The following is a 57,671-nucleotide window of genomic DNA, read 5'->3' as shown; positions in this document are numbered from 1 at the left end:
TGAAAACTTGCACGTCAATTACAGTACCAGTTACAGAGTTTGGTACGCGTAAAGAGCTGTCTTTAACGTCAGACGCTTTTTCGCCGAAGATAGCACGTAGTAGCTTCTCTTCAGGTGTAAGCTGTGTCTCGCCTTTAGGAGTCACTTTACCTACTAGGATATCGCCGCCTTTAACTTCAGCACCAATATATACAACGCCTGATTCATCAAGCTTGCCTAGCGCAGACTCACCCACATTCGGGATATCTGCAGTGATCTCTTCAGGACCTAATTTAGTATCACGGGCAACACACTGTAGTTCTTGAATATGGATAGTCGTTAGACGATCTTCTTCAACTACGCGCTCTGATAACAAGATTGAATCTTCGAAGTTGTAACCGTTCCATGGCATGAATGCCACGCGAAGGTTTTGACCAAGGGCTAAGTCACCTAAGTCAGTCGAAGGACCATCTGCTAACACATCACCACGAGTAACCGGTTCGCCAACCATACAAGTTGGTTTTTGGTTAATACATGTATTTTGGTTAGAACGTGTGTATTTGGTTAAGTTGTAGATGTCGATGCCCGCTTCACCTGGGATGCGTTCTTCTTCATGTACATTTACAACGATGCGACTTGCGTCAGCATACATTACTTCACCACCACGTTTAGCAACGATAGTTACACCAGAGTCTTTCGCTAGTGTTAACTCAATACCAGTACCTACTAACGGTTTATCCGCTTTCAATGTTGGTACTGCTTGGCGTTGCATGTTTGAACCCATCAATGCACGGTTAGCATCATCGTGTTCTAGGAACGGGATAAGTGCTGCCGCTACAGAGATCACCTGTTGTGGTGATACATCCATATACTGCTGGTCCATGCGACCCATAAAGGTAGATTCACCTTTGTGACGACATGGAATAAGTTCATCAACAAACTCATTGGTTTCAGTTAAGTTTGAGTTCGCCTGTGCGATAACAAACTGACCTTCTTCAATGGCTGATAAGTAATCAACTTCATCAGTTACAACACCATCTACCACTTTGCGGTAAGGTGTTTCTAAGAAACCGTAGTCATTTGTACGTGCGTACGTAGACAACGAGTTAATTAGACCGATGTTTGGACCCTCAGGAGTCTCGATTGGACATACGCGACCATAGTGAGTTACGTGAACGTCACGTACTTCAAAGCCTGCGCGTTCACGAGTTAGACCGCCCGGACCTAATGCAGAGATACGACGTTTATGCGTAACTTCTGATAGTGGGTTATTTTGGTCCATAAACTGTGATAACTGAGACGAGCCGAAGAACTCTTTAACCGCTGCCGAAATAGGCTTAGCGTTAATAAGATCTTGTGGCATTATCGCGTCAAGGTCACCTAAGCTTAAACGCTCACGTACAGCACGTTCAACACGTACTAGACCAACACGGAATTGGTTCTCAGCCATTTCGCCAACACTACGTATACGACGGTTGCCTAAGTGATCGATATCATCAACATCGCCTTGACCGTTACGAATAGCAATTAATACTTTCATAACAGACACGATGTCTTCTTTGCTTAATGTGCCTGGGCCTGTGTCTGTATCGTAACCAACACGGCTATTGAACTTCATACGACCTACAGTAGATAAGTCATAACGCTCTTCAGAGAAGAACAAGTTCTGGAATAAGGCTTCAGCCGCGTCTTTCGTCGGTGGCTCGCCTGGGCGCATCATGCGGTAAATTTCTACTAGTGCTTCTAAACGGCTGCTTGAAGAGTCAATGTTCAATGTATTTGACATGTAAGCACCGCTGTCCACTTCATTGATATATAACGTATCAATTTTAGTGTGACCGGCTTTAACCAATTCAGCCATTAGCTCTAGAGTTAGCTCGTCATTTGCATTTGCAATAACTTCACCAGTTGACTCATCAACATAGTTTTTAGCTACAATACGGCCAATGATGTACTCATGTGGTACTTCTAATTGCTTAATGCCTTTCTTCTCGATGCTCTTGATGTGGCGAGCCGTAACACGACGACCGCTTTCAACAAATACTTCACCGTCTTCGCTCTTGATATCAAAAGCGGCAGTTTCACCACGTAAACGCGAAGGTACAAGTTCCATAAGAACTTTACCATTCGTTACTTCAAACGTAGTGTTATCGAAGAACATATCTAGGATTTCTTCGCTAGAATACTCTAGTGCACGTAGGATGATAGACGCCGGTAATTTACGACGGCGGTCAATACGTACATATAAGTTATCTTTTGCATCAAATTCGAAGTCTAACCATGAACCACGGTAAGGTATAACGCGTGCGTTATATAATACTTTACCCGATGAATGGGTTTTACCGCGGTCGTTATCAAAGAATACACCAGGGCTACGGTGTAGCTGAGAAACGATAACACGCTCTGTACCATTGATTACAAAAGTACCGGTATCTGTCATGAGCGGAATTTCGCCCATGTAAACTTCTTGCTCTTTAATGTCTTTAACTGTGCCTGGTGCTTCTTTGTCCATAACAACAAGACGCAGTTTCACGCGAAGTGGAGCAGAATAAGTCACACCGCGAATTTGACATTCTTTTACATCGAAAACTGGCTCACCAATACGGTAACTTACGTATTGAAGCTCAGAATTTCCCGAGTAGCTTTTAATAGGGAACACAGAACGGAAGGCAGCTTCCAAACCATGATCGCCATCAGCGTCCGGCACTAAGAATTTTTTAAACGATTCTAACTGTGTAGACAGTAAAAAAGGTATATCCAAAACTTGTGGACGTTTACCAAAATCCTTACGGATACGTTTCTTTTCAGAATAAGAGTAAGCCATGGGGTTCCTCAGCTTGCTGATCTTTGACCCGACCTGTTCTTGTAAGAACAGACTTAACTGGCAGCTATGCCAAGATTTTACAACATTTAACTGTTGTTCTAATTAGATCCCACTTTAACACTAGCAAACTATAAAGCGTTGAAAGTAAAGAAAAAATCAGATTTTATTTGAACTAAAAGAGTGCATCACTCTATAGCGCAAAAAGGCCGGTGATTAAATAATCACCAGCCCTTGCCTGATTTCTCAGGCAGCGAACTTAGCAAAAGCTAAATTACTTAACCTCAACTTCAGCACCAGCTTCAGTAAGATCTTTTGCAAGTGCTTCAGCTTCTTCTTTAGATACACCTTCTTTAACAGGTGTAGGAGCAGCTTCAACAAGAGCTTTCGCTTCTTTAAGGCCAAGGCCAGTTGCGCTACGAACAGCTTTGATTGCAGAAACCTTGTTAGCGCCAGCGCCAGTAAGGATTACGTCAAATTCTGTTTTCTCTTCAGCAGCTTCAGCAGCTGGACCAGCTACCATTGCAGCTGCAGCAGTTACGCCGAATTTTTCTTCCATTGCTTCGATAAGAGCAACAACGTCCATTACTGACATTTCAGCAATTGCGTCAAGGATTTGGTCTTTAGATACAGACATTACAAATTTCCTAATAATTAACGGACATTAAGTCCAAATAAATTTTACACCGAAAGTGAGATTAAACAGCTTAAAATTAAGCAGCTTGCTCTTCTTTCTGTACACGTACTGCTTCAATTGTTTTACACAATTTGCCAGCAGACGCTTCTTTCATAGCACTCATTAAGCGTGCAACAGCTTCATCGTATGTAGGTAATGTAGCAAGCATTGCTGCATCAACAACATTTCCTTCAAAAGCGGCCGTTTTAAGCTCGAATTTCTCATTCTTTTTCGCGAAATCTGAAAAGATACGCGCAGCAGCACCTGGGTGCTCTGATGAGAAAGCGATTAAGCTTGGACCAACAAATGAATCAGAAAGACACTCAAAATCTGTTCCTTCAAGAGCACGTTTTGCTAAAGTGTTACGGACAACTTTCATCCAAACACCATTTGCACGAGCTTCTTTACGAAGGGCAGTGATTGCGCCAACTGTTACACCACGAGAATCTGCAACAACTGCAGATAGAGCACCATTGGCTGCTTCGTTGACTTCAGCAACTATTGCTTTTTTGCCTTGAAGATTTAAAGCCATGGGTGTTACTCCTGGTTTAATGGGGGTACCGATTATCGGATTCCCCTGTTCTACTCTTCCCTACCAAACAAGGTAGAGATGCTTTTTACGGCGAGAGCCAGAAGGATTAGGAAAAATCTATCTGGGGTCTACACCGTCTACGTAGGTGAATATTAAGGCCGAAGCCACCTACGGTCTTGGACGGAAGCCCAATTTATCGTTAACCCCGAAGGCTTAACGAAATTATGGACTTCAACCCGAATTCTTTACTTTGCGACTAACTAAATTAATCAACAAAATGGCGCGAAATTATAGTACAAATTTCACGCCATGTAAACACTCAATTAAGCAACAATAGTGCTTAAAGTGTTTTGGTCAACAGAAACACCTGCGCCCATTGTTGTAGAGATAGTTACTTTCTTCAAGTAAACACCTTTAGCTTGAGAAGGTTTAGCCTTCTTAAGCGCAACAATTAGAGCTTCAAGGTTTTGTTGTAACTGCTCTGCAGTGAAATCAACCTTACCAATAGTAGTATGGATGATGCCATTTTTGTCATTACGGTAACGTACTTGACCTGCTTTAGCATTTTTAACTGCTTCTGCAACGTTAGGCGTTACAGTACCAGTTTTAGGGTTTGGCATTAGACCACGTGGGCCTAAGATTTGACCTAGTTGACCAACAACACGCATAGCGTCTGGTGATGCAACAACAACGTCAAAGTTCATCTCGCCTTTTTTAACTAGTTCAGCAAGATCTTCCATACCTACTAATTCAGCACCGGCTTCTTTTGCAGCTTCTGCATTAGCGCCTTGTGTGAATACAGCAACACGAACGTCACGACCAGTACCGTTAGGTAGTACAGTAGCACCACGAACGTTTTGATCAGATTTACGAGCATCGATACCAAGGTTAACGGCAACGTCAACACTTTCTACGAATTTAGCTGTCGCTAACTCTTTTAAAAGAGCAACTGCTTCATTGATTTCGTAATCTTTAGTTACTTCCACTTTTTCGCGGATAGTACGCATACGTTTAGTTAATTTAGCCATTTCTTAGTCCTCTACGTTCAAGCCCATCGCACGCGCAGAACCTGCGATAGTGCGAACCGCTGCGTCCATATCGGCAGCTGTAAGGTCAGTTCGTTTTGTCTCAACAATTTCTTCAAGTTGAGCACGAGTTATTGTGCCTACTTTATCAGTGTTAGGACGGCCTGAGCCTGACTTGATACCAGCAGCTTTCTTAAGTAAGTAAGCAGCAGGTGGCGTTTTCATGTCGAACGTAAATGAACGGTCACCGTAAACAGAGATCACTACAGGAACTGGAGCGCCTTTTTCGATAGACTCTGTACGTGCGTTAAACGCTTTACAGAATTCCATGATGTTTACACCGTGTTGACCTAGTGCAGGACCTACTGGAGGACTAGGATTAGCCATACCAGCGGCAACTTGTAGCTTGATTAGAGCTTCAACTTTTTTAGCCATTATAAATACCTCATTTGGTGGGTCTCAGCCTTGTGCGCGCGAGGACGCGTACTCTAACGGCTTCCCAGTTTAAAAATTGGTTTCGTACTTTTTGCACAGTAAAAAATAAATTTTACCTTAATACAAAAAGGCCGCTGATTATAAGTTAATCAGCGGCCTTTTTCAAGCTTCATGCCAAAATTTAAATAAAAATTAGCGAAGCTTTTTTAATCAATTACTTATCTTGCTCAACTTGACCGAATTCAAGCTCAACTGGCGTAGAACGACCAAAAATAAGTACAGATACTTTTACGCGGCTCTTTTCGTAGTCAACTTCTTCAACTACACCACTGAAATCTGCAAATGGACCATCTGTAACGCGTACAACTTCACCTGGTTCAAATAATGTAGCAGGTTTAGGTGCTTCAGCATTTTCTTGTAGGCGATTAAGAATGCGCTCAGCTTCTTTAGGGCTGATAGGAGCAGGACGATCAGACGTACCACCAATAAAGCCCATAACGCGTTCTGTGCTGTTCACTAAGTGCCAGCTTGCGTCATTCATATCCATTTGTACTAATACGTAACCGGGGAAGAATTTACGCTCAGATTTACGCTTTTGGCCAGCGCGCATCTCAACAACTTCTTCAGTTGGTACTAATATTTCACCAAAGCTCGATTCTAGACCTTCGATTTTAATATGTTCAATTAACGTTTGAGCTACACGCTTTTCGTAACCAGAAAAGGCCTGTACTACATACCAACGTAACTTAATTTCTTTGTTCTCGTTCTCATCCGACATGGGATCAGATCTCCAATCCAGTTAAAAAGCCTACAGCGCGGAATAAAATGCCATCTAATCCCCAAAGGATAAGTGCCATAATCACTGTTGCAACCATTACAATTAATGTCGTGTGGGTAGTTTCTTGGCGCGTTGGCCAAATAACTTTGCGTACTTCAATTCGAGCTTCTTTAGCGAAAGCAAGAAAGTTACGTCCCTTAAATGTTTGCGAGGCAATTGCTAATCCGGCCGCTATTGCAACAACAACGCCAATAGCACGTAGTAATACAGATTGATCTGCATACATGTGATTACCAACAACTGCGCCTGCAAGTAGCGCGATTGCTACTAACCACTTTACTGACTCCATCGCACTTGATGGTGTTTCTACATTCGTGCTCATAATATTATTACCTTAACTACAGACACAACAACCCTACACTACGGCAGGGTTAATCCATTAAAATCTAAACTTAAAAACAGACTTAATTTAAACCGGTTTTTAATCTCAGACTACTCAAATAACAAGTAAAACTGGCAGGGGCGGAGAGATTCGAACTCCCAACCATCGGTTTTGGAGACCGCTGTTCTACCAATTGGAACTACGCCCCTGCAAAGTGGATGCCTATTATACTTACGCAGTTCATTAACACAAGCCTAAAAGATACCCACATTGGAAAATCTAATTAATTAATTACATTATTGTTTAAACTGCTAATAATTTAATCGGTTAGATAAACCTACAATCCAAAGATATTGATTATTTCCCTATGGTTTTATAAACGTCACTTAACAAGCTTGAAGCACCAAACCTAAATGTATTTGCTTGCAAATAATCATCACCCATTATTGCGCGTGCTAGCGCTAAATAATCACTAGCATCAGCAACAGTTTTAACACCGCCGGCCGCTTTAAAGCCCACACGTTTGTTTGAGTTTTTAATGGCTGTTAGCATAATTTTTGTTGATTCAAGCGTGGCATTTACAGCCACTTTACCCGTACTGGTTTTTACAAAATCAGCACCGCCTTCAATTGCAAGCTCCGTGGCTTGAGTAATAAGCGCGTCAGTTTTTAGCTCGCCGCTTTCTATTATTACTTTAAGTTGCGCGCGCGACCCACACGCTTTTTTACTTTCGCTTACATAGCTAAGTACAGTTTGAGCATCGCCCGCTATTAGTTTTTTATAAGGAATAACCAAATCAATTTCGTCTGCGCCGCGCTCTATAGCAATAAGTGTTTCGTTAATTACATCACTCAGTGGAGCATCACCCGTTGGAAAGTTAGTAACTGTTGCGACTTTTACGTGGTTAAGCTCACGCGCTGCGAGTGCTATTTTTGCATCATCAACATAATCGCTATAAATACATACTGCGGCAGGCGTACCTAAGGTAGGATTTATGCTATCAACAAGTGCTTGAATGCTTTTGGTGGTATCGCTGGTGTTTAAGCTTGTTAAATCCATCAGTGCGACTGCTAATGCGGCATCTTTTTGGTGTTGTGTCATTAGAGCTCCGTTGCTTATGTAATACCAATTTTATTAAAAAAATAATCATTTTAGCGTATTAAATAACTCACTAACTACGTTAAAAATTATTTATATAGAACAACTATGTATCATAATTTTAGCCTTGTTATTGAGCTATTTTCTTGTCGCTATAATAGATCACTAATTTAATGCAATTGGTATAAGTACAAAATAGAATATGTCTCCATATTAACAAATTAAACCAAACTCGCTATAGCTCATAACCAAACACTATAAGCTGGTTATTTTACTTGTAACTCGGCGCAATCCCTTGTTAACTAGCTCTTAGGCCTAAAAAGCCCACCTATTATAACTTTTGGTTATATCAACTTGGTTTTAATTATTTTTTACTTATTAATAGCCGCTATATTCTGCATATCAGAATAAAGCGTTTTCTTATATTTGAATTTGTTTAGGGGTCTTATTGACGTGCAGTATTTACCTATCTTTACCAAACTCGACAACAAACCAGTATTGGTTGTTGGCGGTGGAGAGGTCGCTTTACGCAAATGTCGCGCGTTTTTAAAAGCGAGAGCAAGCGTTACTTTAGTAGCACCTTGGTTTTGCGACGAACTAAAAGAGCATGCACATAATAATGAAGTAACGCTTATTGATGCTTATTTTGATGAATCGCACCTTGATGGCAAAATGCTTGTTATTGCAGCAACCGACCGCGATGAAGTAAACAACAACGTATTTGAACTTGCCAATGCTCGCAATGTGTTTGTAAACGTGGTTGATGACCAACCTAAATGTACGTTTATATTCCCATCCATTGTAGACCGTGACCCAATTACGATTGCTATATCAAGTGCTGGCACAGCGCCCGTACTTGCACGTCGCTTACGCGAAAAGCTCGAAACTCTTATTCCACATCATATTGGCCCACTTGCAACACTTGTCGGTGGCTTTAGAGACAAAGTAAAAAAACGCTTTAAGCATTTTTCAGACCGCCGCCAATTTTGGGAAGGCGTGTTCGACTCATCTGTTGTGAGTAAAGTACAAACCGGCGATACCCAAGCCGCACAGCAGCAACTAGAGCAAATGCTAGATGCAAAAGCAGAACCTGAAGGCGAAGTATATGTAGTAGGTGCAGGCCCTGGCGATCCAGAGCTTTTAACACTTAAAGCACTGCAACTTATGCAACAAGCCGACGTCGTCGTTTACGACTTTTTAGTCTCTGACGAAATTATGGAACTAGTGCGCCGCGATGCTGACCTTATTTGTGTAGGTAAACGTTTGGGCGATCATAGTGTTGTTCAAGAAGATACCAACCAAATGCTGGTCGACCTTGCTAAACAAGGCAAAAAAGTATGCCGCATTAAAGGTGGTGACCCGTTTATTTATGGCCGTGGTGGCGAAGAAGTACAAGTACTGGCTGCTAACAACGTAAATTATCAAATTGTACCGGGTATTACAGCCGCTGCAGGTTGTAGTGCTTACGCGGGTATTCCGCTAACGCATCGTGACCATGCACAAGCCATTCAATTTGTAACTGGCCACTGTAAAAAAGACGGTCAAGAACTTGATTGGCAATCGCTGGCAAAAGCAAATCAAACGCTGGCTATTTACATGGGCGTAATTAAATCGCCGCACATACAAAGCGAGCTTTTAAAACATGGCCGCAAAGCCGACACCCCTGTTGCCATTATCGAAAACGGTACACGTAAAAATCAGCGTGTAGTAACAGGCCAATTAGGCGAACTTGCCGACTTAATTGAACGCAACAGCATTATATCGCCTGCGCTACTCATTATTGGCGAAGTAGCCGCCCTGCACTCGCAACTAGCGTGGTTTGGGAAAAACGAGCAAACAAGCAGCTTTGCACAGCCGCTAACAGATGTATCAAATACATAACCGAATTTTAAATTTGTAACTTTTAATCATTTTAGTAGGACGACTAACAATGGCTTTAACTCACCTTCAGCAACTTGAAGCTGAAAGTATCAAAATCATGCGCGAAGTCGCCGCTGAGTTTGAGAACCCAGTAATGCTTTACTCTATTGGTAAAGATTCGTCGGTACTTTTGCACTTAGCGCGTAAAGCATTTTACCCTGCAAAAATTCCGTTTCCGTTATTACACGTAGACACCAACTGGAAGTTTCGTGAAATGATCGAGTTTCGCGACCGTATAGCTAAAGAATACGGCTTTGATCTACTGGTACACAAAAATCCAGAAGGCATTGAAATGGGTGTAGGCCCGTTTACGCATGGCTCGGGTAAACATACCGACATAATGAAAACCCAAGGCTTAAAACAAGCGCTAGATAAATACGGCTTTGATGCTGCATTTGGTGGCGCACGCCGCGACGAAGAAAAGTCACGCGCAAAGGAGCGTGTTTATTCGTTCCGCGACAAACACCACCGTTGGGACCCTAAAAACCAACGCCCAGAGCTTTGGAATACCTACAACAGCCAAGTTAATCCGGGTGAGAGCATTCGTGTTTTCCCATTATCTAACTGGACTGAGCTTGATATTTGGCAATACATTTATCAAGAAAACATCGAAATGGTACCGCTTTACCTAGCAAAAGAGCGCCCTGTTGTTGATCGCGACGGTACTTTGATTATGGTTGACGATGAGCGTATGCCTCTTAATGAAGGTGAAGTACCGCAAATGAAATCTGTACGTTTTCGTACATTAGGCTGCTACCCACTTACCGGTGCAGTTGAATCAACAGCCAGTACTTTAACCGAAATCATTGAAGAAATGCTGCTATCTACGTCATCTGAACGTGAAGGTCGTGTTATTGACCATGATTCAGCCGGCTCAATGGAGAAGAAAAAACGTGAGGGGTATTTTTAATGTCTAGCCAAAATAACGATACATTTAACGAAGTAAAAGAAATAGGCATAGACGCCTACCTAGCACGCCAACAAGACAAAAGCTTATTACGCATGCTTACTTGTGGCAGCGTAGATGACGGTAAATCAACATTGATTGGCCGCCTACTGCACGACAGCCACCAAATTTATGAAGATCAGCTAGCAGCTCTTCATAAAGATAACGAAAAAGTAGGTAACGCAGGTGAAGATCTTGACCTTGCTTTATTAGTTGATGGCCTACAAGCTGAGCGTGAGCAAGGTATTACCATTGACGTAGCGTACCGTTACTTTTCAACGGCTAAGCGTAAATTTATTATTGCCGACACACCTGGGCACGAGCAATACACCCGCAACATGGTAACGGGTGCATCAACAAGCGATGTAGCCATTATTTTGGTTGATGCGCGTTACGGCGTACAAGTACAAACTAAGCGCCATAGCTTTATTTGTGACTCGCTGGGCATTAAGCAGTTTGTTGTTGCCGTTAATAAAATGGATATCGTTGATTTTGACGAAACCGTGTATGAAAAAATTAAGGCCGATTACCTTAAATTTGCTGAGCAACTTAACGTATCAAACATTAAGTTTGTGCCTATGTCAGCGCTTAAAGGCGACAACGTAGTAACACGCTCTGCACATACACCGTATTACACCGACAAGCCGCTACTAGAGTTACTAGAAGATTCGCCAGCAGCCGAAACAGATACAGGCTTTGAAGCGCGCCTACCGGTGCAATATGTCGTGCGTCCTAACTTAAACTTCCGTGGTTTTCAGGGCACACTTACATCGGGCAAGATGCACGTAGGCGATGCTATAAAAGTATTACCGTCGGGTAAAACATCAAGCATTAAAGAAATTGTTACCTTTGATGGCAACTTGGACAGCGCCGAAGCAGGCCAAGCAATTACCGTTACCCTAAATAACGAGATTGATATTAGCCGAGGTGATGTAATCGTGCCTGCAAACTCAACGGCCGCTGTTACTAACCAGCTGCAAGCTAAAATTGTGTGGATGCATGAATCGCCATTAGTGTTAGGTAAAAGCTATAACCTAAAACTAGGTAGCAAAAACACCTCAGCTATTGTTAAAAAGATTGACTACACAATTGATGTAAACACGCTTGAGCACGGTACTAGCGACTCATTACAGCTAAACGAAATTGCGATTGTAACGCTTGAACTAACCGAAACTATTTTGGCAGACGAGTACCACAGCAATCACGAAACAGGCTCGTTTATCCTAATCGATCGCTTATCAAACCTAACTGTTGCTGCCGGTATGATTGAGCAAGTACTGCAAAGCCAAACAAAGCAAAGTAACTTTAGCGAATTTGAAGTTGAATTTAACAGCTTAGTACGCAAGCACTTCCCGCATTGGCAAGCGCTTGATATTTCTAAGTTATAAGTTAACTTTAGCCTGTTAGGAATTTAAAAGCATGGTAGAACAGCTCGTTTTAACAGGCATTATGCTTACCTTAGTCGGGTGCCTTTTTGGCACCCGTATTAATCCAGCATGGTTATTTGTAAGCGCTATTGGCACCAGCTACTTAGCAGGGCTAATCGATCTTGAAAGTATGTTGATTAATTATGCTAACCCGTCGCTTATCACCTTAGTACTATTGGTGTTAGTATCGACCGCAATAGAAAAAACCACCCTAATTCAAAAGTTAGCGCAATCGCTATCTAAAGGTAGTTTAGTAAAATCGGTAACAAAATTGGGGTTATCAACCGCCTTTTTATCGTCGTTTACTAACAATACCGCCGTTGTTGCATCGCTTATTACCGCGATAAAAGACAACCCTAATCACTCCCCTTCAAAGCTATTATTACCGCTGTCGTACACTGCTATTTTGGGCGGCACCATTACGCTTATTGGTACATCAACCAACTTAATCGTTAATGGCTTTGCAGTAGATGCGGGAATGGAACCGCTGGGCTTTTTTGACTTTACCTTAGTGGGTTTAGGCGCGCTAAGCGTAGGCCTAATTACCATTTTAGTAATGCTTAAATACTTACCCGACAACGGTAAAAGCGACCAAGAAGTCGTGCCTTTTTACCTAGAAGGTAAAGTACAAGCAAACTCAAAATTAATAGGCCAAACCGTTGAAGAAAACGGCCTGCGTGATTTAAAAGACTTATTCCTTGCTGAAATTATTCGCGACGAGAGCCGCATTTGCGCAGTCACTCCGCAGCAAATTATTCAAAAAGACGACGTGCTGCTGTTTGTAGGTGACATAAAATCGGTGCCATTACTTACCCGTTTTGACGGTTTAAAAGTAGTGCACGAGAATCATCAAAAAGACATAGAACACTTAGTAGAAGTAGTCGTAAGTCAATCTTCAAAATTTATTGGTAAAACCGTAAAAGAAGCCCGCTTTAGAGAGCAGTTTCATGCTGCTGTTATTGCCATTCGCCGTGGACATGACCGCTTACAAGGCGGCCTTGGGCAAGTGCAATTACAAGCTGGCGACTCACTTATACTCGCACCAGGCAAAAACTTTTACACTTTGCCTAATTTAAAGCGCGAATTTGTGTATATTTCAGGGTTTGACTTACAAGCCCACCTTGCACCTAAGCAATCAAATATTGTGCTACTAAGCTTTGCCGCAGTACTGGGTTTAAGCATTATTGGCATAGTGCCGCTGGTTAAAGGCTTATTAGTATTACTGATTGGCTTAATGCTCAGCGGCACCATAAAACTTAACGAAGTAAAACGCCGTTTCCCTATCGAGTTATTGGTGGTTGTAGGTAGCGCCATTGGCCTTGCTAAATTAATGATAGGCACCGGACTTGCCGGGCAAATATCCGACGCCATGTTTATGGTACTTGGCGACTTTGGCCCGTACGGCGCGTTTATAGCTATATTTTTAATGACCGTATTATTTACCGAGCTTATAACTAACAACGCAGCTGCTGCCTTGTCGTTCCCTGTTGCTTACTCGCTCGCGGTTGGTTTTAATGTAGACCCACTACCGTTTATTATGGCGGTTGCCTTTGGCGCATCAGCTAGCTTTATATCGCCATTTGGGTATCAAACTAACCTAATGGTTTATAGCGCGGGTAACTATCGCTTAAAAGATTACATAGTGATGGGCTTACCCCTTTCTATTATTTATTCAATCACGGTATTAACCTTGATCCCGCTGGTATTTCCGTTTTAATACCTGCGCTCACAGCATAAGAGACTCTCACTATGGATGAAAATATAGTTTGGCATAACTACGCAACTACAAAAGCACAGCGTAGTGAGCAAAAAAAACATAAGCCCGCTATTTTATGGTTTACCGGCTTTTCAGGCTCTGGCAAAAGCACCGTAGCAAACGCACTAGAAGCGGCGCTTAATCAGCAAGGTACGCACACTTACCTGCTCGATGGCGACAACGTACGCCACGGTTTGTGTAAAGATCTAGGCTTTAGCGACGAAGACCGCATTGAAAACATACGCCGCGTAGGCGAAACCGCAAAACTAATGACCGACGCTGGCTTGTTAGTACTTACTGCGTTTATATCGCCTTTTAGAGCAGAACGCGACATGGTGCGTAACTTAGTAGACGAAGGCGAATTTATCGAAGTATTTATCGATACCCCACTGGATGTATGCGAAAGCCGCGATCCAAAAGGCTTATACAAAAAAGCCCGCGCTGGAGAGATAAAACACTTCACTGGTATCGACTCAAGCTACGAAGTGCCAAACAATCCAGAAATAATTTTAGATACAAGTAAAAACACCCTAGACCAATCGGTTACACAACTGATAACGTATCTAAAACAAAAGCACATAATATAGGTTAACCCCATGAATCAAACCGAACTGCTAGAAGAAACCCTCATCCTTGCCCGCAAAGCAGGCCAAGCGATAATGGGAATTTACGAAAAGGATTTTAACGTTGAGTACAAAGCCGATGAAAGCCCCGTAACCGACGCCGATTTAGCAGCTCATAAACTGATTGTGGCAGGGCTTCAACAGCTCACACCTGATATTCCAATACTTAGTGAAGAAAACGCCGACATAAGCTGGGATGTACGCCAAACGTGGAAAAGCTACTGGTTAGTTGACCCAATCGACGGCACTAAAGAATTTATTAAAAAGAACGGTGAATTTACCGTAAACATCGCCCTAATTAAAAACGGCATTCCTATTTTAGCCGTAGTAGATGCACCTGCCCTTGGCGTATCGTACTTAGCCGCCGAAGCCATTGGCGCATTTAAAGATAAAGGCGATGAGCGAATTGAGCTTAAGGTAACTACCAAACCTAACAAAGGGTTAATTCGAGTTGTAGGCAGCCGCTCGCACCCATCACCCGATTTAGCCGAGTTTGTGAAACGCTTTGACGAGGTTGAAATGGTGTCTAAAGGCAGCTCACTAAAACTCTGTTTAGTCGCTGAGGGCAGCGCCGATATTTACCCGCGCTTAGGTCCAACTTGCGAATGGGATACAGGCGCAGGCCATGCAATCGCCGAAATAGCCGGTGCTAAAGTGACTAAGCTTGATGGCAGCCCGCTTATTTATAACACTAAAGATGAGTATTTGAATCCGTACTTTGTAGTGAGTGCGGTGGAAGAGTAAGAGCTTCGAGCTGTTAGCCACGAGCAGCTCGGTGTAAACCTAAACACCTTAGGTTGGGTTGGGTTGAGTGGAACGAAACCCAACTTATATACATTCTCATCATTTTAATACGTAAACATAGACATTTAGCATTACCATAAGCAAAAATAATAGCCCATCTGTTTATAAACTAATCTAAAGTTTGCTACTTAAAATATTTATTGCTTTATCTCTTTTATCCTCATCAAAACCTGTATTTATCAATCCCTTCAACCTACCAATAAATATTAACTTCGTCTCTTTATCTAATGAGCTTACCGCTGTAAATATGTTGGACATATCTACATTCAAATCTGTAGACAATACTTCTATTAATATCTTTAGCGATTTTTCGTCTTTCTTATCTTTTAAAAGATCTAAAATAAACTCATATTTTGGGCCTCGAAAATATCTCTTACCTGGTTCACCTGCAGCTCCATTTTCTATTTGGGATATAATACATAGCATTTCATAAGTGACTTCATATTCTAGCAAGTCCAAAGCGATAGATGAAAAATCTTGTTTCTCTAAAACTTCTATAAACTCAGAAGAATTATTACTCTCTGCTTCTCTTTTTATTTCTATAAATATAGCTGAAAGTAAATAAATATCGTTAATCGTAGCGACATCTTTAATCACGCTCTGAAAGTTATCTATATTCAATATTTTTATCACTAGCCTTGTAAAAATCTCTTTAAAGTTCTCAGCATTTTGATATTTATTTTTTTTTACTTCAGTCGAAACATAGTCAAAAAGTACTTTATTAAGGCTTCTATCTGTAAATGACGATGACCTTTTAAATAAAACATCTTTAAAGCGCAGCAAAACTAATTGATAGCGTTCATCACAACACAACTCTTTAGCTAATGCTTCGAGTTCGCTCCCATCACGAATTCTTGAAAATATAGTTTGTTCATTCACCTCTTTTTTTGAAGGGGACTCTTTTATAATTTTTTGCAGGTAGTTAGCATTAGGATCACTAACACCTAAGCTCTGGGTGGGTATCAAAGCCTTATTAAAGCTTAAATGGAATTTATTTAACTCATCTCTATCTTCAAAATTACTGGCATCTTGACTCAATGCCTCTTTATCATTAGTTGATTCTTTATAATCTCTAGTAATTAGCCCTAACATTGTTGCAAAAAACTTAAAGTAAATTGGATCCTCGATCTTCATTACATCTTTAATTATAGGTGTAACATTGCCTGAACCTACTTTCACAAGATAATCATAGCTATTCTCAAATGCACTAAAATAAGTAGGCTTTACTTCCCTTAAAGAACAAGCCATTAAAAAGGATAAAAAGTTCACTTCACCCATCAAATTACCAGGGACCCACGCTTGATCAACTCGTCTTAATATTTTTTTAAGCTGCCTAATTGAAACAATTACTGCTTTTAGAGCATTAACTTCCTTAATAAATAAGTTATTTCTCTTTATCAAAGCTTCTATAAATTCCGAGCGCTTGCAAAATACATGTACCGAATGGCTATCTTCTATTCTATTAGGGTTCAGTACCACTTTAGGCATGTTATTAGATAAAATAATAACTTTATTATGGTGCAATGCCTCTTTAAGACTTACTTGAATAAAGGAATTTATTACCGCTGACAAATCGGCTCGGAGTATATCCTCTCTATAATCAGTCGCTTTTGAAATCACTTCAGCAGCAACCTCATTTTCATTTCCCATTGCAACGATAAAATTGATATGACTCAAATCTCGATTTTTCAATCTATCCAGCAGCGCGGCTATATCATTTAAACGTTTTTCGTTTTCATCGCCTGTTCCGCGATCAACATCTTGTAAGGTAATAAGTAATTTATGGTTTGTTGTGCCAAGAACATCATTAAGCTTTTGAAAACTTCCCTCAATATCAATTGGGCCAGCAAGTAATGTTGAAGCGATTTGAAATACGCTCCCCCCTGATTTAAGCGCTTCGGTATAATGTCTAGGTAAGGCACGAAAAGCACACATATCAATATGTTGGCTTATATCATCAATAATATTGCTCAGTACAATATGGCCAACACTGCCACTTGCAGCGCCCCACGTTGATATATCGCTATGTATCCACACTCCACTTTTTTTAGAGACTGCTTCTAAGTCATTAGCAACAGCGTTAACAATACTACTTTTACCACAGCCAAATGAGCCACATAAAGCAATATGTTGCGCTAAAGGTTGCTGTTGATATTCATCACCACCTTTAAATAAACGGTTATAAATTCGATCTGCATAAACTTGTAGGTCTGGCTCTAAATCACTTTTATGAACAATAGGCCGATCATCAGCAAACCATTTTTGAAAATCTTTTAAACTATTCAGCTCTGGATTTACCTGAATAGTTACATCTTCTTTTTCAGTAATGATGCTTGGCTGTTTACTTTGTCTATATTCATCAAATAATAAGTAAGCTGCCAATATAAAATAGCCAACAGCTAGATAAATGAAAACGTCAAAAGCAGGGACTATATCAGCTAGGTTGACTGCAAAAATGATAAAGGCTGCACTAAGAGCAACCAATACAACAGTAAATATTGGCTTTTTGGTATAAAGCTTTGTTTGATAGATCACGGTTATTAGCATGGCAATAAACGTAAGTGCCAGGTATTTTAAGCTCATAAAACTTCGTGCGTATAACGTAGCTTCATCAAGTTTTGATACTGTCTTTATTACGTACAAAGCAATCAGCAGTAATGACACTAATACAGCGATTGTCACTGGCGGATATCGCCAGTTAAATCCAATACTGCGCTTGGGGTGAGATATATAAAACTTATCAAGCAGCAGCTTTATGCCAATCCCCGCTAAAAATGCGCTACTGTAATGTAGAATTGGATTCGCATTTAAAATAGCGCCTAAACTTGAGTATGCCTTTTGTACAAAACCAACTTTGCTTAAAAATACAGTAATTGTTGCGGCAGTAATTGCGCACAATAAAAGGGAAAGCCAGCGTGTGGCTGTAATAGGGAGAGTTTTAACTTGCGACAACTTAATATCCTTATCAATACGTTACCTAACCAGTGTATATCAATTGAACATTATTGGATAAGCAAGTTTGAGAAATAAAGTCGCCTCTTGGCTTTACCGCTAGAATGACGCTATGGCTTGTTGGGTTTCGCTTCGCTCTACCCAACCTACGCTTTGATATAAAAATGGAGTTTTATTCCTTTAGGTCTTGTTTTGAGTTTAGGGCGAAAATCCAAAAAGAATGTACCGATCTTATTCCTTCTACAACCCTTAACGATTTTGCTGGGCGATAAAAGCAAGCGAGTGCTGATTGAATAAGTCAGGACGCTCCACATTACAAACATGGCCACAATGGTGAATAGTTTGCAGTACGCTATTTTTATGACGCTTAACCATTTCTTTAACAGGGCCAAGGAACATATGATCTTCTTTGCCCATAATGTAAAGAATGGGAATATCAATGTCTTTTTCTTTGAAGTATTGCATTAAAGGATTTACGTCCATGGCTAATTTAAACCATTTTATAAACTCTTTTTGGCACAAGCGTTTTGCTTCACGAACAAACAAAAGTCGAGATTCTTTATGACGCTTTTTCGGCATCATGATAAAAGCAAATAAGCGATACAGCCACATATAAGGCAAGAAGTGTTTAAAAGTATTACCTAAATAAACCAATGTATTACTGCGAGTATTAAAACGAGTAACCGCTCCACCTAGCACCATGCTAGAAACATATTGCGGCGCAATTTCAGCAATATTTCGAATAATAATTGTGCCCAATGAAATGCCAACAAAGTGTGCGCTGGTGATATTGTTATGATCTAACACATCTATAATGTCTTTAGAGACATTATTAAACGAATAATTATTATCAACAAAGTTTTGTACTAAGTTATTCGATTTACCGTGACCACGAAGATCAAGCAACAATACATTATATTCTTTTTTATAAGCCTTAAGCTGACGAAACCAAATTGCCGAGCTACCACCTGCTCCATGGACAAATACAACCCATGTTTTACTGGTTTCGTGCGCAAAAGTAGTATGGAAGAGAATCTCTTTGCTCATTGCAGTTAGTGGCCTATTTACTTCGTTTGGCATATTCAATTGCAGGAAGTATAACGGAGTTTAATAAAAATCTCTTATGAAGTTCAGATCAATGGCTTCTACTTAACAGCTTTTGGGAGCAGATTCTGATTTTTAAATGAAAACCAATAAAAATGACCTTCCCCTATTTTTACGTTATGAAAACCGCCTTCCTCGGCCTTCCTCGGCCTTCCTCGGCCTTCCTCGGCTTTCCTGCTCGCGTGACGCTATAGCGTGTTGGGTTTCGCTCCAACTAACCAACCTACCCCGTACAGTAACTCTATAATGTGGCTTGCCATTTAAGGCTTTTGCTCACTTTTACACCGCTGTTTCGTATTCATGACACTTACCCTTCAATTTGGTCTAATTAATTAGTCTACAAATCCTCTCAAAACATGAAATTTTTAGCTAAAAACTATATTCTTGCGCGCGATTATTATTTAAATAATGGATAAACACACACATGACAACATCTCAAGATGCAACGCTTTCAAATGCATCAACAACAGGTGCACACACACCTTCAAACACACCCACTTCTAAATGGAATCTGCACGATACGCAGTGGACTTTAAGCCTTTTTGGTACCGCCGTTGGTGCGGGTATTTTATTTTTACCTATTAATATTGGCATTGGCGGTTTTTGGCCGTTAATTATTTTGGCATGCTTAGCATTTCCAATGACCTTTTGTGCACACCGTGGATTAGCGCGTTTTGTACTTTCATCAAAAAATAAAGATGCCGATTTTACCGATGTAGTTGAAGAACACTTTGGTGTGACTGCGGGGCGGTTAATTTCTTTATTGTACTTTTTATCTATATTCCCAATTTTGCTTATTTACGGTGTGGGCTTAACCAATACCGTTGATAGCTTTATGGTTAATCAAATGGGGATGGAATCACCTTCTCGCGTGTTGCTTTCGGGTGTATTAGTTGCAGGTATGATTAGCTTAATGATGGGCGGAGAGCGCTTAATGCTGCGTGCCTTTGCTATTTTAGTTTATCCGCTTGTGGGTATATTGTTCTTTTTATCACTTTATTTAATCCCAAGCTGGCAAATGCCAGATATGACACTGCCTGAAATGGGCAGCTTTGGTAAAACGTTGTGGTTATCGATTCCTATTATTGTGTTTTCGTTTAGCCACGCAGCGGCTATCTCAAGCTTTGTAAACGTGCAACGCGGTCACTACGGTGAACAAGCTACACATAAGTCTGAGGCGATTTTAAAGCGCACTAGCTTACTACTTATTACCTTTGTACTGTTATTTGTGTTCTCTTGCGTGCTGTCGCTTACAGGCGAGCAAATGGCCGCTGCTAAAGCCGCTAACGTATCGGTTTTATCCTACCTTGCTAATATTACTGATAACTCGTTTATTGCCACACTTGGGCCGCTTGTTGCATTTATTGCTATTACATCGTCGTTTTTGGGTCACTTTTTAGGAGCGCGTGAAAGCTTTACGGGTTTAGTAACTAAACAAACAAGCTTAAGCGCAAAAGCGGCCGATAAAATTGGCGTACTCATTATGTTTTTAGCTATTTGGTTTTGTGCGGTTAAAAACCCAAGTATTTTAGACATGATGGATCAGTTATCGGGCCCTATCATCGCAATGATCTTATTCATCATGCCAATGATTGCAGTTTATAAAGTGCCTGCACTTCATAAATACCGCAACCGATTAAGCACGCTATTTATATTAGCGGTTGGCTCACTTGCTGTATTTGCACTTATTTACAGCATGATTAATTAATACGCTATATATTCAAAAGCCCAGCTAATTTAATTAGCTGGGCTTTTTTAGCCATAAAAAAATGGCGCTCACTGAGCGCCATTTTTAATTTAATTCGTTGCTATTATTCTGTATCTGGCAGGTTACGGCCATAGAATATTTCTTGCATTTCGCGAGTCAGCTTAGAGCGAATTTCGTCTTCTTCTTCGTCCGATAACTCATCAGTAGAAAGGCCGAATAAATAGGTATTTAAGTCGGTTTCTTTTAACATCATTTTAGTATGGAACAGGTTTTCTTGATACACGTTCACGTCCATCATTTGGTACGCTTCTTTGGTATCTTCTGTCATGAAGTTTTGAATCGAGCTAATAGCATGATCAATGTAGTGCTTAACACCGTTTATGTCGCGGGTAAAACCACGAACGCGGTAGTCAATTGTTACTACGTCTGATTCAAGGCTATGAATTAAGAAGTTTAACGCTTTAAGTGGCGAAATAATGCCACAAGTAGACACTTCAATATCAGCACGGAATGTACAAATACCATCATCAGGGTGAGCTTCTGGGTATGTGTGTACACAAATGTGGCTTTTATCTAGGTGCGCAACAACTGAATCAGGTAATGGGCCTGGTGCTTCGTCAGCATCGTAATTTTGCTGCTCTTCTACTGGTTCTTCTGAAACCAAAATAGTGACACTTGCGCCTTGCGGTTCATAATCTTGGCGCGCTACATTTAAAATGTTAGCACCAATAATATCAACAACTTCACCTAAAATGTCGGTTAGTCTATCTGCACTGTACTGCTCATCGATATATTCAATATATTCTTTACGTTGTTGCTCGGTCTTTGCGTAACAAATATCATAAATACTAAAGCTTAAACTTTTGGTTAAATTGTTAAAGCCATGAAGTTTAAGTTTATCGAAGGGTTTGTTCATAATAAACCAACCTATAAATTAGTGGGTTCTGCACCTGCAGAATGAAAAGTTCGCGGATTTTATACGAATTTCCCTCGTGGAAAAAGCGTTATTTTGCTTGATCTTGCACAACTTCGTGGCTATGCGTAATTTCTACTGTTTTATCAAGCATTAATGCAACTGAGCAATACTTTTCAGCAGAGAGTGAAACGGCGCGTGCAAGGTGCTTTTCAGACACATTATTGCCTTTAACAACAAAGTGTAAGTTGATTTTGGTAAACACACGTGGGGCTGTTTCGGCGCGCTCTGCACTTAGTTGTACTTGTACATCTGAAAAATCTTGTTTGGCTTTTTTTAAAATACTAACCACATCAACTGATGAACAACAGCCAACTGACATTAAAACCATTTCCATTGGGCTTGGTGCTGCACTATCGCTGCCGCCATCAAACACAACATTGTGGTTAGAATTAGAACGACCAATAAACGTATCGCCTTCAACCCATTTTACATTTGCTTGCATTGTTATATCTCAAAAAATATTTTCTTGATTGTAAGCAAGTTAGCCGTAGTTGCAAATGAAAATGCAACGCAGGGCTATAAAATGACTAAGATTGTTGCGTTAAAGCGCTATCAAAGAGGTTTTTTACTAAACCTGCAAATTCATCTATAAAGGCATGCTGTTCAACCGTGACAGGCTGTGAGGTGATGCTGCTGAGGACTTCTTCTAAATCGTAAACAATGCCATCAACTTCGCGTACAATTTGACTACGCTGCTCTGTGTTGAGGTTTGTGTGCTGCTCGCAAATAAGCATCACATTTTGTGCAATAACGTCTTCGATTAATTCCATTACTGTTGGGGCACCTGGTTTTATTTCGCCTGGCTTCTCAAACAATGCTAAATTTTGAGTTAGATACATGATCAAATCATCGTACCCTTGCCTATCTAAAACCATTTTTGTACCACCTTTGTATAATTAATTATTTTTGATTTAAGCAGAAAGCGCTGTTGATTGCTAGCTTTGCGCGTTAGCAATACAAAAAAAGCAGCCGAAGCTGCTTTTATAATAATTAAGTAGTATTACTACTTAATCTATTTTTAAGCCTGGGCTTAGTGTTGCTGGCATAGCTACTTTTTCAAGCTCTACCGAAGCAACTGGGTATGCACAGTAATCGGCTGCGTAATACGCACTTGCTCTGTGGTTGCCCGATGCGCCAATACCACCAAACGGTGCTGCGCTTGATGCGCCAGTAATTGGGCGATTCCAGTTAACAATACCTGCACGAATACGACGTAAGAAATGGTCGTAATCTGCTGCACTGTCACTTAATAAACCAGCCGATAAACCAAAGGTTGTATCGTTTGCTTTATCAATGGCTTGGTCAAAGTCGTCAAAGCGGAACACTTTTAAAAGTGGTCCAAAATGCTCTTCATCTGGGAAGTCACTAATATTTGTACACTCAATAATACCTGGTGTTACAAAGCCAGTATTAGCTGTGTGCTCAAGTTCTACTAATACTTCACCACCAAGCTCAACAAGCTCGTTTTGCGCTTTAACCATGCCTGCAGCTGCAGCTGATGAAATCATAGAGCCCATAAATGGCTGGTCTGCATCGTCATAATTACCTACTTTAATCGCTTTAGTTGCTGTGATTAAACGCTCCAGTATCACATCACCTTTGCTACCCGTTGGTAAAAATAGTTTACGTGCACACGTACAACGCTGGCCACTTGAGATAAACGCTGATTGAATAATATCGTGAACAACCGCTTTAGTGTCTTCAACATCAGTAATAATAAGTGGGTTATTACCACCCATTTCTAGCGCTAAAATTTTGCCCGGTTGACCCGCAAACAGTTCATGTAAAATATGACCAGTACGCGAAGAACCCGTAAAGAACAAGCCATCAATACCTTTGTGAGCAGCAAGAGCTTTACCCGTTTCTACTTCACCCTGTACAAGGTTAATGACACCTGCTGGTAAACCTGCTTTTTCCCACAGTTTAAGCGTAAGCTCAGCTACTTTAGGAGTAAGTTCAGACGGTTTAAACACAACCGTGTTACCTGCTAAAAGCGCTGGCACAATGTGGCCATTAGGTAAGTGACCTGGAAAGTTATACGGACCAAATACGGCTACAACACCATGTGGCTTATGACGGATCATTGCACGGCCAAGTGGCATTGCGTTTTCTACGTCGCCAGTGCGCTCTAAAAATGCTTTTTCAGAAATGGCAATTTTACCAACCATAGCACCCGCTTCTGTGCGAGTTTCCCACAGTGGCTTACCTGTTTCTTGTGCAATAGTAATAGCGAGCTCTTCGCTGTTTTCTTTTAATTGCGCTGCAAATGCTTTAATTATTTCTAAACGCTCAGTAAAGCTTTTATCAGCCCATGCATAAAACGCTTCGCGCGCTGCATTTACTGCGGTGTCTACTTGCGCCGCAGTTGCCGATGAAGCCTGCCAAATAACGTCGTTATTTGCAGGGTTTACTGAATTAAATTCTGTGCCTTGGCCTTGTGACCATTGACCATTAATAAATTGTGCAGGATGAGTCATATACTTTCTCCTAAATTAAATCGTGGTTGCACTAACAATATCGCCAGTTTGCAAATGCAATGCATCTGCTACTTCTTGCGATAAAATAAGGCTTTTTGCGCGCTCGTCAAATGTCATTGGTGCAACGGTTGCTCTAAAATCTTCAAGCTTTTCGTTAGCTAGTAACACCATGGTGTCGCCAGTCATTTCGCCAATTTCAACGTTAAAGTTATTTGCATTACGAATCGTCGCAATGTTATCTACTTTTGCTTCAACCGTTGGGCCGCCGTCAAAAATGTCTACGTAGCCATTAAACGTAAAGCCTTCGCTTTTTAATAACTCGATTGCTGGGCGTGTGTTGTCGTGTACTTTACCTATTACGGCTTGCGCATCTTTACTTAGCAAATTTACATAAATTGGGTATTTAGGCATTAGTTCAGCAATGAAAACCTTTTGGCCAATACCTGTTAGGTAGTCGGCTGTTGGAAAATCCATTGAGAAAAAGTGCTCTTCAAGCCACTGCCAAAAAGGGCTACTGCCATTTTCGTCAGACACACCGCGCATTTCTGCAATCACTGTTTGTGCAAAACGCTCTTGATGCTGCTTTATAAACATAAAGCGCGCTTTTGAAAGTAGCTTACCGTTACAATTTTTACGATAGCCATCTTTTAAAAACAATGTGCAAAGCTCTGTAGCGCCTGTGTAGTCGTTACATAGCGTTAAAATATCAACCGCTTTGTATACGTCTAATGTGCGCGAAGAGTGAATCACTTTACTTAAGTGATAATGATAAAATGCATCATCAAGCCCTACAGCAGCTTCAATTGCAGACGTACCTACAACATCACCGGTTTCGCTATCTTCAAGAACAAACAGGTAGCCTTCGTCACCGGGTTGTGACGTTTGCTTAGCAAATGAACTTACAGAATGGTCTATTTTCTTTTGCAATAGTTCTTCGTTTAATGGCAAAGACGTAAAACCATGCCCAGATTCGTGGGCAATTTTCAGTAATGCTGAGTAATCATTTTGCTGGATTGGGCGAAGGATCATCATGAGTCCGCTTGCTCCCTTATAAATAACGGTAAATAGGAATTGCAGGGCAAGCGGTGCTTGCCCTTAATTGGTTGGCTTAAGTCGCTTATGCGTTTACTACGCTTGCTACTGCTTTTTCAAAGCGTGCCATACCTTCGCGAATGTCCGCTTCAGGAATTACTAAAGATGGAGTGAAACGTACTACGTCTGCACCGGCAACTAGTGACATAAGGCCTTGCTCAGTACCTGCCACTAAAAACTCTTTTGCACGACCTTTGTATTGCTCGTTCACTACTGCACCAATTAATAAACCTTGGCCACGGATTTCGCTAAATACGTTGTATTTTTCGTTAACCGCGCTAAGTAGTTCATTAAATAATGCGGCTTTTTCTTTTACGCCAGCCAGTACTTCTGGGGTATTTACTGTATCAAATGCCGCTTCTGCAACAGCACACGCAAGCGGGTTACCGCCATAAGTAGAACCATGTGTGCCTACTTTAAGGTGCTGTGCAATTTCAGTTGTTGTGATCATAGCGCCAATAGGAAAACCGCCGCCAAGTGCTTTAGCCGAAGTTAAAATATCAGGTACTACGTTTAAGCCTTGGTATGCATATAAATCGCCAGTACGACCAACACCTGTTTGAACTTCATCAAAAATAAGCAGTGCGTTATGTTTAGTACATAAATCGCGAACACCTTGAGCAAACTCATCAGTTGGTGAAACAATACCGCCTTCACCTTGTAGAGGTTCCATCATTACGGCACATGTTTTATCGCTGATAAGTGCTTCAAAAGCAGCTAGGTCGTTGTAATCGCAATGTATAATGTCGCCAGGCTTAGGGCCAAAACCATCTGAATATGCAGCTTGGCCGCCAACAGTTACGGTAAAGAATGTACGACCGTGGAAACCTTTGTTGAACGCGATGATTTGTGATTTTTCTGCGCCAAACTTATCAAGTGCAAAACGACGCGCTAATTTAAGCGCGGCTTCGTTTGCTTCTGCGCCAGAGTTGGCAAAGTAAACTTTTTCAGCAAATGTCGCATCAACCATTTTTTTAGCTAGGCGAAGTGCCGGCTCATTGGTCATTACGTTAGATAGATGCCAGATTTTTTCGCCTTGCTCTTTTAATGCGCCTACTAATGCAGGGTGGCAATGGCCAAGACAGTTAACTGCAATACCACCAGCAAAGTCGATAAACTCTCGACCTTGTTGATCCCATACGCGAGAGCCTTCGCCTCGAACAGGAATTACGCTTGAAGGTGCGTAGTTAGGAACCATTACGTGATCAAATAATTCGCGATTGACTGTCATTTTATTTCCTCTTAATTGTGAGCAACACAAAACATCAAAATAGGTGTTTGGTTAATATTTGTAACCAACTTTATAGGCAAGATCAGTAACCTGATAATTGCGCAAAATTGCTTTGTGGTTCAATTTTCAGACGCACATTATTTCAGAATTACTTATATCTGTCTCGTTAAAAACTTTCATGTATCCCTTGAAAATAAAGGGCTAAAGATATTATTTCATAGATAGTGAATAACTATTTGCATAGCTATTTATGCTTATTTTTAGGCAACTAACCGCATGAGTACAGAGGCGCACACGCTTTAATCGGCAAATATGCAATATAAAAATAGAGTGAGAATGAATGGTTAGTCGCAAAAAAATTAACAAAAAATTCAGATTTTTAGTCAATTTGAATAGCTAAATTGGTAAAATTACTCGATTGGAGGGTTTTTAGTTCCGTTTTAGTGAACTTAAAGTACGAAAACCAGCTTAGAGTTTCGTCAGGCTCAATAAGTTGATGCTCTTTTAGATTAAGATATTGAGAGTAGCAACGTGCCTTTAGCATTACTTGTGTTAACGGCAGTAATGTATCGCCCTTATCTACCCCATTTACTAGCTGCTGCATTACACCTTTAAACGGTAAATATTTAAAAGCCATTTTGTCTATTACTTTGGCGCTTACCTCTATCGACTTATTGCTAAGTAGAGTGGTTAAAAATAGCGGGTCGGGCTGTAGCTCTAATAATGCGGTGTGTAAATCTTTTTGGTTTTCATTTCGGGCTAACTGCACTTTACGTTGCCATACTTTCTCAAACGTTTTTAAGTACAAACGCACCAATGCAATTCGCCCTACATCTAAAAGCATACCAAGGGTAAATGCATGAACGTCGTTCACATTATTAATTTGTGCAATTTTTTGCGCAGCAATCGCGTTTGCCATCGCGCTGTCGCGTAGCCGGCGTTTTAATAATGAAAATGGCTCGGTGCTATGTGGCATCCAATGACGCGCAGCAAATGTAGGTATAACTAGCTGTAAGTTATCAAGACCAATATAGCGAAGAGCAAGCGATGGCTTATCTACTTTTACAGACGTGTTTTTACTACGTTGATTACGATAGTAAGGTAAATTAACGAGCGTTACTAACTCCCTACCCAACCAGCTTAAATCATTAACCAATGGCTCTAAACGCCCTACCGATGCCGACTTTACCGCTAATATATCGAGTATATTGGCAATGCCATCTTCAATACCTATGGTGCTATGAATTACACCATCTATATCTTCGAGCTGCTTATATATAGCTGTTTCAATTGTTTTGTGTAGTTGCTCACTTGCTTGCGCGCGATATTTATGATGTGCAGTACTGCTTTGCTGGCGTTTATTCTGTGCGGCCACTTCAACCTGAAGCAAGGTACGCTGCTTCATGGGTTCGCCGTAATCTATATCTAATGTATGAATGAAACCAATTTGCTGATGCGCAAAGCTATGCCCAAGCAATAAGTCATGAGCTCGTTGGCTTAGTATTTTGGCAGTACGCTGCTGGGCTACAAGTTCAGTCATGACATCCATTAATAAAGTATAAAATGCTATGTGTATTATAACATTAGAAGCGAGTTAAAAAGTTATCAAGCAGTTCTAAGCCTTGAGCAGTTAAAATAGCTTCGGGATGAAACTGCACACCTTCGATTGCTAATTCTTTATGAAGTAATCCCATAATTTCGTCAAACTCGCCTTGCTCAGTCTGAGTCCATGCTGTTACTTCAAGCTCTTTAGGTAGAGTTTGCGCTTTAACCACTAAAGAATGATAACGACATACTGTTAACGGGTTAGCTAAACCTTTAAACACACCTTTATTAGTGTGAACTATGGGTGATGTTTTACCGTGCATAACTTTTTTAGCACGAATTACATCTCCCCCCAAAGCTTGCGCGATAGTTTGATGCCCCAAGCAAATCCCTAGAATAGGATATTGTCCTTTTAGTTGCTCAACAACATTTAATGAAATACCCGCTTCGTTAGGCGTGCATGGTCCCGGCGATAACACGATGTGCTGCGGGTTTAACTGTTTTATTTGTGCAATGTTTAGCTCGTCATTACGTTTTACTAAAACGTCTTGATCTAAACGCTGAAAATATTGCACTAAGTTGTAAGTAAACGAATCGTAGTTATCGATCATTAACAGCATTACACAACAAACCTTATAAATTATTGACCACTTACTTCACGCAAGCGGTACTAAGCGTTGCATTCTACCACTATTAACTAGCCAACATAAATTAGCAAAAAGCGTTAAAAATTAACTGTTTTTGCTAAAAGTTCTTTAAAGTCTTTAGTGGGTACTGGTTCACTTAACCCGAACTCTGGTTAAGAGATTTATTAACGTATTAAATCATGGTGATATTTAAATTTATTCTCTCAAGCCAGAGATTCCTTGCACCTTGAGCAATAATATCGAGTTTTAAGCTTTTCGCGAGTAGTTAACACACCTACGTAGGCTGTATACCCCAACAATAAATTATTGACCTCTAAAGTACGTGCATTTATTGATCGCACTATTAAATACTTTGGTGAAATGCCTTACTGAGCAAAATAAACAGATTGCTTGTGCTACATCAAATTAGCGGCTCGATGGTTGAATTATATCTATGTAAGCCCCAGTGTATTATATGAAAGGCAGTAATTCACTTATACAACTCACTTACTTGTGAGCTCATTTATATCCTACTAAGGAGCGAATATGTTAGGCGAAGACCACTCATTAACAAATGACTTTCCAGAGTACTTAAAGACCATTGCCGAGTTAAATGAAAGCGATACTGAATTTGCAAAAAAAGCAGATAAGTACGACAAGCTAGATAAAGAGATTAGAGTGTTAGAGCTCAAAGATGCGCCCATAAGCGATGAACAAATGCATCTATTAAAACACGAACGTACAGAATTAAAAGATTGGCTATACGAGCGCTTGCAGCAAGAGCAGTAATGCCACTAAAAAAAGAGCTCACTGATGAGGTGAGCTCTTTAGATCAACAATGGGTATTTTCTCTAAAACTTTACAAAGCCACCCACAGGTTTCATAAATACACTGCTTGGGCCTGCAAAGGCTTGTGCAAACTCTTCTGATAATTGACTAAATACCGTTACTTTATCCATATCAACTACGCTTAAAAATAGTGGGCCACTTTCGCCCCAACCAGCAAGATGCGCTTTAGCAGCATCTTCATCTTGGTAACGCTCGTAAATATGTACATTGCGCTTGTCTTCACCTACTGTCCACTCATACATTAAAGTGCCCGCTTCACTTTTAGCCAAAGTAACTAATTGTGCCATTACCAGTAAAAACTCATCGTATTTACCTTCTTTAATTTGGCCTTGTACTGTCCAGGTAACATGATTTTTCATTATGCTTTACCTAATTTAAGCTGTGCTAAAATACTGTCTAACGTATCTACGAGTTGTTGATTTTTAGCATTATCAAGTGCATCAACATGAGGAGGCGCAAAGCGTCCTGTATCGTTATCAAAATACAGGCCTGCGGCATCTTTAAATTCATCACTAAGCGCTGCGCGACAAAAAATATTTGCGCCAATTTTTAAATCCCCACCATCTATACCGTAAGCGTCTTTTACCATTTTGCTTCCCAGTAACGATTTAGGGTTTACCGATACAACTAATGGCCCAGTATCTTTAAGCTCAAGCCCTAAATGACGCGACCACATAGTAATAGCCAATTTACTTTGTGCATAAGCCGCACTATCAGAAAGTTCAGTGTTACCTATAAGTGCATTTAAGTTAACGCTTGATTGCGCAGCTGATGACACATTAACCACTCGCGAATCATGACCAAGAACAGGTAACAATAGTTTTGTAAGAAGATATGGCGCAATCGTGTTTACAACAAAGCGAGCATCAAGGCCGTCAATTGTTGTAGCATCAACTAATTGATAAACGCCTGCATTATTAATAAGTACGTCAAGCTGGTTATTATTTTCGGCCAAATCGGCTAATACATTTTTTGCCAAAGTTTGAACTTGGCTCATATCGCTTAAATCAGCAATATAAGTATGTGTACTTGCATTTGGGTATTGCTCGGTTAAAGCTACTTGTAGCGCATTTAGCTTTGCTTGGCTGCGGCCATGTAATAATACGGTGTGACCTTGTGCTAATAACATCTTTGCCGTTTCTAGCCCAATGCCATCGGTTGCGCCGGTAAGTAAAATTGTTTTGTTCATGTTGATCTCTCCTTACTTTATTTTCGCTATATTAGCACCCCGACTTACTGCTGATAATTAGGCCAATAGTTGAATCAGTTTATAGAATTAATTGATAAAGCTAAGCCTATGTTAGTTAATATAAAAGCATTCCTTTAAAAGGCAGGTAAGTGTTTAAGCTGAATGTTTTTTATGCTTTTATTTGAATTACCCAGCAATCATAACTATTGTTTTTAAACCCCCTTAATAGTAGTATTTATCATATAAATACACTTTTCGAGAAATAATATGAGAGTTTTAGTTACTGGCGGCATGGGTTACATAGGTAGCCACACATGTATTGCATTGCATGAAGCAGGTATTACACCTGTTATTTATGATAACTTGTCTAATGCAAGTGCGCGGGTACTTGACCAACTCGAAAAGATTACAGGTACTCGGTTTGAGTTTATTTTAGGTGACATTCAAGACGAGCAACAATTTAAGCTCGCCCTAAAACAGACTAAAGCCGAAGCTGTTTTTCACTTTGCGGCTTTAAAAGCCGTTGGCGAATCAACTGAGCAACCACTGCGTTATTATCAAAATAATGTGTCGGGCACATTAAGCATGCTACAAAACATGCAAGATGAAGGCGTTAACCATATTATATTTAGCTCATCGGCTACGGTGTACGGCGAGCCAGACTACCTCCCTATTGACGAAAAGCATCCTATACGCGCAACTAACCCTTATGGTTGGACTAAAGTCATGGTTGAACAAGCCATGCAAGACGTATGTAATGCCAACAGTCAATTTATGGGTATTGCGCTTCGTTATTTTAACCCAGTAGGTGCACACCCAAGTGGTTTATTAGGTGAAAGCCCTAATGGTATTCCTAATAACTTAATGCCTTTTATTGCTCAAACTGCAGTAGGCAAACGCGACGTGGTTAATATTTTTGGTGACGACTACGACACCGAAGATGGCACAGGCGTGCGCGACTATATTCATGTTTTAGATTTAGCGAAAGGTCATGTTGCGGCATTTATGCAGCATAAAACAGATACCGCCTTTCATGCTTACAACTTAGGCACCGGGCAAGGTTATTCTGTGCTTGATATGATTAAAGCATTTAGCGCATCAGCCAATAAAGATATTCTGTATAAGATTGCACCGCGCCGTGCAGGTGATATTGCCTGTAACTACGCCGATGCCACAAAAGCGCAAAACACACTTAACTGGCACGCAGAACTAACACTTAGCGACATGACAAACGACACATGGCGCTGGCAAACTAATTACCCAAGTGGGTTGGAGAGTTAATATGGCTTTATTAGAAAGTACTCACAGACGTAAAAATCCGCTAACGGGTCGTTGGGTATTAGTGTCACCACATCGTAATAACCGCCCATGGTTAGGCGCAACAGAAGCCGTTAACGAAAACGTACTACCAAAACACGATGAAAGCTGCCCACTTTGCCCAAGTAATACCCGTGCAAATGGTGACAGTAACCCTGATTATAAATACACACACGTATTTATAAATGATTTTGGCGCATTAACGCCTAATGCCAGCGAGCAATTACAAAGCTTAGAATCAGACAGCGATTTATTTATTGCCGACGAAGCCAGCGGCGAATGCCGCGTAATTTGTTTTTCTCCAGAGCATAATAAAACACTACCAGAGCTTAGCCAAAACGCATTGCACGAAGTAGTAAAAACCTGGAAACAAAATTACACAGAGCTTGCACAGCAGTACGAATGCGTACAAGTTTTTGAAAATAAAGGCGAGATCATGGGTTGTTCGCAACCTCATCCTCACGGCCAAGTATGGGCTCACTCGCATTTATCAACCGAAATAGAAGCCGAAGATAACCAGCAGCTTGCCTATTATAAAAAGCATGGCACAGCCATGCTTGCCGATTACGCGCAAAAAGAGCAAGCAGATCAAACACGTGTTGTATTTGAAAACGAACATTGGCTTGTTGTTGTGCCATTTTGGGCAGCGTGGCCGTTTGAAACAATGCTAGTAACTAAAGATAACATTCAAAACTTTAGCCAGCTAAACGATGCGCAAACCGACTCTTTGGCTCAGGCACTTAAAGTATTAACCACTAAGTACGACAACGTATTTAATTGCAGCTTCCCATACTCAATGGGATGGCACAATGCACCTGCTGATAGAAGCTCTGATGAGCAACATTGGCGTTTGCATGCACACTTTTATCCGCCGCTACTTCGCTCTGCTACTGTTAAAAAACACATGGTAGGCTACGAAATGCTAGGCGAAAGCCAACGCGATTTAAGCGCAGAAACCGCTGCTTCTATTTTAAAAGCAGCCAGTACAACACACTATAAAGATACAGCAGGACACACAGATGAAGCTTAACGAATTCCAACAACAATTTTTGTCACTGTATGGCGCGCCTGCTCAAGGTATTGCAGCAGCACCGGGGCGTGTAAACCTTATTGGCGAATTTACCGACTACAACGATGGTTTTGTTTTACCGTGTTCGTTAGAGTTTCGTACCCAAGTAATGTTTAAAGAGCGCGACGACAATATTATTACTGTGCATTCTTTAAATTACCCTGGCGAAAAAGACAGCTTTAGCGTTGATGAAGAAATCACTGAAGGCCAGTCGCAATGGGGTAACTACATTCGTGCTGTTACTTATGTTCTTAAAAGAGCGGGCTACACACTGCGTGGCGCCGACCTACTTATTGACAGCAACTTACCGCAAGGTAGTGGCTTGTCGTCATCGGCCGCACTAGAAGTTGCTGTAGGCGGTATGTTTAACCATATTGCACAGCTTGGTTTACCGCCAGAGCAAATTGCGCTATTTGGTCAAGAAGCCGAAAACGACTTTATGCATTGCCAATGCGGCATTATGGATCAGCTTATTTCAGCTAAAGGCGAGAATGGTCATGCACTATTAATCGACTGTGAAAACCTCGCAACCAAATCAGTTAAAGTTCCTGATGATTTAAATATTGTTATTGTTAATTCAAACTACCCGCGTAAGTTGGTTGATAGCGAATACAACCAGCGCCGTATTGACTGCGAACAAGCTGCTGTAAAAATGGGTGTAGAAACACTTCGCCAAGCCACCATGGCTGGCCTGCAAGCAGTAAAAGCGACATTAAGCGAAAACGAATATAAACGTGCACACCACGTAATTAGCGAAAACGACCGTGTAATTGCAGCAACTACTGCACTACAAAATAACGATATGGATGCACTTCGCACGCTAATGGCAGCATCGCATCAATCACTTAAACACGACTTTGAAGTAACCGTACCTGCAACCGATGGCTTAGTAGAAATTTGTAAAGAAGCGATGGGCGAGCGTGGCGCAGTTCGTATGACAGGGGGTGGTTTTGGTGGCGCAATTGTATGTTTATGTCGTGATGCGGAAGTACCACTAATTAAAGCAGCGGTAGAAAAGCATTACTTTGAACGCTTTAACTTAAATGCTGATATTTACGTATGTTCAGCGGGTTCAGGATTACAAATAACGTCTTTTTAAATAAACTTAAGGAATAAGCATGGCAAAGGTTAATTGGGGAATTATTGGGTGTGGCAATATAGCTCACACCTTTGCTAAAAGCATTGCGCATTGCAGTGATGCACAGCTTATTGGCGCTGCATCAACGAGTGAGCAGCGCGCTAAAGAATTTGCCACACCGTACAATATTCAAGGCTATGAAAGCTATCAAGCTCTTATGCAATGCCCAAATATAGATGCTATTTATATTGCCAATACCCACGATCAACACTTTAAAACGATAGCCCAATGCTTAAAACACAATAAGCACGTGCTAAGCGAAAAACCAATTACCGTTAATGCTAAGCAGTTGCAAAGTCTCACTGAGCTTGCAAAACAACAAAACTGCTTTTTAATGGAAGGCGTTTGGATGCGATTTTTACCTGCCATAGTAAAATTACAACAGCTCCTAAGTGAAGGTGTTATTGGTAATGTACACAGTGTTAATGCTAACTTTAGTTTACCTGGCAGCTTTGCAGATACTCATCGATTAATGAACCCTGTAACAGCGGGTGGCGCCCTGCTCGATTTAGGTATTTATCCTATTTCGATTGCTGATGTGGTATTTAATAAAGCCCCTGAACACATCAACTCCTTTGTACATAAAAGCACAACCGGCGTTGATGAGCGAAGCACTGCTATAGTTGATTACGGTAACGGGCAATTTGCATCTCTTGCCAGCGCACTGCAGCAAAATGGCCCAACAGAAGCATGTATTAATGGTGAGCTTGGCTATATTCGAATACCTCAGTTTGTAGGTGCACAAACGCTAGAGCTACACATAAAAGACCAAGACCCTCAGTACTTTGAATACAACTTTAGTGACGATGAAAACTTTAAGTTTGAAATTGCACATGTCACGCAGTGTATATTACAAAAACAAACCCAAAGCAGCGTATTACCACTGGGTACTAGCTTACGGGTTATGAACATAATGGATACCTTGCGAGCACAATGGCAGCTGCAATATAGCAATGCTATTGAGTCGGCTGAACTGACAAATTAAGAAATAAAAATACACAACAAGGACACACAATGACACACACACTCAAGGCGCTTTCAAAAGCTATATTACTTGCTACGTGCAGTTTATCTGCCAGTGTAGCTGTTGCTGAATCTAATAAACCAGAGCAGCTATACCCGCCAATCACTAGCGAAGTACTGCCAGAGCTTGCAGCTAAAGGTAGCTACAATGTAGGTGTGCAAACACTTGATTTAGTTAACCCTGCGCAATTTGACCCCGCTACACAAGGCCAAAAAGATCGTCCTTTAAAAGTAGAGGTGTGGTATCCGGCTGCAAATACAGCAAAAGCGCCACTTACCAGCTACACCGATCAAACTCGCTCAGGTAAAGAGTTTATTCTGCAAGCCGATGCAATGCGTGATGTCGCCATTAATAATAAAGAGCACTACCCTGTGATAGTGCTTTCGCACGGTTATACCGGTTACCGTACAATTATGTACTACCTTGGCGAGCATTTAGCGTCGCACGGTTACATTGTGGTAGCTATTGATCATACTGACTCAACCAATGCCGATGTTGATTTTAAAAATGCACCGTTCTCTGGCTTTTTTAGCACGCTTATAAATCGCTCACGCGATCAGCAGTTTGTTATTAATTACTTTAATGAGCAAAACAACTTTGCAAGCAAGCAGGTAGATAACAAAAGCGCAGGCGTAATTGGTTACTCAATGGGTGGCTATGGCGCTGTAAATACGATAGGTGGTTGTTACGCTTTTAATGAGCAAACTACAGCTATGTTTACGGGTATGAAAGACCCTGCTCAAATTAAACAAGTACAGCAATTACTAAACAGCTGCGCTGGTGGACAATACCAAAACCCAAAAGTAGACCCACGTATAAAAGCGATGGTGGCCTTTGCGCCATGGGGCGGACAGCACACTATATTTGATGCCAAAGCAATGGAAAATATTAAAGTACCTTCGCTTTATATAGCCGGTAACTTAGATGACATTTCAGGCTATGAAAGCATTAAAAGTCTTTATGAACAAACAGGCAGCAAAGATAAGTACATGCTTACTTACAAAAATGCACGCCATAATATTGCACCACACCCAGCCCCTGCTATTGCACAAAGTAGCAGTGAGCTAGATATAGGCCATTACTACGAGCCTTCGTGGTCTATGCGTACACTAAACGAAATTAACAAACACTTTGTACTTGCCATGATGGATTGCCACGTAAAAGGCATAGCCAGCGAGTGTAAATACTTAGATTTACCACAAAACGGCGACCAAGCTGTTGTTGATGGTAAACCGCTGCCACAGTGGCGCGGGTTTGATAATCGCTTTTCTACCGGTATGGATTGGCAACAAGCTAAACCTCACACCAAGTAATAATAAGCTTTAAGCGGCTGTTTTAATCAATAGCCGCGTACGCCCTTAAAATAATGCAAAAATAAAACGCCTTTTATATAAAAGAGTTACCAGAAAATATTAGCGTGTTTATTTTTTAATCTGCTATTTTAAGAAAAAACCATTGCCATAACTTCGGTTAAAGGCAATCTAGTCATATATAAGATAAGATAAATAACACAAATATCATGTCCAAATACATACTCTCAATTGATCAAGGAACCACAAGCTCTCGGGCCATCTTGTTTACAAAAGATGCAGACGTTTTTGGTACAGCACAACAAGAATTTTCGCAGCATTTTCCACAAAATGGTTGGGTAGAACACGACCCTAACGATATTTGGCAAACAGTGCTTAGCACTAGTCGCGAAGTGTTAACTAAAAACGATGTAAAGCCTGAAGAAATTATTGCCATTGGTATCACCAACCAGCGCGAAACCACTTTAGTGTGGAACAAAAAAACAGGCAAAACAATTTATAACGCTATTGTATGGCAAGACCGTCGCACAAGTGACTATTGCGAAAGCCTAACAACTGATGAGCTTTGCCAAACGATAAGCGATAAAACAGGCTTATTGCTCGACCCTTATTTTTCGGCCACTAAAATTCGTTGGATTTTAGATAACGTTGAAGGCGCACGCGAACAAGCCCTTGCAGGTGAGCTCGCCTTCGGTACGGTTGACACTTACCTACTTTGGCAGCTAACAGGCGGCAAAGAGCACCGCACCGATGCAACCAATGCATCGCGCACCATGTTATTTAATATTCACACCCAGCAGTGGGATCAAGAGCTTCTAGAGTTATTCGATATTCCAGAATCTATGCTGCCAGAAGTAATGGATTCAGCTGACGAGTTTGGTTCAACGAGTGCTGACATTTTTGGCGCGCCAATTCGTGTTTGTGGTATTGCAGGCGATCAGCAAGCTGCACTTGTTGGCCACGCATGTTTTGAACAAGGCATGGCAAAAAGCACTTACGGTACAGGCTGTTTTTTAATGCTTAATACTGGCGAAAAAGCACTGACCTCAGAAAATCGCTTACTGACCACTGTTGCCTATAGATTAAATGGCAAGCCAACTTACGCCATTGAAGGCAGCATATTTATGGCTGGCGCAACGATGCAGTGGATTGTTGAAGGCTTAAAACTACTTAGCCATGCTGGCGAAAGTGAATCGATGGTTAAAGATGTACCGCTCGATCATGGTGTATTTTTAGTGCCTTCGTTTACGGGTTTAGGTGCTCCTTATTGGGATCCTAATGCACGTGGCGCTATTTTAGGCCTAACACGCGATTCAGGTATTAGCACTATTGTTGCGGCTGCTCTGCAATCAGTTGGTTACCAGACCAAAGATTTACAAAAAGCGATGGAGCGTGATGGTCTTCGCCCAAGTGTGCTTCGTGTAGATGGCGGTATGGTAAAAAATAACTGGGTTATGACCTTCTTATCAAATATTTTAGGCGCAACAGTTGAGCGCCCAACTGTGACCGAAACGACCTCTTTAGGCGTAGCATATTTAGCTGGCTTACAAACAGGTGTGTACGAGTCAACCGAGCAGTTATCTAAAATGTGGACATGCGACCGTCGTTTTGAGCCAACTATGAGCGCCGACGAACGTAATGATTTATATGCAAAATGGCAGCACTGCGTTGCTCAAGTATGTTTAACGAATAAAAACTGTCCGGAGTAAGTACTAAGTGGCTAAGCGAATACTTTAGCCACTTCGCCTTTTTAACTTAGCCAATAGCTAGATTTAAAAGGGATGCTTTACTGCTTTAAATTGAAAATGGATCAGCGTCAAAATTTACGAATAAAAAACTGGGTTTTCTATTGTCAAATGAAAACAGCAGCTTTATGATGCTTATGTCTTATTTATATTACAAATAAAAAGGTTAGCTCGGTGGAATTAGCAGATAACGAATATGACTTACTAGTCATCGGTGGCGGTGTAAACGGCACTGGAATAGCAGCTGATGCAGCAGGCAGAGGATTAAAAGTACTCTTGTGCGAACAATCAGACCTTGCCTGTGCAACATCTTCAAACAGTTCTAAGCTGATCCACGGTGGTCTGCGCTACCTTGAGCACTACGAATTTAGATTAGTAAAAGAAGCCTTAGCCGAGCGTGAAGTGCTACTTAAAAACGCACCTCATATTATGTGGCCACTTACTTTTAGATTACCCCATCAAAAGCATTTACGCCCTGCATGGATGATTCGCATTGGTTTGTTTATGTATGACAATCTAGCAAAGCGTGAAACACTAGCGGGTTCTCGAAGCATCAAGTTTGGCGAAAATAGCGTACTAGAACCTTCTATTACCAAAGGTTTTGAATACTCAGACGGCTGGGTTGATGACTCTCGCTTAGTCGTTTTAAATGCCTTAGCAGCGCAGCAAAAAGGCGCCGTTATTACCACGCAAACTAAGTGTGTAAATGCCAAACGCGAGCAAGGTAAGTGGCAGGTAACGCTTGAGCAGCAAAAAAGTAAAGCTAAATACACCATTTCTGCCAAAGGGATTGTTAATGCTGCGGGTCCTTGGGTTGCTAAATTATTTGACGAAGCCCTAACAGAAAAATCACCACAAAATATTCGCCTTGTAAAAGGTAGCCACATTGTAGTGCCTCGCATTCACGATGAAAAACAAGCTTATATTTTACAAAATAAAGATCAGCGTATTGTGTTTGTTATTCCGTTTGAAGATGACTTCTCACTTATTGGCACAACCGATGTAGAGCACAAAGGTGAAGCACAAGACGTTAAAATTAGTGATGAAGAAATTGATTACTTAATTGATATTACTAATACCTACTTTAAACAACCGATTAAACGCGAAGACATAGTACATACCTTTTCTGGTGTACGCCCATTACTTGATGACGAATCAGTTAATGCACAAGCCGTTACTCGCGATTATAAATTAGAGCTTTCGAGTGATGCTAAACAAACACCTCTACTGAGTGTGTTTGGCGGAAAAATTACAACTTATCGCAAACTTGCCGAAGCTGCGGTTAATAAGCTTGAAGATTTTTATCCGCAAATGAGCAATGCGTGGACCAAACATAGTTCACTCCCTGGTGGTGATTTTAGCTCTGTAAAAGCACTTAAATCAGAGCTAAAAGCAAAATACGAATGGCTACCTGAAATAACACTTAAACGCTTTGTACGCACTTATGGTACTCGTGCTAAACATATTTTAGGTAGTGCAACTGGGCTGAGTGATTTAGGCCAAGATTTTGGCCATGGTTTATTTGCAGCAGAAGTAGATTACTTGCTAAATGAAGAGTGGGCAGAAAACGCATACAATATTTTATGGCGCCGCAGCAAATTAGGACTACGTTTTAATGAGGCGCAAGTTGCTGCGCTTAATGATTACATTGAGCATAACCAAGCAGCTAAAAGCGCTTAACTATCAAGTTATAATAGCTTCCTGTTAACCCCTTTATAATTTAACCGTTATAAAGGGGTTTATTTTTTTGACTCTAAATTAAATAAATAATTAAAGCCGCTAAGCGTCGCTGTTTTAATATCAAACTCAACACACTTCACACCTATTTGGTTAAGCGCCGTAGTAAAACACTTATTCAGCTGCTTTGTGCCAATCACCACAACTTGCGTATCACTTAATAATTGCCATTCGCTAGCGTGGCGAGCTGCTCGTACATCGCTGCCAATTAATACACCCGACAAATAGGCTTTAGCTTGTACTGGCGTTAACTCCTTTGAAAGCTGGCGGGTACGCACACTAAAAATACCATGTGCCAAGTTACCGCTATCACTACCTAAAGTTAGCTCACAGCCTTGCTCAAATGCTTTAAAGTCAAACTCACCTTCTGCGCAGTCGTTAGGAATTAAAACACTTTGATGACATAACAAATCATATAACTCACCGGTCATGGCTGTTTTAAAGCAAATGATTTCGCCATTGTTTATAAGCACCCATTTGGTATGTGTGCCAGGCAAACAGAGTAATATTTTACCTTGTTGATACTGTGGATTTTGCTTTAAAAACCCTAAAATTTGCAGCTCTTCGCCGCGCATTACATCAAACAAGCCATTTTGCAGCGTACACTTTGTGCCAGGTAACGCTTTAATAATATGTCCATCGCAATCAAAGCTAACAGCAGCATTAAGTAACCCTTCGGGATTAATCGGGCATTCTAAATAAGGCGTTTCGTGCCAGCCGATGCTTGAGGTAATTTGTCCTGCAATATATATAGGTAAGCTGCCATATTCTTGCTTCCACACCGCAATGGTGTCGATTAGGGTTTGCTCAAAATTTTGATTTGCCTTAACAACACCAGGGCCATCACGTTGTGCTAATAGTTTAAGTGTTGATTGCGCTCGTACTTCGCACAAATAAGCGCGTAAATGGCTCGTGCCCCAGTCAACAGCAATAAAAAGAGATGAAGTAGCCAAGCTTTAAAGCCTCCCACCGTCAATTTTAATACTTTGCCCGGTGATCATACTGCTTTCATCGGCGGCTAAAAAGAGTGCCAAATTAGCAACATCTTCAGGAGTTACTAATTTTTTAAGTGCCATGGCTTCCATCCACTTAACTTGCTCTTCTTCGGTAAACCAGCTTGCTAGTTGACGGTCGGTAGCCACCCACCCTGGTAAAATAGCGTTAACGCGAATACCAAACTCGCCGTAATCGCGAGCCAGTGCCTTAGTCATACCAATAAGGCCTGCTTTTGCGGTTACATAGCCTGCCATTTGAGGTTGCCCCATAATAGCGTTAATAGAGCTAAAATTAATGATACTGCCGGCTCCATCGCCTTTCATAAAAGACATAGCAACTTGAGAGGCAAAAAATGCAGGGTTTAAGTTTATTTGTAAGCACTGATCCCAGTCTTGCACTGTAACGTCTTCGCTCGCTTGGCGGCGGTCGTTCGCTACATTATTAACTAGTACATTAATGGCATCAAAAGCGGCGCATGCATCCACAAGTGATTGCTGAAGTGCATGAGAGTCAGTTACATCAACTTGCCTATACCATAGTTTTGCATTGGGTAAATCACGAATAAGCGATTGCGCGGCCTTATCATCAATATCTATAAATGCTACTTTTGCATTTTGGTTTACAAAGGATTTAACCATTGCTCTACCAATGCCTGATGCACCGCCTGTAATAAAAATAACTTTACCAGAAAGACTATGATATTGAGCTAGGGTGTTCAAATTCAACTCTCCATACAGCGCATTTTCAATTTTAATTAAACCCTTTATAAACTTACATTTACATTATAAAGAGCCAAACTAAGTTGTTATTGCTGTGCTAAAATATTTAACTAATTAAAAGTTTATATCATATCCTTAAGTACATTAATATGATATATGATATATAATAAAGCAATATATCAACAACTCGGAATCCTGCGCAATGAAAAGCCAACCCCGTCAAAATTTAACACAACAATTAACCCACGATTTGGGTTTTGCTATTGTGCGTGGTGTTTACCCTGTAAGCGAAGGCCTGCCTTCTGAAGCCGATTTATGTATAAAGTATGATGTAAGTCGCAGCGCTACCCGCGAAGCGGTAAAAATGCTTTCTGCTAAAGGGTTAATTTCATCGCGTCCTAAGCAAGGTATTCGTGTATTACCTGAAAGTAGCTGGAACATGTTTGATACCGACGTACTACGTTGGATTTTAAGCAGCAAACCATCACTGTCGTTATTAAAAGAGTTTACTCAAGTACGCGTAGCCCTTGAACCACAAGCGGCCGCTCTTGCAGCACTAAATGCAACTGCTGAACAACTTGCCGATATAGATAGTGCCTTAGCCCGTATGGCTGAAGCAGACGAAGGCTTAGACGACCCATTAGAAGCCGACATTGCTTTTCATACCAGCATATTAGTGGCCAGTAACAATCGCTTTTTTGTGCAGTTAACTGAGTTTATTAGTACAGCTCTTAGAGTAAGTATTCGTTATACAAACCACATTAAAGGTGTACCGGGCGCAGATGTTGCTAAGCACGCTGATATTTTAGAGACTATAAAGTCACGCGATCCTGAGCGCGCTAAAAAAGCAGTAGAAACAATTTTAGAAGAAGCACTACAGTTAATTGAATCTAAATTAGTGTAATGTTAGTTCAACATATTATATAAATATTGAGTCCATCGAATTTACTCTTTGTAGTATATTTTATGGACTTTTTTATTGCTTATAAAACTTAAATTACAGGCATTAAAAAATCCGATATCAGTCTCCTGATATCGGATTTTTAATTATTTAAATCAGCTTAATAACTCGGGTTATTAACTAAGATAAAACGCCTTTTTACAGGCTAGAATTACAATCCTAATTTCTTCTCAAGATAGTGGATGTTAGTACCACCATTTTGGAAGTTTTCATCTGCAAGAATTCTCTTATGCAAAGGAGTATTAGTTTTAATTCCGTCAATTACTAGCTCGTTAAGTGCATTGCGCGCGCGGGCAATAGCTACGTCACGGTTTTCACCGTAAGTGATTAACTTACCTATCATTGAATCATAATGTGGTGGAACCGTATAGTCAGCGTAAATATGGCTGTCCCAACGAATACCTAAGCCACCAGCAGGATGAAAACGTGTAATTTTACCCGGTGAAGGGATAAACGTTTCAGGGTCTTCAGCATTAATACGACACTCAATAGCATGACCACGAATAACAACGTCGTCTTGCGTGAATGATAATGGTTGACCCGCAGCAATTTTTAACTGCTCTTTGATTAAATCAATACCAGTAACCATTTCAGTTACAGGGTGTTCAACCTGAATACGTGTATTCATTTCGATGAAGTAAAACTCGCCGTTTTCGTATAAAAACTCAAACGTACCTGCACCGCGGTAACCGATTTCGATACATGCACGTGTACAGCGTTCACCAATAAATTTACGTGTTTCTGCAGTAATACCTGGCGCTGGTGCTTCTTCAACTACTTTTTGGTGACGACGTTGCATAGAACAATCACGTTCACCTAAATGTACTGCATTACCTTGGCCATCTGCTAATACTTGAACTTCGATATGGCGTGGGTTTTCAAGGAATTTCTCCATGTAAACCATGCTATTACCAAAGAACTGCTTAGCTTCTTGCTGTGTTAATGCAATTGAATCAATAAGTTCAGATTCGCTACGAACAACACGCATACCACGACCACCACCGCCACCAGCGGCTTTGATGATTACCGGGTAACCGATTCGTTTAGCGATTTGCATGTTACGTTCTTTATCATCAGATACCGGACCATCAGACCCTGGTACACATGGAACGCCTGCTTTACGCATTGCTGAAATAGCAGAAACTTTATCACCCATAAGGCGAATAGTGTCACCTTTTGGACCAATAAATACAAAACCACTTTGCTCAACTTGGTCGGCAAAATCAGCGTTTTCTGCAAGGAAACCGTAACCTGGATGAATCGCTACAGCGTCAGTTATTTCAGCCGCAGCAATAATGCGCGGGATATCTAAATAACTTTCAGTTGCTGATGGTCTACCAATACAGATGGTTTCATCTGCAAGCAATACATGCTTAAGATCGCGATCCGCCGTTGAATGCACAGCAACCGTTTTGATCCCAAGCTCTTTGCAGGCGCGCAATATACGAAGTGCAATTTCACCTCGGTTTGCAATGACTACTTTATCTAACATTAGAGTTGGCCTTTTAGGTTACGCTATTATTCAATGATGAATAGAGGTTGATCAAATTCTATTGGCTCGCCATTTTCAGCTAAGATAGCTCTTACTGTACCGGCTTTATCTGACTCAATTTGGTTCATCATTTTCATAGCTTCGATAATACAAAGCGTATCGCCAACTTTAACTTGCTGACCAACTTCTACATACGCTGGAGCTTCAGGAGACGCTGCTGCATAGAAAGATCCAACCATTGGTGATTTAACTTGATGGCCAGTAGGTTCTGCTGGAGCTGATGCTTCAACTGCTACAGGAGCTGCTGCAACTGGAGCAGGGGCTGCTGGCGCTGGTGCATATTGCTGTGGAGCAAATTGCGGGTAACCGGGGCCTGCGCTCATGTTGTTACGGTTAATACGTACTGATTCTTCACCTTCAGTGATTTCTAGCTCAGCAATACCTGATTCTTCTACTAATTCGATAAGCTTCTTTATCTTGCGAATATCCATTACACGACCCGCCTGTTTGTTTGTGTGTTAATTTAAAATTAAATCGAGTTTTTCAACCGGCTCACAGCGGCATTTAATGCTGCGTGGTAACCCATTGCACCTAATCCACATATCACGCCTTGTGCCACATCAGAAAAATACGAATGATGACGAAAGGCTTCACGTGCGTGCACATTACTTAAGTGCACTTCAAAAAACGGAATATCAACACTTAGCAATGCATCACGTAATGCAACGCTTGTATGCGTAAATGCAGCAGGGTTAATTATTATGTAATCAACCGCTTGCCAAGCACTGTGTATTCGCTCAATGAGGGCTTGCTCACTATTACTTTGAAAATGTGCTAACTCAACATCTAGACTATCAGCGGCACTGGTTAGTTCGCTCATAATTTCACTTAGCGTTTGAAAACCGTATTTATCCGGTTCACGTTTGCCAAGCATGTTCAAATTTGGACCATTTATAACTAAAAGGTTAAATTTTGTAGCCATAATACGCGATATATCCTATAAGTAATGAGTTAAGCGGTTGCTAAGTAGTTTTCCGCTTTTAAGTAAGCAGAAAAAAGTAATGTAGCAACAAATTCTCACGTTAACCAACTATTATAGTGATTTCGATGTAAATAGCAGCAAAATACTGGTCCAATCTCTGTTTTGGGAACGAATAACTAGGAGGGAGTCGTAAGCCACTTGGTATATCCAAGTGGCTCTATTGCACTATTATTGTGCGCTGGCGCGCACTGTAGCAAGGTGTTTAGCAAAATCTTCTGCGTTTAAAAAGCCGGTTACACGTTGTGTAGTTAGCTCTTTACCTTGGGTGTTAAAAAACAAAATACTAGGTAAACCAAACACGGTGTACTCTTCCATTAGCTCAATTGTTTTATTGTCACTGTTAGTTAAATCAACTTGAATTAGCTGATAATGGCTAAATTCACTTTGTACTTTGGCATCTGGAAACGTGTAATGCTCAAACTCTTTACACGCCACACACCAGTCAGCATATAAGTCGACCATAACCATTCGACCTTCATTACTCGCTTGCGCTACGGCCTCTTTTAGCTCAGCTAAATCCGCCACCTTTTTAAACTCATTACTTTGTGAGCTTACTTGCACAGCTTGTACTGGCCAAAAGTAGTTTTTAGTTAACGTAAACCCTGTCATAACTAATAGCGTTGCAGCAAACCATAATGCAGTTTTTAACTTGCTTTGTGTTTGGCTACTTTGCCAGTGATGTAGGTAAAGTGCCGTTGCTAATGCAAGCACACCGGCCATTAATAATATAATGTCGGCGCTTACTAGTCGCTCAAGTAATATAAGCGGCACAACAAGCATTACAAAGCCAAACAAGGTTTTAACTTGCTCCATCCAACCACCGGCTTTAGGCAGCAATTTACCACCAGATGTCCCAAGTAATAAAAGTGGTAACCCCATACCTAAACTAAGCACGTATAGCGTTAAACCACCTACTAAGTAATCACCACTTTGCGCTACAAATAAGAGCGCTGCCGACAGTGGCGCAGTAGTACACGGTGATGCTATTAATCCCGACAGTACACCCATTAAAAATACGCCAACGTAGTTGCCGCCTTTTTGATTGTTACTTACTTGGGTTAGCTTGCTCATCATACTGCTTGGCAATTTAATTTCGTACCAACCAAACATCGACATAGCCAATAATACAAATAGTAAACTAAAGCTAACTAATACAAATGGATGCTGTAAATACCCCTGCACTTGCCCACCAAGCGCCGCAACAACTAAGCCTAGTGCTGCATAAGTAACTGCCATGCCTTGTATATATACAAACGACAACGCAAACGCTTTTTTAGTTGAAAGGTTTTGCTGACCCGCAATTAAGCTCGACAAAATAGGAAACATTGGAAATACGCACGGCGTAAAAGCAAGGCCTACACCAACAACAAAAAATATAAGTAAATTAGTTATTAAGCCCTGACTTGCTAACTGTTCAGTAAAAGTAAGCTCTTTTTCGGTATCATCCGAATTTGTTGTAGGTTCAGTAGCTGGCTCGTTAAGTGCTGCAAATGTACTTTGCGCAGTTACCACTTCATCGGTGGCGCTATTTTTATCTACATTTTTAATCTGTGCGCCACTAATAACATTAAGTGGGATGCTAATTACTTCTGGTGGATAGCAAAGCCCTGCTTTTGCACAGCCTTGGTAACGAACTTTAACCACAGCGCCTTCGGTTACATTACTTAGCTTACTAATAACACTCGCGGAATTAAAAAAAACCTCTGTTTTACCAAAAAATTCATCTTCAATAATTTCGCCACTGCCAGAGTCGCCTACTTGAATGTTTGCACCTTTGGCGATAATTTCTATTTTCTTTTTATATAAATAATAGTCTGGCGCTATATCCCAACCTACAAACAAGGTACTGCCTTGTTGGTCAAAATCAAAAACAAACGCTTGGTCTACAGGTAAAAAAGTCTGTTGCGGAGGCCCAAGTAGATCACCAAGCACATTATTAGTCGCAGCCTTTACGGGTACAGTTAATAATGTAACCAACAATAAAAAGAAAAAACGCATTAATTCAGTACCTCGTCCATCCAATTAAAATACGCCAAATTACCAGTTGAAACTTCTACAACCTGAATCTCCGGCACTTCGTAGCTATGTAGCTCTTTTATTGTTAAAAACACATCGTTCATTTTATCTGCTTTTGTTTTTATAAGTAGCTTGGCTTCAGTTGCTTCTGCTACTTCGCCCTCCCACATATAAATAGAGCCCATGTTAGGTAAAATATTTACACAAGCTGCTAGCTTTTTTTCTACCAACGCCCTTGCTAGGCTGCGTGCTTCTGCTTCGTCTTTGCAAGTCGTAAAAATCATTTTAAAATGCGTAGTCATTATGAACCTATTCTTATTGGACAGTGTCTAGCTTCATAGTATCTGATAGCCGATACAATGTGTAGACGCTTAAATATCAGTAAAATGACTATACCTATGCCCTAACCTTGAAAAGAGACCTAGTCACCCTCATTTATATTTCATCAACTCTTTTGAGTGTCATTATTTAGAGAGCGCTATGTTTAGATTTTTATTTGTGTTGTTTATCATCATCCCTATTATCGAAATCGCCTTACTGATTCAAGTAAGCGATGTGATTGGCGGATTTGCAACAATTGCACTTGTTGTTATTACCGCGATTTTAGGTGCCAAAATGGTTAAAACACAAGGTATGGGTGCGCTGCAAAACGTACAAGCGCAAATGACGCAAGGGCAAATGCCAGCCAAAGAATTATTCACCGGAATATGCGTTGTAATTGCAGGGGTATTATTACTTACCCCTGGCATTATGACCGACGTGTTTGGGTTACTATTATTAACGCCTGCAATTCGTAACAAACTGGCCGCAGGCCTTGCTAGCCAAGCAACGGTTAGAATGAGCGCAGGTAGACAACAAGGGCCATCGCCGTTTGCTGGGCAGCAACATGCTGAACGAGAGCAAGGGCAAATGGAACGACCAACGACTATTGATGGCGAATATGAGCGAAAAGATTAAAAATTTATCATTTTTCTCTTGGAATTTTACACTCTACCCCCATTAATGAATGCAAATTAGAAAAGCTTTTTTCTGTACTGTTCAGAAACTGTTAGGAGAACTAAAAAACATGAACATTCGTCCTTTACAAGATCGCGTAATCGTTAAACGTCTAGAAGAAGAAACAAAATCTGCTGGCGGTATTGTATTAACTGGCTCTGCAGCTGAAAAATCAACTCGCGGAGAAGTTGTAGCCGTAGGTAATGGTCGCGTTTTAGATAACGGTGACGTGAGAGCGTTAGAAGTTAAAGCCGGTGACACTGTGTTATTTGGCTCATATGTTGAAAAAGTTGAAAAGATCGAAGGTCAAGAGTACCTGATCATGCGTGAAGATAATATTTTAGGCATTGTAGGCTAAACCTACTTTTCGTTTATAAACATTTAAGAATTTAGAGGAATTTAAAACATGGCAGCAAAAGAAGTACTTTTTGCAGGTGACGCACGCGCTAAAATGCTAACTGGCGTAAACATCCTGGCAAACGCAGTAAAAGTTACATTAGGTCCTAAAGGCCGTAACGTTGTACTAGACAAATCATTTGGCTCTCCAGTTATCACTAAAGATGGTGTATCTGTAGCAAAAGAAATCGAACTTGAAGACAAGTTTGAAAACATGGGCGCACAAATGGTTAAAGAAGTTGCATCTAAAGCAAATGATGCAGCCGGCGATGGTACAACTACCGCTACAGTACTTGCACAGTCTATTGTTAATGAAGGCCTTAAAGCTGTTGCAGCAGGCATGAATCCAATGGATCTTAAGCGCGGCATCGACAAAGCAGTTATTGCTGCTGTTGCAGAGCTTAAAGCGTTATCTGTTCCTTGTTCTGATACTAAAGCAATTGCACAAGTAGGTACTATTTCTGCTAACTCTGATCAAGAGATTGGTAATATCATTGCTCAAGCAATGGAAAAAGTAGGCCGCAACAGTGGTGTTATTACTGTAGAAGAAGGTCAATCACTTGAAAACGAACTAGATGTTGTTGAAGGCATGCAGTTTGACCGTGGTTACTTATCTCCTTACTTTATCAACAGCCCAGAAAAAGGCACTGTTGAGCTAGATAACCCATTTATTCTACTTGTAGATAAAAAAATATCTAACATCCGTGAATTATTACCAACATTAGAAGCGGTTGCTAAAGCAAGTAAACCACTACTAATCATTGCAGAAGACCTTGAAGGCGAAGCACTAGCTACATTAGTAGTTAATAACATGCGCGGTATTGTTAAAGTATCAGCTGTTAAAGCACCTGGCTTTGGCGATCGTCGTAAAGCAATGCTACAAGATATCGCTGTATTAACTGGCGGTACTGTTATTTCTGAAGAAATCGGCTTAGAGCTTGAAAAAGCAACAGTTGAAGACCTAGGTACAGCTAAACGCGTAATTATCACTAAAGATGATACAACTATCATTGACGGTGCTGGCGAAGAAGCGAGTATTACTGGTCGTGTTTCTCAAATTAAAGCACAAATTGAAGAAGCTACATCTGACTACGATAAAGAAAAACTTCAAGAGCGCATGGCTAAATTAGCTGGCGGTGTTGCAGTAATCAAAGTAGGTGCTGCTACTGAAATCGAAATGAAAGAGAAAAAAGACCGCGTTGAAGATGCATTAAATGCAACTCGTGCAGCGGTTGAAGAAGGCGTAGTACCTGGCGGCGGTGTTGCACTTGTACGTGCTGCTAGCAAGCTAGTTGATTTAGTTGGCGACAACGAAGATCAAAGCCACGGTATTAAAGTTGCACTTCGTGCGATGGAAGCACCACTTCGTCAAATCGTAACTAACGCAGGCGACGAAGCATCAGTTGTAATTAACGCAGTTAAAGGCGGCGATGGTAACTACGGTTACAACGCAGCAACTGGCGAATACAACGACATGATTGAAATGGGTATCCTAGATCCTACTAAAGTAACACGCTCTGCGCTACAGTTTGCAGGGTCTATTGCGGGTCTAATGATCACTACTGAAGCAATGGTAGCTGAAATCCCTAAAGACGAATCTGCTGGTGCACCTGATATGGGCGGCATGGGTGGAATGGGTGGTATGGGCGGCATGATGTAATCTTCCTCCTATCGAATTCATAAGAGTTCATTAAGTTTTATAAGGCCCGCAAAGCACTGCTTTGCGGGTTTTTTTATAACTTTGATAAGTTCATTAGGTTTCATTGGCGCTTTTAAAATTTCAAAGGTTTAAGGGGTAAATGTGGGGTAACTCACATACATAGGAGTAAAAATAGATCCATTTTTAAATAAAATACCCCAAATAAATTTAAAAAGAGTATCAAAAATGAAACTGAATAACGAAAAGATTAAAGCACTGAAGCCCAAAGAAAATGGTAAAAATTTTAAAAAATATGATGGTAACAACTTGTTTTTATTAGTAACTAGTCATGGTTCTAAGCTTTGGCGCTTTAAGTATAAGTTTGGTGGTAAATATAAAGAAATGGCCTTAGGAAAATACCCCACAATATCCCTAAAACTAGCTCGCACTAAAGCAGATAAGGCCCGTCAGCTTCTCAGTGATTCTATTGATCCGATGGCTCAACGCAAGCTTCTTAAACTTCAAAGTACATGCAAAGATTTAAATTTCGGTGAGATTGCGTTGCAATGGTTCGAACTTAATAAAAAAGAATGGAGCAATGCCTACCAAGAAAAATTATTGCGTTGGCTTAAAAGCGATCTTAAGGGGATTTGTGAACTACAGATTGACCATATTACCAAGAATCACATTATTAATATCGTAGACTCTCTAGTTGAAGCTAATACCGTGAAAAAAGTTCCCCCATTATTGTCCATGCTAAATCGTATTTTTCGTTATGCGATTACAAAAGATCTCACTAACAATAGCCCATTAACTAATTTCGACTACATAGCATTGACTGGAAAAATTTCAGCTCCAAAAAATCATGCAGCTATTACTAACTCGAAAGAACTGGGACAGCTCATTTTAACTATTGAGAATAACAACTCAGGCTCTTACTGCTCTCAGGAAGCATTGAAACTACTACCTCATCTATTTTTACGCCCTAGCGAACTTCGTTGCTTAAGATGGGAACATGTAGATTTTGAAAATAAATATATTAAAATACCCGGCGAATTAATGAAAGCAGGTAAAACTCATATCGTTCCTCTTTCAGTTCAAACTCTATCTAAATTTCGAGATATTTATAAATACACTAATTACTCAAAGTACGTTTTTCCCTCAGAGATGAGTTCTTCTAAACCATTTAGCAAAAACGTACTGAATAATCGTCTACGTGCATTGGGCTACTCGGCTAATGATATCGTTTCACACGGCTTTCGAGGAACAGCTTCAACATTACTAAACGAACAAGAAGAAAACTATCAGCATATTGAAATGCAACTTGCCCATAAAGTGGGCAACTCCACAGCTCTTGCATATAACCACGCTGAATATCTTACTCAAAGACGTGCAATGATGCAGCGATGGTCTAATTATTTAAATAAACTGTGTAGTGATGCTGAGCTTTGCAATGCCATAGAACAATCTGGTTAGGTAGAAGCTGAAGTCCAATCTCGCATTTTAGAAAGAACATAATCTTGTGCCTTCAATGAGTCGCGTTGTTAACTGTCATGATAATGCGGTTGCAGAAAGCTTTTTTGCGACAATTAAAAAGCGCCATTCACACACATGCAGTGTTTACCTGATAAGTTTGAAGATGCGTACTATTCTGAGTTAAAAACTGTCTAGTGAAAGCTGGGAGCCCACCTAGTTCTTTCCGTTATAGCGCGGTAGACCGTGGTATTACCGGTAAATTAAGTTAAAAGGAGATCTAAAAGTCATATTTAGAGCCCAGTTATTACTGTTATAGCGCGGTAGGTCGTGGCCTAACCGGTAAATTAAGTTAAAAGGTGATCAGTTTCCCACATGCTGTACTGCTCGTAAAAAGGTGATCTAAAAGTCATATTTGGCACCCAGTTCTTACCGTTATAGCGCGGTATACCGTGGCATAACCGGCAAACTAAGTTAAAAGGTGATCAATTCCCCACATGCTGTACTGTGCAGCTCGACAAAAAGGTGATCTAAAAGTCATATTTGGCACCCAGTTCTTACCGTTATAGCGCGGTAGGCCTTGGGATAACCGGTAAACTAAGTTAAAAGGTGATCAGTTTCCCACACGCCACATGCTGTGGTGCTCTACGAAAGGTGATCTAAAAGTCATACTCGGAACCCAGTTCTTACCGTTATAGTGCGGTATGCAGTGGGATAACCGGTAAATTAAATTAAAAGGTGATCAGTTTCCCACACGCCACATACTGTGCTGCTCGACAAAAAGGTGATCTAAAAGTCATATTTAGAGCCAAGTTATTACTGTTATAGCGCGGTAGGTCATGGCTTAACCGGTAAATTAAGTTAAAAGGTGATCAGTTTCCCACACGGCACATACTATGCTGCTCGACAAAAAAGGTGATCTAAAAGTCATATTCGGAACCCAGTTCTTACCGTTATAGCGCGGTATGCAGTGGGATAACCGGTAAATTAAATTAAAAGATGATCAGTTTCCCACACGGCACATACTATGCTGCTCGACAAAAAAGGTGATCTAAAAGTCATATTCGGAACCCAGTTCTTACCGTTATAGCGCGGTATGCAGTGGGATAACCGGTAAATTAAATTAAAAGATGATCAGTTTCCCACACGCCACATACTGTGCTGCTCGACAAAAGAGGTGATCTAAAAGTCATACTCGGAACCCTGTTCTTACCGTTATAGCGCGGTATGCAGTGGGATAACCGGTAAATTAAATTAAAAGGTGATCAGTTTCCCATACGGCACATACTGTGCTGCTCGACAAAAAAGGTGATCTAAAAGTCATATTTAGAGCGCAGTTATTACTGTTATAGCGCGGTATGTCGTGGCTTAACCGGTAAATTAAGTTAAAAGGTGATCAGTTTCCCACACGCCACATGCTGTGGTGCTCTACAAAAAGTGATCTAAAAGTCATATTCGGAACCCAGTTCTCACCGTTATAGCGCGGTAGGCCTTGGGATAACCGGTAAACTAAGTTAAAAGGTGATCAATTTCCCACATGCTGGATGCTGGGCTGTTCTACAAAAAGTGATCTAAAAGTCAGGCTTAGAGCCCAGTTCTTACCGTTATCGCTAGGCAGATAGGCCAGAATATCGGTAATTTAGTGAAGAGGTGATCAGCTTTCCACACTCTGCGAACGGGTTTAATCTACAAGAGGTGATCAAAAAGTCAGGCTTAGAGCCCAGTTCTTACCGTTATCGCTAGGCAAATAGGCCAGAGTATCGGTAATTTAGTGAAGAGGTGATCAGTTTTCTACACACTACGAACGGGTTTGCCCTACAAAAGGTGATCAACTTTCCACACACTGCGAACGGGTTTACTCTACAAATGTTGATCAAAAAGTCAGGCTTAGAGCCCAGTTCTTACCGTTATAGTTCGGCAGGCTTGGCAATTGTCCTTAATTTATCAAAGTATTTTATTGAAAGCCCAAAGAACCAAAGCGACTTTCGTTTATGCTCGAACGAAAAATATACGGGCCATTCAGTTACTACTTGGTCATACAAAAATTGATAACACCATCAGATATTTAGGAATAGAGATTGAAGATGCCATTAAGATATTGAAAGAAACCGATTGTTGATTTAACTCAGGCAGTGTTCTTGTGCTGCCTTTGCCCCATTACGAGTTATAACCTTTCAATTACCCACACATCACTTTGCAGATTGTAAATACTTAGCTATAGAAAAGCACTCATAGAAGTCCACTTGCTTCACACCGACTTTTAACAACGTTGTTCTCGCTTTTCTGTAAACTAGATATTTTCTTTGCTCGATCACACTCCCAGTTATTTACTGGATACATTTTGTCCCACGCTTTCATTAGCTTTCTTTGTGATGCACTCTTATTATATCGTTTATAAGCACTTTCCATATAAAGGTAAGTACGTGCAATCGCCCCTCTTGCTAATTCAGGCGGCTCTGCTTTTCTATTATCTATCTTCATCGCACAGCTACCGAAATCACTTTGTGCTGAAGGCAGGATAGTGAAATTATAATTACTTCTCAGTGCATTAACGGCACCTATAGCAGGATAAAGGTTGAACATGTCTGCCTGCATAAAGCGATACTCAGTGCTCACTTTCTCCGCACATCTTCGACCTTTAAACGACTTCCCTCTGCTACTAACACATTGACTATGCCCATCTCTCCATTCACTGAAAGTACGACCAAAGTTCTCTGCTGGCACAACATGTTCCCACTCAATTTTTTGAGCACGCTTAAGATACTTAGTTGTAGTAAAACCTTTTTTGGGTAGTTACTTTTTTATGGGAATTAAATTCGGCACCACAGTAAAGCGTACTTCGGTGATTGTTATAAACTTGCTTTTCTAACACCTTCTTCGCTTTACTAAATGATTCTATTTCTTGATTTTCAGCGAATACCTCAAAAGTGCCTAGTATTGTTATAAAGAATGCTATTAAAAATTTCATAAGGTTATCTTAAATTTAGAATTCATAAGGTGCCACAGATACTTTTATAAGTTTATGTGGGGTTTCTCACATACTTTGAGATATAAATAGATCCATCTTTTATTAAGATACACCTAATCCAACTAAAAGGTGTTTAGAAAATGAAATTAAATAATCAAGAAATTAAAAACTTAAAATGCAATTCTGGGCAGAAACATACTAAAAAAGATCTCGGTAAAAACTTATATGTATTGGTAAAAAATACAGGCTTAAAGCAATTTCGTTTCCGCTATATTTTTGATGATAGGCATAAAGAGATAGTCTTGGGGAATTACCCTCAAACAACTCTCGAACAGGCGCGCACTAAAGCGAACGAAGCCCGCTTGCTTCTTAGCAATTCAACTGTCCCTATGAGTTAGGTAAGTTAACAAAGGTTAAGGGCCTTGTTAGAGTTTAACCAAATAAAAATTATAGCCAACAAGCAAAATTACTGTGTTGTTGGCTAAACTACTTACCTTAGAGAATTATAGGGTATAAATATAATCAATAAATTTTAGCTATAAAATAGATGCTATTGTGCCTCGTGATTTTCATGGCATAGCTCAACTTTATTAAGCTAACACGAAGACTATCATCATAACGAATGCAATGTAAGCGTCTAGCGAACCACACCTAGCATCGATGCTCTGATTATCTAAAAATACCTGCTCAATGATAAATTCGGAGCAGGTGATGAAAACTTACAGAACAAGCGCACAGTGGCAGCAGCTTTTGCTGAAACGCAGTACGTTTAGTGGTACTAATATTGAATTCTGCCAACACCATAATGTCGCTATTACGACTTATTATAAACAACGTGCTTTACTGGCAAAAGACCAGCCTAATTCCACCTTGCCAGTGCACACGCAGTGCCTTACATCATCACGTTTTGTCCAGGTAAAACAAACTACTGAAGTCTGCGCGCAAACTCGTCAAAATACGCTGCAGTTTGATACGCTAACCGGCCAACTCACGTTTCCTATCGATTTAGCGACGGCCGATATCGTTGCCATTATTAAAGGGCTAACGGTATGAGGATGTTCGTTGATGTACCCACCGTCTATTTATGTGCCGATGCCGTTGATTTTCGAAAATCAATTAATGGTCTGGCGGCGTTGGTGGAAGCAGAGCTTGAACTACCCGTGCTCAGTGGTGCGCTATTTGTGTTTTGTAATAAAGGCCGTGACAAACTCAAACTGCTTTACTGGGATAACACCGGTTTTGCACTGTGGTATAAGCGATTAGATAAGCATAAGTTCAAATGGCCCAAACTCATGTCACCCACCATGACCTTAAGCGAGCAGCAATTACACTGGTTATTATCGGGTTATGATGTGATTGGACACAGTAAAATTGATGTCGCAGGTAAGAAAATGCTTTAATATTTGCGATCGATTGATGATCATCAAAGTGAGTTCAGTTAGCACTGCAAAGCCTTTGATGATGCCTTAAAATAGGCGTCATGAAAAATGAACTCGCCCTTAAACAGCGCATTGCTGAACTTGAAAAACTGTTAGCGCAGAAGGATGCCCAGATTGCGGCATTGGAAGAGCGCTGGAGCTTGGCCCAACAAAAACAATTCGGCAAAAGTGCTGAAGGCTTTGCCGGGCAAGGCGAGTTATTCAATGAAGTGGAAGAAATTGTTGAGGAAGTTGAGGCAGAGCAACAATCCATTAGCTATACCCGTAAAAAGCCGGTGCGTAAGCCACTGCCAAAAGACTTACCTCGTGAGCAGGTTATTCACGACATCATCGACAAAACATGTGATTGCTGTGGCGGTGAGCTACATAAAATGGGTGAAGATAAGTCAGAAAAGCTTGAGTTCATACCCGCTAAAATCAAAGTGATTGAGCATATTAGGCCTAAATACGCCTGCCGTCACTGTGATAAATCCTCAACTCAGACACAGATTAAACAAGCCTCAATGCCTGCCATGCCCATCAACAAAGGCATTGCAACCAGCAGTTTGCTCAGTCAGCTTATCACCAGTAAATACCAATACGGGTTACCGCTGTATCGCCAGGAAGCGATGTTTAAGCAATACGGTATTGAACTCAGTCGACAGACCATGAGCAGCTGGATAGACAAATCAGCCACACTCTTCGCGCCATTAGTTGAACGGCTTAAAGCCGAGCTGTTAAGGCAACCCACGCTGTTTGCCGATGAAACGCCATTAAAGGTGGTGAAATCGGACAAAGTAAACAGTTACATGTGGGTGTATTGCTCGGGTCGAGATTCACCAGACCCGAATAATCCTATCCCTAATATCGTACTTTACGACTTCCACAATAGTCGCGCGGCCGCCTGCGTGGTCAATTATCTTGATGGATATCAAGGGTACTTGCACGTGGATGGCTATCAAGCCTATGCCAGAACAGAGGCAACCTTAATCGGCTGCTGGGCGCATGCTCGTCGTAAATTTATCGACGCGAAAAAGCTACAAGGTAAAAACAAAACCGGCAAAGCGGATGTGGTATTGAGCCTTATCCAAAAACTGTACGGCGTTGAGTCACGCATCAAAGATAAAAGTGTGGATGACAAATATACGGCAAGACAAGAGGTTAGCCTGCCTATTCTTAGCAAGCTAAAAATATGGCTTGAGCAGGATCAGCCAAATTTAGTGGGGAACAGCAAACTGATAGAGGCAGCTAATTACCTGGCAAA

51 protein-coding genes, 1 tRNA gene and 2 pseudogenes (2 of these 54 only partly in view) are annotated in these 57,671 nt (G+C 40.8%); 25 read left to right on the top strand and 29 right to left on the bottom strand.

Annotated features, from left to right (window positions below):
* From rpoB to deoC, 9 genes are all read right to left on the bottom strand, one after another.
* Positions 1-2,803: the 5' portion of a DNA-directed RNA polymerase subunit beta gene (gene rpoB, locus RB214_RS01375; protein ID WP_024597281.1), read on the bottom strand. Its footprint begins 1,223 nt before the window's first position; 2,803 of the gene's 4,026 nt are visible here — the first part of the coding sequence; the start codon lies at positions 2,801-2,803; its stop codon lies off the left edge, out of view.
* Positions 2,804-3,074: 271 nt separating this feature from the next.
* A complete protein-coding gene (gene rplL, locus RB214_RS01370) occupies positions 3,075-3,437 on the bottom strand; it encodes a 50S ribosomal protein L7/L12 (RefSeq protein ID WP_002958882.1) in 363 nt (120 codons plus the stop codon).
* A gap of 76 nt (positions 3,438-3,513) precedes the next feature.
* A complete protein-coding gene (rplJ, locus tag RB214_RS01365) occupies positions 3,514-4,008 on the bottom strand; it encodes a 50S ribosomal protein L10 (protein WP_002958881.1) in 495 nt (164 codons plus the stop codon).
* Between the two features lie 323 nt (positions 4,009-4,331).
* Complete coding sequence (gene rplA, locus RB214_RS01360) at positions 4,332-5,036, bottom strand: 50S ribosomal protein L1 (protein WP_002958880.1); 705 nt, start codon at positions 5,034-5,036, stop codon at positions 4,332-4,334.
* Positions 5,037-5,039: 3 nt separating this feature from the next.
* Positions 5,040-5,468: a 50S ribosomal protein L11 gene (rplK, locus tag RB214_RS01355; protein ID WP_024603865.1), complete on the bottom strand. Its 429-nt coding sequence runs from the start codon at positions 5,466-5,468 to the stop codon at positions 5,040-5,042.
* 214 nt (positions 5,469-5,682) lie between these two features.
* Complete coding sequence (gene nusG / locus RB214_RS01350; protein WP_002958878.1) at positions 5,683-6,246, bottom strand: transcription termination/antitermination protein NusG; 564 nt, start codon at positions 6,244-6,246, stop codon at positions 5,683-5,685.
* Positions 6,247-6,250: 4 nt separating this feature from the next.
* Complete coding sequence (gene secE / locus RB214_RS01345) at positions 6,251-6,628, bottom strand: preprotein translocase subunit SecE (protein WP_002958877.1); 378 nt, start codon at positions 6,626-6,628, stop codon at positions 6,251-6,253.
* A gap of 132 nt (positions 6,629-6,760) precedes the next feature.
* Positions 6,761-6,837 (bottom strand) — tRNA-Trp (locus RB214_RS01340).
* Positions 6,838-6,985: 148 nt separating this feature from the next.
* A complete protein-coding gene (gene deoC / locus RB214_RS01335) occupies positions 6,986-7,729 on the bottom strand; it encodes a deoxyribose-phosphate aldolase (protein WP_024603864.1) in 744 nt (247 codons plus the stop codon).
* Between the two features lie 450 nt (positions 7,730-8,179).
* Here deoC and cysG point away from each other — a divergent pair, with 450 nt between their 5' ends.
* From cysG to cysQ, 6 genes are read left to right on the top strand one after another with little or no spacing between them, the layout of a single operon-like run.
* Positions 8,180-9,607, top strand: coding sequence for a siroheme synthase CysG (gene cysG / locus RB214_RS01330; RefSeq protein WP_024603341.1), 1,428 nt, complete (start codon positions 8,180-8,182; stop codon positions 9,605-9,607).
* A 49-nt stretch (positions 9,608-9,656) separates the two neighbouring features.
* Positions 9,657-10,556 carry a sulfate adenylyltransferase subunit CysD gene (gene cysD, locus RB214_RS01325; RefSeq protein ID WP_182193684.1) on the top strand — a complete coding sequence of 300 codons (900 nt, stop codon included), beginning with the start codon at positions 9,657-9,659 and terminating at the stop codon, positions 10,554-10,556.
* A complete protein-coding gene (gene cysN / locus RB214_RS01320) occupies positions 10,556-11,980 on the top strand; it encodes a sulfate adenylyltransferase subunit CysN (protein ID WP_024603862.1) in 1,425 nt (474 codons plus the stop codon). The genes cysD and cysN overlap by 1 nt, the downstream gene beginning before the upstream one ends.
* Positions 11,981-12,011: 31 nt before the next feature.
* Entirely contained in the window at positions 12,012-13,736 is a 1,725-nt protein-coding gene (locus tag RB214_RS01315; protein WP_309168045.1) for an SLC13 family permease, read from the top strand.
* A 32-nt stretch (positions 13,737-13,768) separates the two neighbouring features.
* On the top strand, positions 13,769-14,362 hold the full coding sequence (gene cysC, locus RB214_RS01310) for an adenylyl-sulfate kinase (protein ID WP_002958870.1): 594 nt from the start codon (positions 13,769-13,771) through the stop codon (positions 14,360-14,362).
* Between the two features lie 9 nt (positions 14,363-14,371).
* On the top strand, positions 14,372-15,142 hold the full coding sequence (gene cysQ, locus RB214_RS01305) for a 3'(2'),5'-bisphosphate nucleotidase CysQ (protein WP_182193688.1): 771 nt from the start codon (positions 14,372-14,374) through the stop codon (positions 15,140-15,142).
* Between the two features lie 174 nt (positions 15,143-15,316).
* Here the strand turns inward: cysQ and RB214_RS01300 are convergent, their stop codons facing one another.
* The gene (locus RB214_RS01300) at positions 15,317-18,154 is read right to left on the bottom strand and encodes a hypothetical protein (RefSeq protein WP_309168041.1); all 2,838 of its coding nucleotides are present in this window, start codon (positions 18,152-18,154) and stop codon (positions 15,317-15,319) included.
* A 249-nt stretch (positions 18,155-18,403) separates the two neighbouring features.
* Positions 18,404-19,201: an alpha/beta fold hydrolase gene (locus RB214_RS01295; RefSeq protein WP_007580097.1), complete on the bottom strand. Its 798-nt coding sequence runs from the start codon at positions 19,199-19,201 to the stop codon at positions 18,404-18,406.
* 481 nt (positions 19,202-19,682) lie between these two features.
* On the opposite strand from RB214_RS01295, the gene RB214_RS01290 reads away from it, so the two are divergent.
* The gene (locus RB214_RS01290; RefSeq protein WP_024603811.1) at positions 19,683-20,966 is read left to right on the top strand and encodes an aromatic amino acid transport family protein; all 1,284 of its coding nucleotides are present in this window, start codon (positions 19,683-19,685) and stop codon (positions 20,964-20,966) included.
* A 103-nt stretch (positions 20,967-21,069) separates the two neighbouring features.
* Here the strand turns inward: RB214_RS01290 and speD are convergent, their stop codons facing one another.
* From speD to RB214_RS01250, 8 genes are all read right to left on the bottom strand, one after another.
* Positions 21,070-21,882 (bottom strand): adenosylmethionine decarboxylase, encoded by an 813-nt coding sequence (gene speD, locus RB214_RS01285; RefSeq protein ID WP_024597058.1) that lies wholly within the window; start codon positions 21,880-21,882, stop codon positions 21,070-21,072.
* A gap of 88 nt (positions 21,883-21,970) precedes the next feature.
* Positions 21,971-22,384 (bottom strand): OsmC family protein, encoded by a 414-nt coding sequence (locus RB214_RS01280; RefSeq protein ID WP_002958863.1) that lies wholly within the window; start codon positions 22,382-22,384, stop codon positions 21,971-21,973.
* A gap of 85 nt (positions 22,385-22,469) precedes the next feature.
* On the bottom strand, positions 22,470-22,817 hold the full coding sequence (locus RB214_RS01275) for a DUF3802 family protein (RefSeq protein ID WP_007580087.1): 348 nt from the start codon (positions 22,815-22,817) through the stop codon (positions 22,470-22,472).
* Positions 22,818-22,949: 132 nt separating this feature from the next.
* A complete protein-coding gene (astD, locus tag RB214_RS01270; protein WP_309168035.1) occupies positions 22,950-24,419 on the bottom strand; it encodes a succinylglutamate-semialdehyde dehydrogenase in 1,470 nt (489 codons plus the stop codon).
* A gap of 15 nt (positions 24,420-24,434) precedes the next feature.
* Positions 24,435-25,451 carry an arginine N-succinyltransferase gene (gene astA / locus RB214_RS01265; RefSeq protein ID WP_002958860.1) on the bottom strand — a complete coding sequence of 339 codons (1,017 nt, stop codon included), beginning with the start codon at positions 25,449-25,451 and terminating at the stop codon, positions 24,435-24,437.
* An 85-nt stretch (positions 25,452-25,536) separates the two neighbouring features.
* A complete protein-coding gene (locus RB214_RS01260; RefSeq protein ID WP_024606490.1) occupies positions 25,537-26,742 on the bottom strand; it encodes an aspartate aminotransferase family protein in 1,206 nt (401 codons plus the stop codon).
* A 379-nt stretch (positions 26,743-27,121) separates the two neighbouring features.
* On the bottom strand, positions 27,122-28,282 hold the full coding sequence (locus tag RB214_RS01255) for an HDOD domain-containing protein (protein WP_024606491.1): 1,161 nt from the start codon (positions 28,280-28,282) through the stop codon (positions 27,122-27,124).
* A gap of 43 nt (positions 28,283-28,325) precedes the next feature.
* The gene (locus RB214_RS01250) at positions 28,326-28,907 is read right to left on the bottom strand and encodes an aminodeoxychorismate/anthranilate synthase component II (RefSeq protein WP_024606492.1); all 582 of its coding nucleotides are present in this window, start codon (positions 28,905-28,907) and stop codon (positions 28,326-28,328) included.
* A gap of 552 nt (positions 28,908-29,459) precedes the next feature.
* Between RB214_RS01250 and RB214_RS01245 the strand changes: the two genes are divergently transcribed.
* The gene (locus tag RB214_RS01245) at positions 29,460-29,702 is read left to right on the top strand and encodes a YdcH family protein (protein WP_002958856.1); all 243 of its coding nucleotides are present in this window, start codon (positions 29,460-29,462) and stop codon (positions 29,700-29,702) included.
* Positions 29,703-29,764: 62 nt separating this feature from the next.
* Here RB214_RS01245 and RB214_RS01240 read toward each other — a convergent pair whose 3' ends face one another.
* Positions 29,765-30,121: an antibiotic biosynthesis monooxygenase gene (locus RB214_RS01240; RefSeq protein WP_309168028.1), complete on the bottom strand. Its 357-nt coding sequence runs from the start codon at positions 30,119-30,121 to the stop codon at positions 29,765-29,767.
* Positions 30,121-30,951 (bottom strand): SDR family NAD(P)-dependent oxidoreductase, encoded by an 831-nt coding sequence (locus RB214_RS01235; RefSeq protein WP_002958854.1) that lies wholly within the window; start codon positions 30,949-30,951, stop codon positions 30,121-30,123. Before RB214_RS01235 ends, RB214_RS01240 begins: the two co-directional genes overlap by 1 nt.
* A 267-nt stretch (positions 30,952-31,218) precedes the next feature.
* On the opposite strand from RB214_RS01235, the gene galE reads away from it, so the two are divergent.
* The 7 genes from galE (at position 31,219) to glpD (ending at position 40,234) form a co-directional block, all read left to right on the top strand.
* A complete protein-coding gene (gene galE / locus RB214_RS01230) occupies positions 31,219-32,232 on the top strand; it encodes a UDP-glucose 4-epimerase GalE (RefSeq protein WP_182193697.1) in 1,014 nt (337 codons plus the stop codon).
* A gap of 1 nt (position 32,233) precedes the next feature.
* The gene (locus RB214_RS01225) at positions 32,234-33,298 is read left to right on the top strand and encodes a UDP-glucose--hexose-1-phosphate uridylyltransferase (RefSeq protein ID WP_182193699.1); all 1,065 of its coding nucleotides are present in this window, start codon (positions 32,234-32,236) and stop codon (positions 33,296-33,298) included.
* Positions 33,288-34,436, top strand: coding sequence for a galactokinase (gene galK, locus RB214_RS01220; RefSeq protein ID WP_024606495.1), 1,149 nt, complete (start codon positions 33,288-33,290; stop codon positions 34,434-34,436). Before RB214_RS01225 ends, galK begins: the two co-directional genes overlap by 11 nt.
* A gap of 19 nt (positions 34,437-34,455) precedes the next feature.
* The gene (locus RB214_RS01215; RefSeq protein WP_182193701.1) at positions 34,456-35,460 is read left to right on the top strand and encodes a Gfo/Idh/MocA family protein; all 1,005 of its coding nucleotides are present in this window, start codon (positions 34,456-34,458) and stop codon (positions 35,458-35,460) included.
* A 29-nt stretch (positions 35,461-35,489) separates the two neighbouring features.
* On the top strand, positions 35,490-36,812 hold the full coding sequence (locus tag RB214_RS01210) for a dienelactone hydrolase family protein (protein ID WP_182193703.1): 1,323 nt from the start codon (positions 35,490-35,492) through the stop codon (positions 36,810-36,812).
* A gap of 260 nt (positions 36,813-37,072) precedes the next feature.
* Positions 37,073-38,518, top strand: a complete 1,446-nt coding sequence (gene glpK, locus RB214_RS01205) for a glycerol kinase GlpK (RefSeq protein ID WP_024606498.1) — start codon at positions 37,073-37,075, stop codon at positions 38,516-38,518.
* A gap of 210 nt (positions 38,519-38,728) precedes the next feature.
* A complete protein-coding gene (glpD, locus tag RB214_RS01200) occupies positions 38,729-40,234 on the top strand; it encodes a glycerol-3-phosphate dehydrogenase (protein ID WP_309168022.1) in 1,506 nt (501 codons plus the stop codon).
* 59 nt (positions 40,235-40,293) lie between these two features.
* Here glpD and RB214_RS01195 read toward each other — a convergent pair whose 3' ends face one another.
* Positions 40,294-41,244: a 2-dehydro-3-deoxygalactonokinase gene (locus RB214_RS01195; RefSeq protein ID WP_149601990.1), complete on the bottom strand. Its 951-nt coding sequence runs from the start codon at positions 41,242-41,244 to the stop codon at positions 40,294-40,296.
* A gap of 3 nt (positions 41,245-41,247) precedes the next feature.
* Positions 41,248-42,006, bottom strand: a complete 759-nt coding sequence (locus RB214_RS01190; protein WP_182193711.1) for an SDR family NAD(P)-dependent oxidoreductase — start codon at positions 42,004-42,006, stop codon at positions 41,248-41,250.
* Between the two features lie 202 nt (positions 42,007-42,208).
* Here RB214_RS01190 and RB214_RS01185 point away from each other — a divergent pair, with 202 nt between their 5' ends.
* Positions 42,209-42,910 carry a FadR/GntR family transcriptional regulator gene (locus RB214_RS01185; protein WP_024596672.1) on the top strand — a complete coding sequence of 234 codons (702 nt, stop codon included), beginning with the start codon at positions 42,209-42,211 and terminating at the stop codon, positions 42,908-42,910.
* Positions 42,911-43,118: 208 nt separating this feature from the next.
* Here RB214_RS01185 and accC read toward each other — a convergent pair whose 3' ends face one another.
* The 5 genes from accC to cutA form a co-directional block, all read right to left on the bottom strand.
* Positions 43,119-44,459, bottom strand: coding sequence for an acetyl-CoA carboxylase biotin carboxylase subunit (accC, locus tag RB214_RS01180; RefSeq protein WP_002958843.1), 1,341 nt, complete (start codon positions 44,457-44,459; stop codon positions 43,119-43,121).
* 26 nt (positions 44,460-44,485) lie between these two features.
* Complete coding sequence (gene accB / locus RB214_RS01175) at positions 44,486-44,950, bottom strand: acetyl-CoA carboxylase biotin carboxyl carrier protein (RefSeq protein WP_024606502.1); 465 nt, start codon at positions 44,948-44,950, stop codon at positions 44,486-44,488.
* Positions 44,951-44,988: 38 nt separating this feature from the next.
* Positions 44,989-45,441: a type II 3-dehydroquinate dehydratase gene (gene aroQ / locus RB214_RS01170; protein ID WP_024606503.1), complete on the bottom strand. Its 453-nt coding sequence runs from the start codon at positions 45,439-45,441 to the stop codon at positions 44,989-44,991.
* 228 nt (positions 45,442-45,669) lie between these two features.
* Positions 45,670-47,499: a protein-disulfide reductase DsbD gene (locus RB214_RS01165; RefSeq protein WP_309168017.1), complete on the bottom strand. Its 1,830-nt coding sequence runs from the start codon at positions 47,497-47,499 to the stop codon at positions 45,670-45,672.
* Positions 47,499-47,819 (bottom strand): divalent-cation tolerance protein CutA, encoded by a 321-nt coding sequence (gene cutA / locus RB214_RS01160; RefSeq protein ID WP_002958839.1) that lies wholly within the window; start codon positions 47,817-47,819, stop codon positions 47,499-47,501. Before cutA ends, RB214_RS01165 begins: the two co-directional genes overlap by 1 nt.
* A 178-nt stretch (positions 47,820-47,997) precedes the next feature.
* Here cutA and RB214_RS01155 point away from each other — a divergent pair, with 178 nt between their 5' ends.
* The 5 genes and pseudogenes from RB214_RS01155 to RB214_RS01135 all read left to right on the top strand — a co-directional run.
* On the top strand, positions 47,998-48,474 hold the full coding sequence (locus RB214_RS01155) for an FxsA family protein (protein ID WP_309168015.1): 477 nt from the start codon (positions 47,998-48,000) through the stop codon (positions 48,472-48,474).
* A 109-nt stretch (positions 48,475-48,583) separates the two neighbouring features.
* Entirely contained in the window at positions 48,584-48,871 is a 288-nt protein-coding gene (locus RB214_RS01150; RefSeq protein ID WP_002958836.1) for a co-chaperone GroES, read from the top strand.
* 48 nt (positions 48,872-48,919) lie between these two features.
* On the top strand, positions 48,920-50,569 hold the full coding sequence (gene groL / locus RB214_RS01145) for a chaperonin GroEL (protein WP_309168013.1): 1,650 nt from the start codon (positions 48,920-48,922) through the stop codon (positions 50,567-50,569).
* Between the two features lie 225 nt (positions 50,570-50,794).
* Entirely contained in the window at positions 50,795-52,024 is a 1,230-nt protein-coding gene (locus RB214_RS01140) for a tyrosine-type recombinase/integrase (protein WP_309168011.1), read from the top strand.
* A 1,963-nt stretch (positions 52,025-53,987) separates the two neighbouring features.
* A pseudogene (locus RB214_RS01135) lies at positions 53,988-54,140 on the top strand (integrase); the annotation flags it as partial.
* 110 nt (positions 54,141-54,250) lie between these two features.
* Here RB214_RS01135 and RB214_RS01130 read toward each other — a convergent pair.
* Positions 54,251-54,989: pseudogene (locus RB214_RS01130) on the bottom strand (endonuclease).
* 140 nt (positions 54,990-55,129) lie between these two features.
* Here RB214_RS01130 and RB214_RS01125 point away from each other — a divergent pair.
* From RB214_RS01125 to RB214_RS01110, 4 genes are all read left to right on the top strand, one after another.
* Complete coding sequence (locus RB214_RS01125) at positions 55,130-55,387, top strand: Arm DNA-binding domain-containing protein (RefSeq protein ID WP_138578994.1); 258 nt, start codon at positions 55,130-55,132, stop codon at positions 55,385-55,387.
* A gap of 313 nt (positions 55,388-55,700) precedes the next feature.
* On the top strand, positions 55,701-56,042 hold the full coding sequence (locus tag RB214_RS01120; RefSeq protein ID WP_008467385.1) for a hypothetical protein: 342 nt from the start codon (positions 55,701-55,703) through the stop codon (positions 56,040-56,042).
* Positions 56,039-56,389: an IS66 family insertion sequence element accessory protein TnpB gene (tnpB, locus tag RB214_RS01115; protein ID WP_024604009.1), complete on the top strand. Its 351-nt coding sequence runs from the start codon at positions 56,039-56,041 to the stop codon at positions 56,387-56,389. The genes RB214_RS01120 and tnpB overlap by 4 nt, the downstream gene beginning before the upstream one ends.
* Before the next feature lie 80 nt (positions 56,390-56,469).
* Positions 56,470-57,671, top strand: the 5' portion of a protein-coding gene (locus RB214_RS01110; RefSeq protein WP_002963282.1) for an IS66 family transposase. It continues 280 nt past the right edge of the window; 1,202 of the gene's 1,482 nt are visible here — the first part of the coding sequence; its start codon is at positions 56,470-56,472; the stop codon falls past the right edge of the window.

This window comes from Pseudoalteromonas sp. HL-AS1 (assembly GCF_031198785.1).
Lineage (GTDB): Bacteria > Pseudomonadota > Gammaproteobacteria > Enterobacterales > Alteromonadaceae > Pseudoalteromonas > Pseudoalteromonas distincta.
Note: the sequence above shows the minus strand (reverse complement) of the source record. Positions and strands in the feature narration are given on the sequence as shown.

Coding starts and splice junctions, on each gene's coding strand:
- rplL (WP_002958882.1), bottom strand. CDS start 3,437: ATGTCTGTATCTAAAGACCAAATCCTTGACGCAATTGCTGAAATGTCA.
- rplJ (WP_002958881.1), bottom strand. CDS start 4,008: ATGGCTTTAAATCTTCAAGGCAAAAAAGCAATAGTTGCTGAAGTCAAC.
- rplA (WP_002958880.1), bottom strand. CDS start 5,036: ATGGCTAAATTAACTAAACGTATGCGTACTATCCGCGAAAAAGTGGAA.
- rplK (WP_024603865.1), bottom strand. CDS start 5,468: ATGGCTAAAAAAGTTGAAGCTCTAATCAAGCTACAAGTTGCCGCTGGT.
- nusG (WP_002958878.1), bottom strand. CDS start 6,246: ATGTCGGATGAGAACGAGAACAAAGAAATTAAGTTACGTTGGTATGTA.
- secE (WP_002958877.1), bottom strand. CDS start 6,628: ATGAGCACGAATGTAGAAACACCATCAAGTGCGATGGAGTCAGTAAAG.
- deoC (WP_024603864.1), bottom strand. CDS start 7,729: ATGACACAACACCAAAAAGATGCCGCATTAGCAGTCGCACTGATGGAT.
- cysD (WP_182193684.1), top strand. CDS start 9,657: ATGGCTTTAACTCACCTTCAGCAACTTGAAGCTGAAAGTATCAAAATC.
- cysN (WP_024603862.1), top strand. CDS start 10,556: ATGTCTAGCCAAAATAACGATACATTTAACGAAGTAAAAGAAATAGGC.
- RB214_RS01315 (WP_309168045.1), top strand. CDS start 12,012: ATGGTAGAACAGCTCGTTTTAACAGGCATTATGCTTACCTTAGTCGGG.
- cysC (WP_002958870.1), top strand. CDS start 13,769: ATGGATGAAAATATAGTTTGGCATAACTACGCAACTACAAAAGCACAG.
- cysQ (WP_182193688.1), top strand. CDS start 14,372: ATGAATCAAACCGAACTGCTAGAAGAAACCCTCATCCTTGCCCGCAAA.
- RB214_RS01295 (WP_007580097.1), bottom strand. CDS start 19,201: ATGAGCAAAGAGATTCTCTTCCATACTACTTTTGCGCACGAAACCAGT.
- RB214_RS01290 (WP_024603811.1), top strand. CDS start 19,683: ATGACAACATCTCAAGATGCAACGCTTTCAAATGCATCAACAACAGGT.
- speD (WP_024597058.1), bottom strand. CDS start 21,882: ATGAACAAACCCTTCGATAAACTTAAACTTCATGGCTTTAACAATTTA.
- RB214_RS01280 (WP_002958863.1), bottom strand. CDS start 22,384: ATGCAAGCAAATGTAAAATGGGTTGAAGGCGATACGTTTATTGGTCGT.
- RB214_RS01275 (WP_007580087.1), bottom strand. CDS start 22,817: ATGGTTTTAGATAGGCAAGGGTACGATGATTTGATCATGTATCTAACT.
- astD (WP_309168035.1), bottom strand. CDS start 24,419: ATGACTCATCCTGCACAATTTATTAATGGTCAATGGTCACAAGGCCAA.
- astA (WP_002958860.1), bottom strand. CDS start 25,451: ATGATGATCCTTCGCCCAATCCAGCAAAATGATTACTCAGCATTACTG.
- RB214_RS01260 (WP_024606490.1), bottom strand. CDS start 26,742: ATGACAGTCAATCGCGAATTATTTGATCACGTAATGGTTCCTAACTAC.
- RB214_RS01255 (WP_024606491.1), bottom strand. CDS start 28,282: ATGACTGAACTTGTAGCCCAGCAGCGTACTGCCAAAATACTAAGCCAA.
- RB214_RS01250 (WP_024606492.1), bottom strand. CDS start 28,907: ATGCTGTTAATGATCGATAACTACGATTCGTTTACTTACAACTTAGTG.
- RB214_RS01245 (WP_002958856.1), top strand. CDS start 29,460: ATGTTAGGCGAAGACCACTCATTAACAAATGACTTTCCAGAGTACTTA.
- RB214_RS01240 (WP_309168028.1), bottom strand. CDS start 30,121: ATGAAAAATCATGTTACCTGGACAGTACAAGGCCAAATTAAAGAAGGT.
- RB214_RS01235 (WP_002958854.1), bottom strand. CDS start 30,951: ATGAACAAAACAATTTTACTTACCGGCGCAACCGATGGCATTGGGCTA.
- galE (WP_182193697.1), top strand. CDS start 31,219: ATGAGAGTTTTAGTTACTGGCGGCATGGGTTACATAGGTAGCCACACA.
- RB214_RS01225 (WP_182193699.1), top strand. CDS start 32,234: ATGGCTTTATTAGAAAGTACTCACAGACGTAAAAATCCGCTAACGGGT.
- galK (WP_024606495.1), top strand. CDS start 33,288: ATGAAGCTTAACGAATTCCAACAACAATTTTTGTCACTGTATGGCGCG.
- RB214_RS01215 (WP_182193701.1), top strand. CDS start 34,456: ATGGCAAAGGTTAATTGGGGAATTATTGGGTGTGGCAATATAGCTCAC.
- RB214_RS01210 (WP_182193703.1), top strand. CDS start 35,490: ATGACACACACACTCAAGGCGCTTTCAAAAGCTATATTACTTGCTACG.
- RB214_RS01185 (WP_024596672.1), top strand. CDS start 42,209: ATGAAAAGCCAACCCCGTCAAAATTTAACACAACAATTAACCCACGAT.
- accC (WP_002958843.1), bottom strand. CDS start 44,459: ATGTTAGATAAAGTAGTCATTGCAAACCGAGGTGAAATTGCACTTCGT.
- accB (WP_024606502.1), bottom strand. CDS start 44,950: ATGGATATTCGCAAGATAAAGAAGCTTATCGAATTAGTAGAAGAATCA.
- aroQ (WP_024606503.1), bottom strand. CDS start 45,441: ATGGCTACAAAATTTAACCTTTTAGTTATAAATGGTCCAAATTTGAAC.
- RB214_RS01165 (WP_309168017.1), bottom strand. CDS start 47,499: ATGCGTTTTTTCTTTTTATTGTTGGTTACATTATTAACTGTACCCGTA.
- cutA (WP_002958839.1), bottom strand. CDS start 47,819: ATGACTACGCATTTTAAAATGATTTTTACGACTTGCAAAGACGAAGCA.
- RB214_RS01155 (WP_309168015.1), top strand. CDS start 47,998: ATGTTTAGATTTTTATTTGTGTTGTTTATCATCATCCCTATTATCGAA.
- RB214_RS01150 (WP_002958836.1), top strand. CDS start 48,584: ATGAACATTCGTCCTTTACAAGATCGCGTAATCGTTAAACGTCTAGAA.
- groL (WP_309168013.1), top strand. CDS start 48,920: ATGGCAGCAAAAGAAGTACTTTTTGCAGGTGACGCACGCGCTAAAATG.
- RB214_RS01140 (WP_309168011.1), top strand. CDS start 50,795: ATGAAACTGAATAACGAAAAGATTAAAGCACTGAAGCCCAAAGAAAAT.
- RB214_RS01125 (WP_138578994.1), top strand. CDS start 55,130: ATGAAATTAAATAATCAAGAAATTAAAAACTTAAAATGCAATTCTGGG.
- RB214_RS01120 (WP_008467385.1), top strand. CDS start 55,701: ATGAAAACTTACAGAACAAGCGCACAGTGGCAGCAGCTTTTGCTGAAA.
- tnpB (WP_024604009.1), top strand. CDS start 56,039: ATGAGGATGTTCGTTGATGTACCCACCGTCTATTTATGTGCCGATGCC.